Source organism: Teichococcus rhizosphaerae (genome assembly GCF_002631185.1).
Taxonomy (GTDB): Bacteria; Pseudomonadota; Alphaproteobacteria; order Acetobacterales; family Acetobacteraceae; genus Pseudoroseomonas; species Pseudoroseomonas rhizosphaerae.
In genome coordinates this window covers 55555-110334 of record NZ_PDNU01000005.1, presented here as the reverse complement: position 1 = coordinate 110334, position 54780 = coordinate 55555, and the positions used below count along the sequence as shown (strand labels likewise).

The window sequence follows — 54780 nt, the reverse complement described above, 5'->3', positions numbered from 1 at the left end:
AGGGCTTCGTGCTCGGCCGCTGAGGCAGGCGCCCGGTGCCCGCGCTTCACCCCGATGTCCTCGCGCTGCTGCAGAAGGCGCGCGAGGCCGGCAGCCAGCCCTTCGAGACCCAGACGCCCGAGGCGGCGCGCGCGGCCCATGCGGCGCGCGCCCGCGCCCTGCAATCCGAAGGCCCGGCATTGCCCTGGGTGCGGGACATGACGGCGCGGGCGGGGGAGGGGCCTCCCGTGCCGGTGCGCCTCTACCGCGCCGCCGAGACGGAACCCGGCGGCGCGCCGCTGCCCTGCCTGCTCTACCTGCATGGCGGCGGCTGGGTGCTGGGCAGCCTGGAGACGCATGACGGGCTGTGCCGCCGCCTGGCGCGGCGGCTCGGCGCCTGCGTGCTGGCGGTGGAATACCGGCTGGCGGCGGAGGCGCCCGCGCTCGGCATCGACCCCGCGCGCATCGCGGTGGGCGGCGACAGCGCCGGCGCCAACCTCGCCGCCGTGCTGGCGCTGATGGCGCGCGATGGCGACGTGCCGTCGGTCGTGTTCCAGATGCTGCTCTACCCCGCCGTCGATCTCGCTATGACGGGGGAAAGCTATGAGCGCTTCCGCGACGGCCTGCCGCTGACGGCGGCGACCATGCGCTGGTTCATCGACCACTACCTGCCGCCGCCGATGGACCGCGCGGATTGGCGCGTCTCGCCCGCCCGGGCGCCGAGCCTGGCCGGGACCGCGCCCGCTCTGGTGCTGACCTGCGGCCACGACCCGCTGTGCAGCGAGGGCCAGCTCTATGCCGCCCGGCTGGAGCGCGAGGGGGTGCGCGTCACCCACCTGCATCTGAGCGACCAGATGCACGGCATCCTCACCATGGACAAGGCGATCGGGCCCGTCGCGGAGGTGGTGGATCTCGCCGCCGGGGTTCTGCGCCGCGCGTGGTGAGGCGGCGGACGGAGGCGGACACCGTCGCGGGCTGGCCGCGCGGATGCCGGCCCGCGCCCGCGGCACGCCGAAGCCAGTTCGCGAACCTTCCTTTTGTGTGCGGGAAAATCCTTGACGGCCTGACTTTGCGCTGCCCAACATGAACGAAACCCATCGGAAAGATGGAGGGCCGGACAGGCGCAGCGAAGGTGCCGGCGGCACAAGGGGAGAGAAAGATGTCCAACGGTGCGAATGCCATCGGGCGGCGTGGGCTGCTCGGCGGCGCCGCGGCGGGGGCGGCCATCCTGGCCGCGCCGCGCATCGCCGGCGCCCAGGCCAAGGTGATCCGCGTCGGCATGCCGACGGTGCTTTCCGGCCGCGTCGCCATCCTCGGCACGTCGAGCCGCACGGCCGTGCAATACGCCTTCAGCCGCATGAACGAGGCGGGCGGCTTCGGCGGCCGCACCCTGCAGCTTGTCGAGCGCGATTCCAAGGGGCGGCCGGACGAGGCCGCCAAGGTCACGCGCGACCTGATCAACAACGATGGCTGCGAGATCATCATCGACGGCGAGGCCTCCTCCGGCGGCTTCGCGGTGCATGAGGTGGTGCGCGACCTGCCGGTGCTGTGCGTCCACACCAACTCGGAAACCTCCTCGCTCACGGCGGACCCGAAGCTGCATGTGAAGACCGCCTTCCGCTGCGCGCGCCAGGGCATCCACGACGCGGTGGCAGGCGGCGTCTACGCCTCCACCATCTCCAAGCAGCGCGGGCTGAAGCGCTGGATGACCTGCTCGCCCGACTACGCCTATGGCCGCGACAACACCGCCGAATTCCTGGAATTCGCCAGGCTCTACGACCCCGCCATCGAGGTGGTGGACCAGGTCTGGCCGCGCCTCTTCGCGCCCGACTACACCGAGAACATCACCAAGGCGCTGCAGGTGCGGCCGCAGGCCATGTATTCGGCGTTGTGGGGCGGCGACCTCGTGAGCTTCATGGAGCAGAGCAACCTCTACCGCCTGTTCCCGAACGTCGCGCTGTTCTCCTCCTCGCTGGGCGACCCGCCGGTGCTGACCGCGATCAAGCAGCTCCCGCCCGGCCTGCACACCGCCTACCGCTACAACCGCACCTATCCGGACAAGCCGGACAACACCGCCTTCGCCGACGGCTTCGCGGGGCTGGCGAAGCACGAGCCCACCAACTGGGCCTGGCAGAACTATGTCGCCTGCCAGTTCATCGGCGAGGCGCTGAAGCGCACCAATGGCCGCACGGAGGGCGCGGCGCTGGCGGCGGAGCTGAAGGGCATGCAGATCTCCTCCGGCCTCGCCGTCGACGAGAAGCTGACGATGCGCGAGTCCGACCACACGCTGATCGGCTACCCCACCGCCTGGGGCCGCACCGTGCCGAAGGCGCCCTTCGTGGAGGACTTCGCCCCCATCGCCTGGTCGCAGATCCTGGAGATGGAGACGCAGTGGAAGAAGCAGAAGGGCTATGCCTGAGCCGCGCCCCGCCACGGGAAACACGCCATGAACCTCGATGTGCTCGCCGGCTGCGTCACCACGGCCTCCTGCTTCGTCACCCAGGTGTCGACGGGGCTGATCGTCGGCATGCTGCTGTTCCTCGTCGCTTCCGGCCTGTCGCTGATCTTCGGCGTGCTGGGCGTGGTCAACTTCGCCCATGGCGTGTTCTACATGCTGGGCGCCTATTTCGCCTTCGCGGCCTATGAGGTCACGGGCAGCTTCATCCTGGCGCTGCTGGCGGGCGCGGCGGGGGCGGGGCTGCTGGGCATCGTCTTCGAGCGCTTCTTCATGAGCCGCGTCTATGGGCGCGACCTGCTGATGCAGCTGCTCGTCTGCTACGCCGCCATCCTGATCTGCGATGACCTGGTGAAGATCGTCTTCGGCGCCGACTACAAGCTGATGGGCATGCCGGAAAGCTTCGCCGCCGCGCCGGTCGAGGTGATGGGCGGCTTCATCCCCGGCTACTACATCTTCATGCTGGCCATGGCGCTCGGCATCGGCGCGGTGCTGTGGCTCGGCATCAACCGCACGCGGCTGGGCAAGATCATCCGCGCCCTGGCGATCAACCCGCAGATGGTGGGCGCGCTCGGCATCAACACGCGGCTGCTCTACGCGGCGGTGTTCGGCATGGGCTGCGTCCTCGCCGGCACGGCGGGCGCGCTGGCGGCGCCGGTGCGCACGCTGACGCCGGGCATGGGCCTGTCCGTGCTGATCGAGAGCTTCATCGTCACCGTCATCGGCGGCATGGGCTCCATCCCCGGCGCGCTGGTGGCGGCGGTGCTGATCGGGCTGACGCGCGCCTTCGGCGCCATCGGCTTCCCGCTCTTCACCGACGGGCTGATGTTCGCGCTGATGGGGCTGGTGCTGATCCTGCGCCCCTCGGGCCTGCTCGGCACGAGGACGGCCTGATGCGCACGGGGCTGGCGCGCGACCTCGGCATCGGCCTGCTGTGCCTGGTGGCGCTGCTGGCCCTGCCGGTGCTGTTCCCGCACCCCTCGCTGCGGGACTTCCTCATCTACGTCATCGCCTATGGCCTGCTGGCGATGTCGCTGAACCTGCTGGTGGGGCTGACCGGGCTGGTCTCCTTCGGGCACGCCGCCTATTTCGCCTCCGGCGCCTATGTGTTCGGCCTGCTGATGCAAGGCGGCGCCGTGTCCATCCCCGTGGCCATGCTGGCGGCGGTGGGCGGTACGGCGCTGCTGGCGCTGGTCATCGGCGCCATCTGCGTGCGGCTGAAGGAGATCTACTTCTCCTTCATCACGCTCGCCTTCCAGATGTTCATCCACAGCATCATCCTGACCTGGGTGGAGCTGACGGGCGGCGACCAGGGGCTGCGCGGCGGCATCCCGCGCCCGCCCTTCCTCGGCATCGACCTGGGCGAGGCCGGTACGCTCTACGGCTTCTGCGCCGTGGTGTTCGTGCTCTGCCTGCTGGTGATGCGGCAGGTCTGGCAGTCGCCCTTCGGCTACACGCTGCGGATGATCCGCGACAATCCGGCGCGCGCCAACTTCCTGGGCGTGGACGTGGTGCGGATGAAGCTCGGGGTCTTTGTCCTCGCCGGCATCATGGCGAGTGTCGCGGGCATCATCATGGCGCTGTTCGTATCCGGTGCCTTTCCGGAGTTCGGCTTCTGGACCACCTCCGGCGAGGCGATCTTCATGATCATGCTGGGCGGCACGCAGGTCTTCCTCGGCCCCGTCATCGGCGCCTTCCTGCTGCAGCTGCTGAACCACTACGTCACCATCTGGACGCACCATCACGGGCTGGTGCTGGGCATCGTCATCCTGGCCATCGTGCTGGGGCTGCGGCGCGGCGTGGCCGACTACGCGGCCGCCTGGCTGGCGGAGCGGCGCGCCGCCAGCCGGCCCGCCGCCGTGCCAGGTCCGGCCGAGACGCCCGCGCCGGCCGAAACCAAGGCGGTGGGCTGATGCTGTCGGTCGAGAACCTGCACAAATCCTTCGGCGGCGTGCAGGCCACGCGGGATGTCACGCTGGATTTCCCGGCAGGCTCCCTCACCGCCATCATCGGCCCCAACGGCGCCGGCAAGACCACCTTCTTCAACCTCATCTCCGGCCATGTCCGCCCCGATTCCGGGCGCGTGGTGTTCGATGGCGCGGATGTGGTGGGCCTCTCCAGCCTGGAGATCGTCCGCCGCGGCATGGCGCGCGCCTTCCAGGTGGCCTCGCTTTTCCCGAGCCTGACGGTGCGGGAGGCGCTCACCGCCGCCGTCACCGCGCATCAGCGCCGCTCCTGGTCGCTCCTTTCGCGCTTCCCGCTGGGCCAGAGCCGCGCGCGGGTGGAGGAGCTGCTGGAGCTGCTCGGCCTCGCGCCCAAGGCGGATCTGGTGTCGAGCAGCCTCTCGCATGGCGACCAGAAGCTGCTCGACATCGGCCTGGCCCTCGCCATGGACCCCAAGGTGCTGCTGCTCGACGAGCCCACCGCCGGCATGGGGCCCGACGAGCGCTGGCGGATGATCGAGAAGGTGCACCATCTCTGGCAGGCGAGACGCCTGACCATGGTCTTCATCGAGCACGACATGGACATCGTCTTCAAATACGCCCAGGCCGTGCATGTGCTGAAATACGGCGCGGTGCTGGCGCAGGGCACGCCGGCCGAGATCCGCCGCAACCAGGACGTGATCGACGCCTATCTCGGCACCGACCACCACCTGGCGGTGGCCACGGGGGAGGTGCCGGCATGAGCGCGCCGCCCATCCTCGAAGTCCGGGGAACGGACGTCTTCTACGGCGCCAGCCAGATCCTGTTCGGCATCGACCTCGCCGTGGCGCGGGGGCAGACCATGGCGCTGCTCGGCCGCAACGGCGCGGGCAAGAGCACCACCTTCAAGGCCATCGCCGGCATCGCGCCGCCGCGCCGGGGGCAGGTGCTGCTCTCGGGCGCGCCCGTCTCGGGCAGGCCGCCCTATCTCGTGGCGCGCGCCGGCATCGGCTATGTGCCGGAGGACCGGCAGGTCTTTCCCGAGCACACGGTGGAGGACAACCTCGTCGTCGGCGCCAAGGCCGGGCCGCGTGGCGACCGGCACTGGACCACCGCGCGCGTCTATGAGGTGTTCCCGCTGCTGGCCGGCATGCGCCACCGCATGGCCGGGCGCCTTTCGGGCGGCGAGCAGCAGATGCTCACCATCGCCCGCACCCTGATGGGCAACCCGGACATCCTGCTGCTCGACGAGCCGAGCGAGGGCCTGGCGCCCATCATCGTGCGCGCCATCGGCGACCTCATCCGCACCCTGCGGGAGATGGGCGTCACCATCCTCATCGCCGAGCAGAACATGCATTTCTGCCTCGGCGTCGCCACCCACGCGACGGTTATCGACAAGGGGCAGGTGGTCTACAGTGCCGGCATCGACGAGCTGCGCGGCAACGACGCCATCCTGCAACGCTACCTGGCCGTCTAGCGGCCCGGCTGTCTGGTTATCTGGCCGTTTGGGAGAAAGCCTGCATGAATCGGGATGAAGGGCGCGGCCGCGTCGCGCTGGTGACGGGTGCGGCCAGCGGCATCGGCCTGGCCACGGCGGAGGTGCTGGCGGCGCGCGGCTGGCGCGTCGTGCTGGCCGACGTGAAGCTGGATGCGGCGCGCGAGGCCGCCGCCCGCCTCGGCGCCGAGGCCATCGCCCTTGATGTTACGGACGAGGCGGCCACCGAGGCCGCCTTCGAGGATGTCGAGGCGCGTCTCGGCCCGGTGGAGGCGCTGATGGCCAATGCCGGCCTGATCCAGCCCGGCGCCACGCCCGAGACGCTGCCGATGGCGGAGTTCGACCGGATCATCGCGGTCAACCTGCGCGGGGTCTATGTTTCCTGCGTCGCCGCGGGGCGGCGCATGGCGCCGCGCGGGCGGGGCGGCATCGTCGTCACCGGCTCCGTCACCGCCTCGCGCACCGTGCCGCTGCACGCCTATGCGCCGGCCAAGGCGGCGGTGGTGCACATGGCCGCCTGCCTCGCCGCCGAATGGGGCCGCTCAGGCGTGCGGGTGAACGCCGTCTCGCCCGGCTTCGTGGCGACGCCGCCGCTGCGCGCCGCCATGGAGCGGGGCCTGCGCGACCCGCGCCTGATCGCCGAGGCGGCGGCGCTCGGCCGCATGGTGGAGCCCGCCGAGATCGGCGCCGCCGTGGCCTTCCTGCTGTCCGACGACGCCTCGGCCATCACCGGCATCGACCTGCCGGTGGATGCCGGCTGGCTGGCGGGGGCGCACCTGACCACCTATGGCGGCATGCGCGCCCCCCGCTGAAGGCGCCGCTCAGCGGTAGTGCATCGCCCCGTTCACGTCGAGCACGGCGCCGGAAACATAGCCGGCGCCGGGGCCGGCCAGGAACACGGCGGCGGCCGCGATCTCCTCCGCCGTGGCCATGCGGCCGAGCGGGAACTGCTCGGGGCGGTAGCCCTGGCCGGCCGTCATGGGCGTCTCCACCGGGCCGGGGGCGATGGCGTTGACCAGCACCCCCTGCGGCGCTCCCCGCCGCGCCAGCCAGCGCGTGAAGGCGTGCAGCCCTCCCTTGGAGAAGGCGTAGTGCGGCCCCGACGCCACGCCGCCCATCCACCCCGCGACGGAGCCGCAGAGCACGATCCGCCCCCGCCCGCGCGCCGCCATGCCGGGCAGCAGGGCGCGGGTGAGGTTGATCGGGCCGTGGATGTTCACCTCCATCACGCGCCGCAGGCTGTCGTCCCAGCCTTCCGCCATCCAGTCGTCGAAGGGGCAGATGGCGGCCATGTCGATCAGCGCGTCCACCGGGCCGGCCTCCGCCACCAGCGCCTCCACCGCCGGGCGCTGGCTGATGTCGAGCCGGTGGCAGGCGGCATCCCGGGCGGCGGGGCCGATGCGGGCGGCGATCTCCTCCGGCGCCATCAGGTCGGCCAGGACCAGGCGGGCGCCCTGGCCGGCGCAGAGCCGCGCCGTGGCGCTGCCGATGCCGCCCCCCGCGCCGGTGATCAGGACGGTCTGGCCCGCCAGGGAAAAGGGATTGGGTGTGTCGGCCATGCGCTCAGCATCCTCCGCGACCGGGGCTCGCCGCCCCTTGGTTTCCAGGCGGGAGGCGTGGCCCCGGCGGGCCGCCACCTCCCGGCACAGAGCCTCGCGCGGAGCGGGAGAAAGTCCAGGGGGGAGGGGGCGCGGGAAGCGGGTGGCGTCGCCCGCGGGCTGCGCCAGCCGGGCGCGCCGCGAGGGGCGCGTGGCGGAAGGGCTCGTTCTGCGGGGGGAAAGGTGCAAAAAAACTTCCGAAAACCGTCTCCGCCAGGTTGCGCGCCGGCCGCCGGTTGGGTATTCCCCCGCCACTGGCAAGCGCCCGTAGCTCAGCTGGATAGAGCACCAGACTACGAATCTGGGGGTCAGAGGTTCGAATCCTTTCGGGCGCGCCAGTCAGCTTTCAAAGGAGCACGGAGCAATCCGGGGCTCCTTTTTTCATGGCCGGCCCCCGCCGGAATGCCGGCGCTGACGCTGGCGCCGTCAGATAATTTTTACGCTGCGGCCGCCTGTGAGCCGCATGGTGGATAACCTTGGCATCGCCAGATTTTTCCGGCGGTTCGGCTCCCGGCGCTCCTGTGGGCGAAAGGTCACGCCAGCAAATTGTGGGGGTGGAGGCCGCATCCGACCCACCAGATATGGGTTGATGGCGTGAAGGGGGCGGTGCAAATGTGCCCGCTTCCAGACCCAAGCCATCAGGGATTCCCGCCGTGTTCGATGCCGTTCAGCTTGCCGGAGACGTTCAGCTCGCGGGGCATGGTCAGGTGCGCGTGGACCGCTCTCGCGATGCGCTGCTGACCGATTTCGGCAAGGCCACCCTCGACGACCGCTACCTGATGCCGGGCGAGTCCTACCAGGACCTGTTCGCCCGCGTGGCCAGCGCCTATGGCGACGACGCCGCCCATGCCCAGCGCATCTACGACTACATCTCGAAGCTGTGGTTCATGCCGGCGACGCCGGTGCTGTCCAATGGCGGCACGACGCGCGGCCTGCCCATCTCCTGCTTCCTGAACGAAGCCAACGACAGCCTGAACGGCATCGTCGATCTCTGGAACGAGAATGTCTGGCTCGCCTCGAAGGGCGGCGGCATCGGCTCCTACTGGGGCAACCTGCGCTCGATCGGCGAGAAGGTCGGGCAGAACGGCAAGACCTCCGGCATCATCCCCTTCATCCGGGTGATGGACAGCCTGACGCTGGCGATCAGCCAGGGCTCGCTGCGGCGCGGCTCGGCGGCGGTGTACCTCCCTGTCTCGCACCCCGAGATCGAGGAATTCATCGACATGCGCCGCCCGACCGGCGGCGACCCGAACCGCAAGGCGCTGAACCTGCACCACGGCGTGCTGATCCCCGACGCCTTCATGCGCGCGGTCGAGAACGACGAGGAATGGGCGCTGTGCTCGCCCAAGGACGGCGCGGTGATCCGCAAGATCCCGGCGCGCGGCCTCTGGATCCGCATCCTGATGGCGCGCATCGAGCAGGGCGAGCCCTACATCATCTACTCGGACCATGTGAACCGCGCGCAGCCCGAGCACCAGAAGCTCGCGGGCCTGGAGGTCAAGACCTCCAACCTGTGCTCCGAGATCACCCTGCCCACGGGGCGCGACCAGCACGGGCGCGAGCGCACCGCCGTGTGCTGCCTGTCCTCGCTCAACCTCGAGACCTGGATGGAATGGAAGGACGATCCGGACTTCATCCCGGACGTGATGCGCTTCCTCGACAACGTGCTGCAGAACTTCATCGACACCGCGCCGGATTCCATGGCGCGGGCGAAGTACAGCGCCATGCGCGAGCGCAGCGTGGGCCTCGGCGTGATGGGCTTCCATTCCTTCCTGCAGCAGCAGAACGTGCCCTTCGAGAGCGTCATCGCGAAGGTGTGGAACAAGCGGATGTTCAAGCACATCCGCGAGCAGGCCGACCTCGCCTCCCGCCGGCTGGCCGATGAGCGCGGGCCCTGCCCGGATGCCGCCGAGTACGGCTTCAACGAGCGCTTCTCCAACAAGATGGCGATCGCGCCGACGGCGTCCATCTCCATCATCTGCGGCGGCGCGAGCCCCGGCATCGAGCCGATCGCGGCCAATGTCTACAACCACAAGACGCTGTCCGGCTCCTTCATCGTGCGCAACCCGTACCTGAAGAAGCTGCTGCAGAAGCACGGCCGCGACGACGACGAGACCTGGACCAACATCACCGTCACCAAGGGCAGCGTCCAGCACCTCGACTTCCTGGACGAGCAGGAGAAGGCGGTGTTCAAGACCGCCTTCGAGCTGGACCAGCGCTGGGTGGTGGAGCACGCGGCCGACCGCACGCCCTTCATCTGCCAGAGCCAGTCGGTGAACATCTTCCTGCCCGCCGACGTGCACAAGCGCGACCTGCACCAGATCCACTACCAGGCCTGGAAGAAGGGCGTGAAGTCGCTCTACTACTGCCGCAGCCTGTCCATCCAGCGCGCCGACACCATCAGCGAGAAGGTGGCGGTGCAGCCGGCCCTGGGCTTCGCGGCGGCCAACAGCATCGAGGCGGTGCTGCCCGCGGCGCCACCCCGCGGCACCCGCGCGGTGGCCGGCGAGAACGGCACGAACTACGAGGAATGCCTCGCCTGCCAGTGACGCGCCCATGCCGGGGCGAGGCGGGTCCGGAACACTGACACTCCGGAACAACACCATTGGGTGATCGTGGCTTTGGCATGAGCCCGGCGTCCGGTCTTGCCTTACAATGCTTGTTTATCAAGAGCCTCCAAGCTCCCGGTGCAGGCATTGTCAGCGAGGCTCCCGATGGTGGGCGATCCGATCACCTCCGGCACGGGCGGGCGTTTCCGCGGCGGGCTGGAGAGCATCATCCTCGATTCCGAGCGGTTGCGGTTCGGCGCGGCGCCGGGTGTCCAGCAGCTCGACCGCGAAGGTCGCTTCCTGACGGTCAGCACGCCTCTCGCCCAGCTTTGCGGCTGGACGGAGCAGGAGCTGGCGGGCCGGCGGTTCTGGGAACTGGCCGCGGAGGATGACGACCGGCGCCTGCTGGAGGACCGCTTCCGCGCGATGATCCGCGGCGAGGTGCCGGGCTTCGTCGCCAAATGCGGCCATGCGAGGAAGGAGGGCGGCCAGTTCTGGGCCGGCCTGCGCGCCTTCGCCGCGCCAGGCGCGAATGGCGGCATCGTCGGCGCGGTCTACATCATCGAGGACGACACCCATGACAGGGAGGCCGCCGACGCCGCGCGGCAGCTGGCCGAGCTGGTGGAGCAATCGACCGACTTCATCGGCATCGCGCGGCTGGACCTGTCCATCGTCTTCATCAACCCGGCCGGGCTCCGCCTGGTCGGGCTGGAAAGCCTCGACGCCGCCCGTGCCAAGAGGGTGCCCGACTACTTTCCTGAGCAGGAAAGGGATTTCGTCTCCGCCACGCTGGTGCCCGCCGTCCATGAGAACGGCTTCTGGCAGGGCGAGCAGACCTTCCGGAACTTCAGCACGGGCGAGATGATCCCCGTCTGGTGCAACACCTTCCTGCTGCGCGACGCGCAGGGGCGGATCACCGGCTATGGCACCGCCACGCGGGACCTGCGCGAGCTGCACAAGAACGAGGGCTGGCTGATCGCGCTGCTGCAACTCGGCGACCAGCTGCGCGACCTGCACAGCCCCGCGCAGATCGCCGTGGCCGCCGCCGAGATGATCGGCCGCCTGCTGGGCGCCACGCGCGCGGGCTATGCCGTGATCGCCATGAACGACACGGTCCATGTCGAGCGCGACTGGACGGATGGCACCGTCGCCAGCATCGCCGGCACCTGGCACCTGCCCACCTACTGGAACCTCGCGCGGCTGGCGGAGGAGCCGCCCGACATCATCGCCGTCTCCGACGTGGCCGCCGACCCGCGGGCCGCGCCGCACGCCGCCTCCTACGCCGCGATCTCCACCCAGGCCCTTCTGCTGGTGCCGGTGATGGTGAAGAAGGGCAGCATCTCCTTCCTGTTCGTGCACGACTCGCTGCCGCGCGAATGGAGCAGCGACGAGATCTCCTTCGCCCGCGGCGCGGCGGAACGCGCCTGGGGCGCCATGGAGCGCGCCGCCGCCGAGCTGCGCCAGACGCTGATGACGCGCGAGCTGAACCACCGGGTGAAGAACACCCTCGCGGTGGTGCAGGCCATCGCCTTGCAGACCGTCCGGAGCACGACGGACCTGGCCTCCTTCGGCCCGAGCTTCCAGGCGCGGCTCATCGCGCTGGCGCGGGCGCACGACCTGCTGACGCAGGCGGACTGGCAGGGCGTCTGCCTGAGCGAGGTGCTCCAGGCCGGGCTGGCGACGGGCGGCAACATCCAGGTCGACCTCCAGGACTGCCCGGACGACGACATCCTCCCCTCCGCCCAGGCGCTGTCGCTGACCATGGCGCTGCACGAGCTCCTGACCAACGCGGTGAAGCACGGCGCGCTTTCCGCGCCCGGCGGCAGCGTTTCCGTCACCTGCCGGATGGAGGCGGACGGCACGGCCAGGATCGTGGAATGGACGGAGCGGGGTGGCCCCCGCCTCCAGGGCGCGCCGGCAAGGAAGGGCTTCGGGATGCGGCTGCTGGGGCGGGGGCTCGCGGCGCAATCGGGCATGGTGGTGCGGATGGACTTCCGGCCGGAGGGGCTGCACTGCGTGCTGCACCTGCCGCGCCTCGCCCTGCCTCCGGCGGCGGCGTAGGGCACCGGCCCGCCAGAGGGGCGCAGGGCCGAATCCGGCGGCGCTTTCTTGCGCTCCGCCCTTCCGGCCAATATGCTGGCCGGCGATGAGGCGATGCGGCGAGAGGAAGGCTAGGAGGCTGGCATGGGCAAGGTTCGTGCAGCCCGCCATTCCGGCCCCGTGACCGCCGCGGACGCTTCCGCCAGGCCCGCCTTCAAGCCCGCCAGCCGATAGGGACCGAGGGGCGCCACCTTCCCGGTTCCCCGATCCCGCCAATCCGAAGATGCTCCGCGCCGCGCCAGCATGGCGGGCGTGGAACCATGCCTGAACGCCGGAGAGAATCCATGTCCGACCCCGTCGCGCCCGAGAAGATGGACCTTCTCACCGCCAACCCGGTCTACAAGCCGTTCCGCTACCCTTGGGCCTATGACGCCTGGATGACGCAGCAGCGCGTCCACTGGCTCCCCGAGGAGGTGCCGATGGCCGACGACGTGAAGGACTGGCAGAAGAACCTCACCGACGTCGAGCGCAACCTCATCACCCAGATCTTCCGCTTCTTCACCCAGGCGGACGTCGAGGTGAACTCGGCCTACATGAAGCACTACAGCCAGGTGTTCAAACCCACCGAGGTGCTGATGATGCTGTCCGCCTTCTCGAACATCGAGACGGTGCACATCGCGGCCTACTCGCACCTGCTCGACACCATCGGCATGCCGGAGACCGAGTACCAGGCCTTCCTCAAGTATAAGGAGATGAAGGACAAGTACGACTACATGCAGTCCTTCACCACCGAGAACAAGACGGAGATCGCCAAGACCCTGGCGGCCTTCGGCGCGTTCACGGAAGGGCTGCAGCTCTTCGCCTCCTTCGCCATCCTGCTGAACTTCCCGCGCTTCAACAAGATGAAGGGCATGGGGCAGATCGTGACGTGGTCGGTGCGCGACGAGACGCTGCACTGCCTGTCCGTCATCCGCCTGTTCCGCACCTTCATCCAGGAGAACCCGGAGATCTGGACGGAGCAGTTCCGCCGCGACCTGACGGAGATCTGCACCACCATCGTCGAGCACGAGGACGCCTTCATCGACCTCGCCTTCGAGCTGGGCGGCGTGCAGGGCATGACGCCCGAGGACATCAAGCTCTACATCCGCTTCATCGCCGACCGCCGGCTGCAGCAGCTCGGCCTCGACGCGCATTACGGCATCGAGAAGAACCCGCTCCCCTGGCTGGACGAGATCCTGAACGCGGTGGAGCACATGAACTTCTTCGAGGGCCGCGCCACGGAATATTCCAAGGCCAGCACCCAGGGCACCTGGGAGGAGGCCTTCGCCGAGGGCGTGTTCTCCGACAGGCAGCCGGAAGGGCAGATCCTCCCCCGGTAAGGCCCCGCTGCAGGGGCGGAAGGGGCGGGGCCCTTTTCGCCCTCACCAAGGCACGGGCATTGGGTTAAGGAAGGGGCCATGCAACGCCTCCTCCGCATCCTCGTCCTTGTCCTGATCCTCGGCCTCGGCGCGCTCTGGGGCGTGGCCTGGTTCGGCCGGCAGCCCGGGGAGCCGCTGGGCGATGCCTTCATGCGGCAGGTCGCCGCCCTCACGGGCCAGGAAGCGCCGCTGCCCTCGGCCGGCGGCGTGCAGCTGCCGCAGGGCGCCAGCCTGGGCGGCCCCTTCACCCTGGTGAACCAGGAGGGCCGCACCGTCACCCAGGCCGATTTCGGCGGCGGGCTGCTGGTGGCCTATTTCGGCTTCACCTTCTGCCCCGATGTCTGCCCCACCGAGCTCGGCGCCATCAGCGCCGCCATGGACCTCCTATCCCCCGCCCAGGCCGCTCGCGTGACGCCGGTCCTGTTCACCATCGATCCGGAGCGCGACACGCCGGAGGCGCTGAAGGCCTATGTCGCCAACTTCCATCCCCGCATGGTGGGCCTGACCGGCACGCCCGAGCAGGTGGCGGAAACCGCGCGGCGGTTCCGCGTGTACTACGCCAAGGTCACGCGCCCGGAGATGAGCGAGTACCTGATGGACCACTCCTCCTTCATCTACCTGATCGGACCGGACGGGCGCGTGCGCACCCTGCTGCGCCCGCAAACCTCTCCCGAGAACATCGCTGCGGCGATACGCGGCCAGCTTGCAGGAATGTAGCCCCCTGAAACCTTTGAGAACGTCCGCTCCGGCGGCCGTGTCATTGGTAGGCAGATTGTCTAAAGATCTGCTAAGAGAAAGCGCCTGTCGTCTCGTGAATTCGGTTGGTGTGTGGAGCAGGAAGAGAATGGCGGGGCTGTGGACCGGGGAGCGGCATCATCATGGCAGATGACTTGTCAGAAGGCCGGACGGATCGCGAGGCGGGGCGCAGCGGCCAGGCCGCCCCGCGGCACACGCGCCGCCTGTCCGACAAAATCCTCATCGCCTTCCACCAGGCCTGCGACCAGGGCGACTTCCAGGTCGCGGAGGAACTGCTCCGCATCCTGGAGACCATGCTGACCCGCCGCCCCATGGCGCCGGACCATAACCGCCGCAAGAACATGGAAAGCCTGGTCGCGGCGCATGAGAGGCTCTGGCTGCTGCGCCACCCCGAGCCGGGCAACTGAGCGGCCCCGCCGCCCATCCGGCGGGAGGTTGCCCCGCGCCACATCGGTGAAGTGGAAAACCGCGATCTCATGTCGGGGTTCGGCACCGGCCCTCCGTTGACACGCGATCGGCCTGCGTGATTTCCTGGCGCCCTCAGGAGGAGGACGCCGCATGAGCATCCCGTCGGGCCGGAACGCTCCGGACTTCATCGCAGCCCGCTCCTGCTCCCGCTCCGTCGGGCCCCGGCCGGCCTGATGCCCGCCCCCGCTCCCCGCATCGCGGATGGCTTCATCGCGGATGGCTTCTGGGGCGCCGTCGGCAACACGCCGCTGATCCGCCTGCGCCGCGCCTCGGCGGAAACCGGCTGCGAGATCCTCGGCAAGGCCGAGTTCATGAACCCGGGCGGGTCGGTGAAGGACCGGGCGGCGCTGGGCATCCTGCAAGGCGCGGTGGAGCGCGGGCTGCTCACCCCCGGCCGCCCCGGCACGGTGGTGGAAGGCACCGCCGGCAACACCGGCATCGGGCTGGCGCTGGCCGCCCAGGCGCGCGGCTGGAAGAGCGTCATCGTCGTGCCCGAGACGCAAAGCCGCGAGAAGCTGGACTTCCTGCGCATGATCGGCGCCGATCTGCGCCTCGTTCCCGCAAAGCCCTTCAGCGATCCCGGCAACTATGTGCATGTGTCCCGCCGGCTGGCGGAGGAGCTGGGTGCGGTCTGGGCCAACCAGTTCGACAACACCGACAACGCCCTGGCGCATGAGCGCAGCACCGGCCCCGAGATCTGGGAGCAGACGGGCGGGGCGGTGGACGCCTTCACCTGCGCCTGCGGCACGGGCGGCACGCTGGCGGGCACGGCGCGGGCGCTGAAGGCGCGCAACCCGGATGTGCGGATCGTGCTGGCCGACCCGGAAGGCAGCGCCCTGGCGCCCTGGGTGAACACCGGCACGGTGAAGGCCAGCCCCGGCGGTTCCGTCACCGAGGGCATCGGCCAGGCCGCCCGCGTGCCCGGCAACCTCAATGGCGCGCCGGTGGACGCCGCCGAGACCATCCCGGACGCGGAGGCGCTGGCGCAGGTCTTCTCGCTGCTGGCCGAGGAGGGGCTTTGCGTCGGCGGCAGCGCCGGGCTGAACGTGGCCGCCGCCATCCGCGTGGCCCGCGCGCTCGGGCCGGGCCACACGGTGGTGACGATCCTTTGCGACGGTGGCGCGCGCTACCAGTCCAAGCTGTTCAACCCGGCCTTTCTGCGGGAGAGGAACCTGCCGGTCCCGGCCTGGCTGGCCTGACCGGCGGACGCGGAAAGGGGCGGCGCGGCCGGACTTTTTCGCTCCGGTAGCGCCATCCGATACCCGTCCCCTTGGCCCGGCGCCGCTTTGGTTGCACCCTCCGCCCGATGACCGCCGAGGGAGAGACGCCGGTGAATGGAGCCGAGAGCCTTGTCCACACCCTGCTGAAGAGCGGGGTAGACACCTGTTTCGCCAATCCGGGCACCAGCGAGATGCACTTCGTCGCCGCGCTCGACCGGATCCCCGGCATGCGCTGCGTGCTGGGCCTGCAGGAGAACATCGTCACCGGCATGGCGGACGGCTACTGGCGCATGGCCGAGAAGCCGGCGGCCACCCTGCTGCATTGCGGCCCGGGCCTGGCGAACGGCCTGGCCAACCTGCACAACGCCCGCCGCGCCCGCAGCGGCATCGTCAACATCGTGGGCGACCAGGCGACCTATCACCGCCCGCTCGACGCCCAGCTCACCGCCGACACCGAAGGCTGGGCGCGCCCGGTTTCCGGCTGGGTGCGGACCGCGATGGACGCCAAGCGCGTGGGCGCGGATGCCGCCGTGGCCGTGCAGGCCGCGCGCACCGCGCCGGGGCAGATCGCCACGCTGATCCTGCCCGCCGACACCGCCTGGAACGAGGGCGCGGAGCCGGCCGAGGCGCTGCCCGTGCCGCCCAGCCCGGCGCCCGACCCGCATGCGGTGAAGACCGCCGCCCGCATCCTACGCGAGAAGAAGAACGTGCTGATCCTGCTGGGCGGCGTCGCCCTGCGGGCCGAGGGCCAGGCGCTGGCCTGGAGCGCCGCCCAGGCCACCGGCCAGCGCGTGCTGGCCGAGATGTCCAATGCCCGCGTCCAGCGCGGCCGCGGCCGCCTGCAGCTCGAGCGCGTGCCCTATCCGGCGGACATGGCGATCGACGCGCTGAAGTGGGTGGAGCACCTGATCCTGGTGAACAGCAAGGCGCCGGTCGGCTTCTTCGCCTATCCGGGCAAGCCCAGCCTCCACTACCCGGAAACGGCCAGCGTCCACGTCCTGTCCCGCTACGAGGAGGACGGCCTCGCCGCGCTGCAGGCGCTGGTCGACGAGCTGGGCGCGCCGCAGGCCGCCATCCCCGACCCGGGGCCCCGCCCCGAGCCGGCCAGGGGCGCCCCGACCCCGGAGGGCCTGGCGCGCACCCTCGCGGCGCTGATGCCGGAGGGCGGCATCGTCGCCGACGAGAGCGTCTCCTTCGGCCGCGGCTTCTACAAGGAGACCCACGCGGCGGTGCCGCATGACTGGCTGCACATCACCGGCGGCGCCATCGGCTGCGGCATGCCGCTGGCCACGGGGGCTGCGATCGGCGCCGGCGGGCAGCGCCGCGTCATCAACCTGCAGGCCGACGGCTCGGCCATGTACACGCTGCAGGCGCTGTGGACCCAGGCGCGGGAAAGGCTGCCCGTCACCACCATCATCCTGTCGAACCGCAAGTACCAGATCCTGATCGGCGAGTACCAGAACGTGGGCGCCAATCCCGGCCCGACGGCGATGAGCATGCTCGACCTCGGCAACCCGGACCTGGACTGGCTGCGGCTGGCCGGCGGCATGGGGGTGGAGGCGGCGCGCGCCACCACGCTGGAGCAGTGCGCGGACCTGCTGTCCCAGTCCTGCGCCCAGCAGGCGCCGTTCCTGATCGAGCTGGTGATCTGACGGCGGTATCCCGCGGGAGCAGAAGGGGGGCGGCGCCACGCGGATGGTGCCGCCCCATTCTTTTTGCGAACTTCTCGCAAATCCCGCTTGACGCGACCCGGCTGTTGGTATGTATTGCGAATAACTCGCAGTTGCAGCGAGGGCTGGCGGAAAGCGGTCACTACCGTCCCACCGCGTCACCGGATCCCGCACTCTCCCCGGGTTCCGCCAGCCCCCGAGGCAACAGTGGGAACCGGTTTCTGGCCCGCAGGGGGGGCCAGGGGCCGGAAGCGGACCGGGGAGGGCCAGGCGCACTATGCGAACCGTCTGGTCCAGCCGCGCGGCACCTGAAGGGGGACGCCGCCGGCCGATGATTTTGCACGCGGGCAGGGCGTGCAACCCCGGTCCGCGCCCCCTTCCTTCCTTTCTTCCGGTGTGGCCTGCCGCGCAATCCGCGCCCGCGAGGGCTGGCGCGGGGCGAGCCAGCCGCTAGGCTGGCAGCGTCCAAGCCAGACGGAGGAAACACCCTTCATGCCCTACATCATCGAGACCTTCGACAAGCCCGGCAGCCTCGACCTGCGCAAGGCGACGCGCGAGGAGCACATCGACTACCTCGAATCGCAGGTGGAGAAGCTGCTCGCCTGCGGCGCCAAGCTGAACGACGACGGCAGCGACGCCGGCGGCGGCTTCTACATCGTCGATGTGGAAACCCGCGCCGAGGCCGAGGCCTTCATCGCCGCCGACCCCTTCACCAAGGCCGGGCTGTTCGAGCGCACCGCCATCACCCGCTGGCGCCGCGGCTATCTCGACCGCAAGAGCTACCTGCGGCCGCGCTGAGCCGCGCGGCGAGGCCCGGCGGCCGGCCGGCCAAGCGGGAGGCCTTCGGGCGCGGCCCGCGGCTGGCCGGGCTGGCCGGCGGAGAAGACCGGCCGGAGCCGGTCGGCTGGAACGGGCTCGCCAACATCCTGGCGGCGCGGGAGGCGCCGGGCTGAATGGCGCGGAGGCGCGGGGCCGACGGAGCGCAACCCCGCCCCGGCGGGGTGGTTTCCCTCCATGACGGCGCGCCCGGCGCGCATCAGGATGGAGGAGCACATGACCGTCACCGCGCGTCCCCGATTGCTGGCGCTGGCCACCGCCGCCGCCCTGGTGGCCGGCCCTGGCCTGGCGCTGGCCCAGGGCACCGGGACCACCCCCGGCACCACTCCTGGCACCGCCACATCCCCTCCGGCCAGCCGGCAGGAGCAGACCCTGCAGAACAACAGCGCCACCCGCGCGCTGGACCGTGCCGCCGGCACCAACACCTCGGGCGCCTATCCCGGGCAGTCGGACGGCACGCCGGGCAACCCGCCCGGCACCGCCGCCACCCGCGCGCTGGACCGTGCCGCCGGCACCAACACCTCGGGCGCTTATCCTGGGCAGTCGGACGGCACGCCGGGCAATCCGCCCGGCACCGCCGCCGAGCGGGAGCTGGACCGCGCCACGGAGCCCGACAGGGCGGCCCCCCGCCCCGACCGCCGCAGCGAGGCGGCACCGCGCCTGCTGCTGGCGCAGAACCCGCTGGGCCCGCGGCCGGGGCTGGAGAGCGGCGCGACGCTGAGCGGCCCCGAGGCCAAGAGCGGCACGGGCAACAACACGGGCAACGCGCCGGGCGGCTCGACCACGCCGACCCCGGGCAACGCGGCCAGCCAGCCGGAGCGGCAGGGCGGCATGGCTCCCTCGGGCGGGCCTTCGCAGTTCACCACCGGCGCGCCCTCGCTGGAGACGCGGGAGGTGAGGCCGCCGACCGGCAACCCGACGCCGCAGCAGCGCCCCGAAAGCGCCAACTGAGGCGCGGGCCAGGGCCACATCCCGCCGGAAGAGGGGAAGGGGGCCAGCGCCCCCTTTCTCACAGCCCGCGCAGCCGGGCGGCCAGGTGGGCGGCGTAGTTGTCCGTCATGCCGGACACGAAATCGACGGCGCAGCGGATCGTCTCGCTCGGGGTGAAGCCGGGCTTCGGGTGGTAGTCCTGCATCAGCGAGAGCGCCTGCCGGGGGCGGGAGGGGATGTCGTCGAAGCCGTGCCGCGCCACCGCCAGGCAGGCCTCCAGGAACACCGCCAGCGTCTTCTCCAGCACGTCCCAGGCGCCGATCTCGAACTCCGCCTTGCGCGGATGGAAGTAGAGCTTGTCCCGGTTGGTGTCCTGCACGGCGCGGAACAGCTCGCGCAGCTCCGTCTCGCACAAGCCGATCAGCGAATCGCCCGCCGGCACGGCGCCGGCCATGAAGCGCGGATGGTGCGCGCAATAGGCTTCCGCCGCCGCGCCGATCAGCCGTCCGATGGCGCCCGAGCGCAGCAGCGCCACCTTCTGCGCCTCCGTGTCCTCGGCCGCGAGCCGCGCCCCCTCCACCCGCGCCAGCGGCGCCACCAGCGCCTCATAGGTGGCGTAGGGGACGATCTGCAGCTCCACCGCGTCCTCGAGGTCGGCGAGGCCGTAGGTGATGTCGTCCGCCGCCTCCATCAGCCACACGGCGGGGTGGCGCGGATGCGGCCCTTCCAGCCCGCAGGCGGCGGTGACGGCGGCGAAGGCCTCGCGCTCGGTGGCGAAGTGGTTGAACTTCACGCCCGCCCGGCCCTGCCGCGCGGCGCGCGGGTCCAGGGCGTCCCAGGGATATTTCAGGAAGGCGCCGAGGCTGGCGGAGGTCAGCTTCAGCCCGCCGCGCTCGCGGTAGCCATCGGCCCGGGTGAGGATGCGGAAGCCCTGGGCGTTGCCGTCGAAGAAGCGGAGGTCCTCGTCCAGTCCCAGCCCGCTGGCGCGGCCCTCAGCCTCCATCCAGCGCGCCATGAAGGTGGCGATCACCTCCTCCCCGGCATGGCCGAAGGGCGGGTTGCCGATGTCGTGCGCCAGGCAAACGGCCTGCACGAGGTAGCCCAGGTCGTCCGGCGTGTGGCCGGCGGCCACCAACTCGCCGCGCAGCCGGGAACCCACCGCGAAGCCCAGCGAGCGGCCCACCGAGGCCACCTCCAGCGTGTGCAGCAGGCGGTTGCGCACATGGGCGTTGAAGGGCAGGGGGTGGACCTGGGTCTTCTGCTGGAGCCGCCGGAAGGGGCGGCTGAAGACGATGCGGTCCTGGTCGATCTGGAAGGCGTTGCGGTTGGGCGCCGGGCGGGCCGCGTCCGAGAGGAAGCGGCGCCTCTCGAACAGCGTCTCCCAGCGCATGGGGCGGCTCAGCCCCGCATCCGCGCCACGGTGGCGGTGGTGGAGTTGCCCGGCAGCAGCGCCGCCAGCTTCACCACGCCCCCCCATTCCTGCACCAGCTCGCCGCCGACCACCTGCTCCACCGTGTAGTCGGCGCCCTTCACCAGCACGTCCGGCCGCAGCAGCTGGATCAGCTCCACCGGCGTGTCCTCCTCGAAGATCGTCACCAGGTCGACGGTGGCCAGCGAGGCCAGCACGGCGGCGCGCGCCGCCTCGGGCTGGATCGGGCGCGCCGGGCCCTTCAGGCGCTTGACGCTGGAATCGGCGTTCAGCCCCACCACCAGCCGGTCGCACCAGGAGCGGGCCTGCTCCAGCAGGTGGACATGCCCCGGGTGCAGCAGGTCGAAGCAGCCATTGGTGAAGCCCACGCGCCAGCCGCGCTGGCGCCAGCGCTCCACCTGCTCGGCCGCGGCGGCGCGGCGCAGCACCTTGCGCAGCGCGCCGCGCTCGGGCGTCAGCGCCTCCAGCAGGTCGGCCTCGCGCGCCACGGCGGTGCCCACCTTGCCCACCACCAGCCCGCCCGCGATGTTGGCGATGCGCGCCGCCAGCGGCAGCGGCAGCCCGGCCGCGTAGCCGGCGGCCAGCACCGCCACCACCGTGTCCCCGGCGCCGGACACGTCGTGCACCTCCGGCGCCTCGGCCGGCAGGTGGTGGACGGCATCGCCCTCCAGCAGGGTCATGCCGTCCTCGGAGCGGGTCACCAGCACGGCCGGGAAGCCGTGGCGCTGCTGCAGCGCGCGCGCGGCGGCGACGATCTCCTCCTCCGTGTCCACCGGCAGGCCGGTGGCGAGCGCCAGCTCGGCGCGGTTGGGGGTGATCACGTCGGCGCCGGCGTAGCGGGAGAAGTCCTCGCCCTTCGGGTCCACCACGATGCGGCGGCCGGCGGCGCGGGCGGCGGCGATCAGCCGCTCCGGCACGTCGCCCGCCAGCACGCCCTTGCGGTAGTCGGAGAGCACCATCACCGAGGTGGCCGCCACCGTGTCGGTGGCGATGCGCACCAGCCGGTCCGCCAGGCGCTGGTGGATGGGGCGGGCGATCTCGTGGTCGGCCCGCAGCATCTGCTGGCCGTTGGCGATGAAGCGCGTCTTGGTGGTGGTGGCGCGGCCGCCCTGCACCAGCAGCCAGGGCTCGACCCGCGGCTGGCCGCCGATCAGCCCGGTCAGGTCGCTGCCCGCCTGGTCGTCCCCCACCACGGACAGGAAGGCCACTGCGGCGCCCAGCGCGGTGAGGTTGCGCACCACGTTGCCGGCGCCGCCGGGCATGGCCACCTCGCGCTCCACCCCCAGCACCGGCACCGGCGCCTCGGGGCTGATGCGGCTGACGCGGCCGTACACGTAGCGGTCCAGCATGGCGTCGCCCACCACCAGCACGGAGGCGCGCTTGAGCTGGCGCACGGCCTCGGTGAGGTCGGCGGCGTCCGGGGTGGTTCCGGCATCCGGCGGAGTCTCCGCCGGCGACGCGGCGCTGTCGTCCTGCGGGGGAGCCGGAGAAGCGCCGGAAACGGCGCCCGGAGGGGCGGAGGGGGGCACGGGGCCTTGCATTGGCAAGCTGCCTAGCGCAGCCCTGCGGCCACGCGCAAGGCGCCCTCTCATACGGAGAGGAAACGAAGCTGCGCGGCTTCCAGCACCAGGCAGGTCAGCGGCCCGCCGGCGACGGCGCCCGTGTCGATGCCGATGCGGCTCGGGCGCAGTTCCGGGGCGCGGCAGGGCGTGTGCCCGTGCACCACCACCTTGGGCAGCGGCCGGGGCCAGGACAGGAAGGGCTCGCGGATCCAGAGCAGGTCCTGGCTGCGCTGGGCCGCCAGCGGCCGGCGCGGGTCGATGCCGGCATGGACGAACAGGTAGTCCCCCGCCTCCCATTGCAGCGGCATGGTCGCCAGCAGCGCGCGGTGCCGCAGCGGCAGCACGGGCAGGCCCTGGCAGACGCCGTAGCTGGCCAGGGTGGCGTCGCCGCCGTTCCACAGCCAGAGGTCCTCGGCCGCCGTGCCCGGGCCGGCGGCCAGCGCATCCAGCATCATCGCCTCATGGTTGCCGCGCAGGTTGATCCGCTCCGCCCCCGGCACAGGGCTTTCCCCGCACAGGCGGTCGAGCACCGCGGCGCTGTCCGGGCCGCGGTCCACGTAATCGCCCAGATGCACCAGGGCGCAGCGTTCCGCCGGCTGGCGCGCCCAGTCATCGGCCAGCAGGGCGTGCAGCCGGGCCAGCTTCCCGGCGCAGCCATGCACATCGCCGATGGCGTAGATCCTGAGGCCGGGCGGCAGCCGGCCGGGCGCCGGAATGGACATGGACGGGCGATACCGGGCGAGCGGAACCTTCGCGCATCATGCACGAATTCATTCGCCGTCATAACTGATCAGCCGCCGTTTCGTTGTCGCCTTCCGCCATCACGCGCCACGGCGCGGCCTGCAACCGCGCGCGGCGGCGCCACGTTGCCCGGGTCTGGCCGGCAGGTGAGGGCCGGAACCGTCCACTCCTCCGGAGGGTGCCCCGCCCTTGCCCGGAAGATCGCCCCAGAAGGATGCCGATGACGCGCCGGACCGCACCCCGTCTCCTCCTCCCCAGCACCGGCCCGGGCCCCGCCTCCCGCGCCGCTGCCGTCTGACCTGGGCCCACCGGCTTGCAGGGGCGGATGCGGTTCATCGTGCTGGGCGCGGCAGCGGGGGGCGGCTTTCCGCAATGGAACTGCGCCTGCCGCAATTGCCGCCTGGCCTGGGCGGGGGACCCGCGCGTCTCGCCCCGCACGCAATCCTCCCTGGCGGTGGAGCTGGCGGACGGAGGCTGGCTGCTGGTGAACGCCTCGCCCGACATCCTGCGGCAGGTCGCCGCCACGCCCGCCCTGCGGCCCAGGCCAGGGGAGGGCGCCCCGAGGCACAGCCCCATCGCGCAGGTGCTGCTGACCAGCGGGGAGATCGACCACGTCGCCGGGCTCCTTTCGCTGCGGGAGCGGCAGGGCTACGGGCTGCGGGCCACGCCGCGCGTGCTGGGCATCCTGCGCGCGAACCGGATCTTCGACGCCCTGGACCCGGCCCATGTCCGGCGCGAGCCGCTGGCGCCGGAGGAGGGCTGGGCGCTGCCGGGCCTTTCCGTCCGGCTCTTCGCGGTGCCCGGCAAGCCGCCGCTCTACCTGGAGGGCGGCGCGGCGGCGGATGAGGAGGACACAGTGGCGGTGGAGTTCACGGCGCCCGATGGCCGGCGGGCCTATTACATCCCCGGCTGCCACGCGGTGACGCCGGCGCTGCGCGCCCGGCTGGACGGCGCCGCGCTGCTGCTGTTCGACGGCACGGTCTGGACCGATGACGAGATGCGCCGCGCGGGCGTGGGCGAGAAGACCGGCCGGCGCATGGGGCACCAGCCGCTGTCCGGCGAGGATGGCTCGCTGGCGGCGCTGGAGGGGCTGGCGATCGGCCGGCGCGTGCTGGTGCACATCAACAACACCAACCCCCTGCTGCGGAGCGACGCGCCCGAGCGCGCCGCCGCCGCGCGGCTGGGCTGGGAGGTGGCCGAGGACGGGATGGAGCTGACATGGTGACGCGGCTGCTGACGCCGGACGAGCTGGAGGCCGCGCTGCGCCGGGTCGGCGCCGAGCGCTACCACAACCTGCACCCCTTCCACCGCATGCTGCATGGCGGCGCGCTGAACCGCGGGCAGGTGCAGGCCTGGGCGCTGAACCGCTACTACTACCAGAGCCGCATACCCCTGAAGGACGCCGCCTTCCTGTCGCGCGCCGAGGACCCGGCGCTGCGCCGCGAATGGCGCCGCCGCCTGGAGGACCATGACGGCCATGCCGAGGGGGAGGGCGGCATCGCCCGCTGGCTGGCGCTGACCGACGGGCTGGGGCTCCCCCGCGCCGAGGTGGAGGCCGGGCGCGGCATCCTGCCCGCCACGCGCTTCGCCGTGGATGCCTATGTGCGCTACGTGCGTGACAAGTCGCTGCTGGAGGCGGTGGCGTCCTCGCTGACGGAGCTGTTCTCGCCCACCATCATCTCCGAGCGCGTCTCGGGCATGCTGCGGCACTACGATTTCATCAGCGAGGACACGCTGCGCTATTTCGGCCACCGGCTGGAGCAGGCGCCGCGCGACTCCGACTTCGCGCTGGACTTCGTCAAGCGCGAGGCGCGCACGCCGGAGCAGCAGGAGCAGGTGCTGGAGGCGCTGCGCTTCAAGTGCGACGTGCTCTGGGCGCAGCTCGACGCGCTGCACCACGCCTATGTGTCGCCCGGGCTGATCCCGCCCGGCGGGTTCCGCCCCGGCTGACCGGCTCCCTCGCGCGGGCGGGGCGGCCTCAGACCCGTTCCAGCACCATGGCGATGCCCTGGCCCACGCCGATGCACATCGTCACCAGCGCGAAGCGCGCCTCGCGGTGGTGCAGCTCGGCCACCGCCGTCTGCACCAGCCGGGCGCCGGACATGCCGAGCGGATGGCCGAGCGCGATGGCGCCGCCATTGGGGTTCACATGCTCCGCGTCGTCGGCCAGGCCGAGATCGCGCGTCACCGCCAGCGCCTGCGCGGCGAAAGCCTCGTTCAGCTCGATCACGTCGATGTCGGAAAGGTCGAGCCCGGCCCGGTCCAGCACCTTGCGCGTGGCCGGCGCGGGGCCGAAGCCCATGATGCGCGGCGGCACGCCGGCCGTGGCGCTGGCCACCACGCGCGCCCGCGGCACCAGCCCGTGATGCGCCGCCGCCGCCTCGCTGGCCAGCAGGATGGCGCAGGCGCCGTCGTTGACGCCCGAGGAATTGCCCGCCGTCACCGTGCCGCCCTGGCGGAAGGGGGTGGGGAGCCTGGCCAGCATCTCCGGCGTGGTGTCCGGGCGCGGATGCTCGTCCTGGCCGACGATCACCGGCCCGCCCCTGCGGCGGTGGATCTCCACGGGAACGATCTCCTCCGCGAAGCGGCCATCCTCCATGGCGCGCCGCGCCCGGGCCTGGCTGCGGAAGGCGAAGGCGTCCTGGTCGGCGCGGCCGATCTGGAAGTCGGCCGCCACGTTCTCGGCCGTCTCGGGCATGGACTCGGCGCCGTACTGCCCGCGCATCAGCGGATTGACGAAGCGCCAGCCGATGGTGGTGTCGAACATCTCCGCCTGCCGCCCGAAAGGCTCGGCGCTCTTGCCCATCACGAAGGGGGCGCGCGTCATGCTTTCCACGCCGCCGGCCAGCATCAGTTCCGCCTCGCCCGCCCGGATGGCGCGGGCGGCGATGGCGGTGGCATCGAGCCCCGAGCCGCAAAGGCGGTTGACGGTGCCGCCCGGCACGCTGTCCGGCAGGCCGGCGAGCAGCGCGGCCATGCGCGCCACGTTGCGGTTGTCCTCCCCCGCCTGGTTGGCGCAGCCCAGGATGACGTCGTCCAGGGCGCCCCAGCCGAGGCCGGGGTGGCGGGCCATCAGCGCCTTGATCGGCACGGCGGCGAGGTCATCGGCGCGCACCGCCGCCAGCGCCCCGGCATAGCGGCCGATGGGCGTGCGGACGGCGTCGCAGATGAAGGCATCAGGCATGGCGGTGTCTCGATGGAGGTCCGCGCGGATCGTGGCCGATCCGCGCCCCGGCCGCCAGTCGTCCAACCATGTGGCCGCCAGGCCAGCCGCCGCCCGCCGCGCCTCGCGCGCCGGGCGGCCGGCGGGCGTCAGGCCTTGCGCAGCGGCGCGTCGGTGCGGGCCTGGAGGTCGTCGAAGCTCAGGCCCGGCGCCATGTCCACCACCGCGAAGCCCTGTTCCGTCACGTCCAGCACGGCGAGGTTGGTGTAGACGCGGCGCACGGCGCGCATCGCCGTCAGCGGGTAGCCGCAGCGGCGCACCAGCTTGGGGTGGCCCTCCTTGGTGGTGTGCTCCATCACCACCCACAGCCGCTTGGCGCCGGCGGCGAGGTCCATGGCGCCGCCGACGGCGGGGGCGGTGTCGTTGGCCGAGGTCGCCCAGTTGGCGATGTCACCATTCTCCGCCACCTCGAAGGCGCCGAGCACGCACAGGTCCAGGTGCCCGCCGCGGATCATGGCGAAGCTGTCGGCATGGTGCACATAGGCGCCGCCGCGCAGCAGCGTCACCTGCTGCTTGCCGGCGTTGATCAGCCAGGGGTCGGCGTCGTCGGGGGCGGGGGCGGGGCCCATGCCCAGCACGCCGTTCTCGGAGTGGAATACCACCTCGCGCTCGGCGGGGACGAAATCGGCCACCAGCGTCGGGATTCCGATGCCGAGGTTGACGTACCAGCCCTCGGGGATGTCCTGCGCCACGCGCCGGGCCATGTCCTTGCGGGACAGCGGGGTGAAGCTGGTCTCGCTCATGGGGGAAGCTCCTCTCAGGCCACGGGGTGCAGCAGGACGCGGTCGACGAAGATGCCGGGGGTGACCACCTCCTCCGGGTCCAGCGTGCCGAGCGGCTCGACCATGTCCACCTGCGCGATGGTGATCGCGGCGGCCATGGCCATCACCGGGTTGAAGTTCCGGCCCGAGCGGCGATAGGTCAGGTTGCCCCAGCGGTCGGCCTTGTGCGCCTGGACCAGCGCCACGTCGCCCGGCAGGGCGTGCTCCAGCACGCAGGGCTTGCCGTTGAACTCGGCGGTGGGCTTGCCCTCGGCCAGCAGCGTGCCGTAGCCGGTGGGGGTGTAGAAGGCGGGGACGCCGGCGCCGGCGGCGCGCATGCGCTCGGCCAGCGTGCCCTGCGGCACGATCTCCAACTCGATCTTGCCGGCCTTGTAGAGCTCCTCGAACACCACCGAGCCGGCGGAGCGCGGAAAGGAGCAGATGATCCTGCGCACCCGCCCCAGCTCCATCAGCCGCGCCAGCCCGACGCGCCCGTTGCCGGCGTTGTTGGCGACCACGGTGAGGTCCTTGGCGCCCTGCTCGATCAGCCCGTCGATCAGCGCGTCGGGCTGGCCGACCGAGCCGAAGCCGCCCACCAGCACGGTGGCGCCATCGGCGATGCCCTGCATGGCCTCGGCCATGTCGCGGACGGTCTTGTTGATCATGGACGGATCCCCTGGCGGGTCATGGCATTCCCTGTTCTTCTGATGGCGGGCGAGACTAGGTCCGGCGCGCGCGGCGCCGCAACGCCGTGCGCTATGCGCACGGCTTGTTATGTGAGCCCGGGGCGCCTCAGCCCGGGGCGCCTCAGCCCGGGGCGCCTCAGCCTGGGGCGCCTCAGCCCGGAATGGTCCGCCGCAGCTCGGCGGCGGCGCGGAGCAGGGCGGGCAGCAGCCGCTCCCGCAGCACCGCGTCCGTCGCGCGCGCGGTGCGCGCGCCGATGTTGATGGCCGCCACGCAGCGCCCGCGCTGGTCGCGCACCGGCACGGCGACGGAGCGCAGCCCGATCTCCAGCTCCTCGTCCACCAGCGCGTAGCCGCGCTCCCGCGCGGCGCGGATGGCGTCGCGGATCCCGGCGGGGGTGGTGCGGGTGTGGGCGGTCAGCGCGGCGGGGGCGAGCTGCGCCACGAAGCGGTCCACCAGCGGCTCGGGCTGGGCCGAGAGGAGCGCGCGGCCGAGCGCCGTGCAGTGCGCCGGCAGCCGGCTGCCGACGCCCAGCGCCACCGAGGCGACGCGCCGCGCCGCCGCGCGGGCGATGTAGACCACGTCCCCGCCATCGAGGATGGCGGCGGAGCAGCTCTCGCCCGTCGCCTCGCGCACCGCGTCGAGCTGCGGCTGGAGTTGCGCGGGCAGGGTGGCGCTGGCGAGCCAGGCCCCGCCCAGGCGCAGCACGCGCGGCGTGAGGGCGAAGCCGCGCCCATCCGCCTCCGCATAGCCGAGCGAGACCAGGGTGAGCAGGCAGCGCCGGGCCGCGGCGCGCGTCATGCCGGTGGCGCGGGCGATCTCGGCGATGCTGGCGCGGCCTGGCCGGGCGTGGAACGCCTCGATCACGGCGAGCCCGCGGGACAGCCCGCCCAGCAGGTCGCGCGGCTCGGGCGGCACGCTCATGCCCCGCGCCCCTCCCGCCGCGCCTGCCCGGGGGTGAGCCCGGTCATGCGGCGGAAGAAGCGGGAAAAGTAGGCGGGGTCGCGGAAGCCGAGCCCGTAGCCGATCTCGGCCACGGAAAGGGTCGAGTAGCGCAGGCCGCGCCGTGCCTCGGCGGCGCGCCGGGCGTTCAGGATCTGCAGCGGCGTGCGCCCCGCGGCGGCGTGGCAGAGGGCGGCGAGCCGCTTGCCGGAAAGGCCCAGGGCGCGCTCGTAGTCGGCCATCGGCCGCGCCTCGCGGTACCATTGCTCCACCAGGGCGCGGAAGCGGGCGAAGGCCTGCGCGTCCGGATGGACGGCGAGGCCGCCTTCCGGCCGCTCCGCGCGCAGCCGGGCGAGGGCGACCAGCAGCAGCCGCAGCTGCGCCGCCAGCGCCAGGCTGCGCCCGGGGCGGTGCGCGGCGAACTCCTCGGCCAGCTCGGCGAAGCGCTGCGGCACGCGGTGCGCGGCCAGCGCCCGCGGCTCCAGTGCCAGCAGCAGCGCCGCCTCCGGCAGGCTGCCCTCGGCCAGCAGCTCGGCCGCCCAGGGCAGGGCGATGCTGAGCACCCAGCCATCCGTGCCGGGGTGGAAGCTGTAGCCATGGATCGCGCCCGCCGGCAGCAGGAAGAGGGCGGGGGCGGCGAAGTCCCGCTCCTGCCCGTCGAGCTGCGCGGCGCCGCCGCCCCGCTCGGCCAGCAGCAATTGCAGCAGGCCGGGATGGCGGTGCGGCGCGATGTGCCAGCCATGCGGCCGGCTGCGGTGCGGGATGGTCTCGATGTGCAGGAAATGGGCATCCGTCGCATCGCCGGCCTCACCATAGAGGAAGAAGCGCGGAACGATCTCCATGGCGGAAAAGTGCCAGCATTCCGCCTTTCCGTCCATTCAGCGCGGGCGGGCAGACGCGGTAGCCTGCCGCCAAAGCACCAGAAGCGGGACGGCACGTCCCGGAAGGGGAGGGTCCATGCGCACCCAGGTCGGCATCGTCGGCTGCGGCCCGGCCGGATTGTTCCTGGCGCACCGTCTGCACCGCGCCGGCATCGAGGCCGTCATCCTGGAAAGCCGCAGCCGCGCCGAGGTGGAGGGCACCATCCGCGCCGGGGTGCTGGAGCACTGGCTGGTGGAGATGATGACGGAGATGGGGCTCGGCGCGCGGATGCTGCGCGAGGGCCATTTCCACACCGGCATCACCCTGCAGTGGAACCGCCAGCGCCTGCATCTCGACATGGAGGAGCTGACCGGCGGCAGGAAGGTGACGGTGTATCCCCAGCATGAGGTGCTGAGGGACCTGATCGCCGCCCGGCTGGCCGATGGCGGCACCATTCATTTCGGCGTCTCCGGCACGGCGATCCACGATGTGGAGACCGACCGCCCCTTCCTTACCTGGCATGACGGGGAGGGGCTGGAGCGGCGGCTGGACTGCGACTACGTCGTCGGCGCCGACGGCTTCCACGGGCCGGGGCGGCAGGCCATTCCCGCCGCGCGTCGCACGGAATACCAGAAGGTCTATCCCTTCGGCTGGCTCGGCATCCTGGCCCACGCGCCGCTGTCCTGGCCGGAGCTGATCTACGCCAACCAGGGCGAGGGCTTCGCGCTGCTGTCCACCCGCTCGCCCGAGGTCCAGCGCATGTACATCCAGTGCGACCCGGCGGACGGCATCGCCCGCTGGCCGGATGCGCGCATCTGGGCCGAGCTCCGCGCCCGCCTCGAAACCGATGATGGCTGGGTGCTGCGGGAAGGGGAGATCTTCCAGAAGGGCATCATCCCGCTGCGCAGCTTCGTCTGCGAGCCGATGCAGCATGGCCGGCTGTTCCTGGCCGGGGACGCGGCGCATATCGTGCCGCCCACCGGCGCCAAGGGGCTGAACCTGGCGGTGGCCGATGCGGTGGTGCTGTCCCGTGCCCTGGCGGAGCGCTACCGCGACAACAGCGCGGCGCGGCTCGACGCCTATAGCGACACCTGCCTGCGCCGCGTCTGGAAGGGCGAGCGCTTCTCCTGGGCCATGACCACCATGCTGCACCGCAACGCGCAGGACAGCCCCTTCGAGCGGCGCATCCACCTGGCCGGGCTCGACCTGCTGCGCAGCTCCCGCGCCGCCGCCACGGCGCTGGCGGAAAGCTATGTGGGGTTGCCGCCCGAGGACTGAGCGGGCCGCATGGACAGGGAGGCGCGTGGAATGGGACAACACTCCTCCCATCCTCCCGCGCAGGAGCCGCCGCCTTGCCCAGCCTCGATTTCCAGCAGGTCGACGTGTTCTCCGCCACGCCGCTGAAGGGCAACCCGCTGGCCGTGGTGCTGGGGGCGGATGGCATGTCGGACGCGCAGATGGCCGCCTTCGCCAACTGGACCAATCTCAGCGAGACCACCTTCCTGCTGCGCCCCACCCTGCCGGAGGCGGATTACCGGGTGCGCATCTTCACGCCGGAGCGGGAGCTGCCCTTCGCCGGCCACCCGACGCTGGGGAGCTGCCATGCCTGGCTGGCCGCGGGCGGCAGGCCGCGGGGCGCCGAGGTGGTGCAGGAATGCGGCGTGGGCCCTGTCCGCATCCGGCGGGAGGAGGGCGGGCGGCTCGCCTTCGCGGCACCGCCCCTGCTCCGCCACGGCCCGGTGGGGCCCGAGGTCCTGGCCCGGCTGGGGCGCGGCCTGAGGCTGGCGCCCGAGGCCATCCTGGCGGCGGAGTGGATCGTCAACGGCCCGGAATGGGTGGGCGTGCTGCTGCGCTCCCGCGCCGAGCTGCTGGCCGTCTCGCCCGACTACGCGGCGCTGGAGGGGCTGTGGCCCGGCCTCGTCGCGCCCTGGGACCCGGCGGTGGATGGCGATGACGCCCAGTTCGAGGTGCGCGCCTTCATCCCCGGCTCGGCCGTGCCGGAGGACCCGGTGACGGGCAGCCTCAATGCCGGCCTCGGGCAGTGGCTCATCGGCAGCGGCCGCGCGCCGGAGGCCTATGTGGCCAGCCAGGGCACGGCGCTGGGCCGCGCCGGCCGCGTCTTCCTCCGGCGCGAGGGGGGCATGGTGTGGGTGGGCGGCGCCGTGGTGACGGTGCTTTCGGGTCAGGCGAAGTTGTAACGGAAGCGGCCCTGGGCAAGCGGCGGGGGCGCCCTTTAATCGGGGCATGCAATCCGCCGCCATCCGGGCCGAGGGCCTGACCAAGCGCTACGGCGAGACCACTGCCGTGGATTCCCTGAGCTTCACCCTGCCGCGCGGCGCCACCTGGGGGCTGCTGGGCGGCAACGGGGCGGGCAAGACCACCACCATCGCCATGCTGCTGGGCCTGCTGGTGCCGAGCGCCGGCCGCGTCTCGGTGCTGGGCCACGACATGGCGCGGGACCGCTTCGCGGCGCTCGCCCGCATGAACTTCTCCTCCCCCTATGTGGCGCTGCCGCACCGGCTGACGGTGGCGGAGAACCTCCGCGTCTATGCCCATCTCTATGGCGTGCGCGGCAGCGAGGCCCGCATCGCCGAACTGGCCCGCGCGCTGCAGCTGGAGGAGATCCTGGACCGGCCGGCGGGCCAGCTCTCGGCCGGGCAGAAGACGCGCGTGGCGCTGGCCAAGGCACTGGTGAACCGCCCCGAGCTGCTGCTGCTGGACGAGCCCACCGCCAGCCTCGACCCCGACACGGGGGACTGGGTGCGGAGCTGGCTGGAAAATTACCGTGCCGAGAGCGGCTGCGCCATACTCCTGGCCAGCCACAACATGGCCGAGGTGGAGCGGCTCTGCGGCCATGTGCTGATGATGAAGCGCGGCCGGCTGGTCGATCAGGGCAGCCCGGACGAGCTCGTCTCCCGCTTCGGGCGGGACAATCTGGAGGATGTGTTCCTCGACATCGCGCGCGACCGGAGGGTGGAGGCATGAGCGGGGCGCTGCGCCGCGTCTGGGGCCTGGTCTACCGGCACCTGGCGCTCTACCGCCGCTCCTGGCCGCGCCTGCTGGAGCTGATGTACTGGCCGGTGTTGCAGATGCTGGTCTGGGGCTTCGTCACCGCCTACCTCGCCGGGGTGCAGCAGAACACCGCCACGGTGGCCGCCGGCGTGCTGCTGGGGGGCGTGCTGCTGTGGGAGGTGGCGCTGCGCAGCCAGATGGGCTTCGCGCTCTCCTTCCTGGAGGAGATCTGGAGCCGCAACCTCGGCCACATCTTCGTCAGCCCCCTCCGGCCAGGGGAGCTGGTGGCGGGGCTCGTCACCATGGCCACGCTGCGCATGCTGGTGGGCGTGCTGCCGGCGGTGGGGCTGGCCTGGCTGCTCTACGGCTTCGGGCTGTTCGCCCTGGGGCCCGTGGTGGTGCTGTTCTTCGCCGCGCTCATGCTGATGGGCTGGGCGGTGGCGCTGGGCGTCACGGCCATGATCCTGCGGCACGGGGCAGGAGCGGAGCCGCTGGCCTGGTCCGTGCTGTTCGGCCTGACGCCCTTTGCCTGCGTGTTCTACCCCCTCGCCACCCTGCCGGAGCCGCTGCAATGGGTGGCGCAGGCGATTCCCGCCGCGCATGTCTTCGAGGGCATGCGCGCCGCGCTGCTGGAGGGGCGGGTGGACGGGTGGCACCTCGCCGCCGCCTTTCTGCTCGACGCGCTGTGGCTGGCGCTGCTTGGCCGCGTCTTTCTCGCGCAGTTCGAGGCGGCGCGCCGCAGCGGCGCGCTGCTCAACATCGGCGAGTGAGGCGCGGGGGGCCGCGCCTTTCCCTGCCGCCTCAGCCGAACCAGGAGCGGTCCGGCAGGGCGCGCGGGGCGGCGGCCCGCCGCGCCTCCGCCCCGGCAGGCAAGGGAGCCGGCGAGGTGGCGGGCGATGGCGCGGGTTCCGGGGGCGGCAGCCGCGCGGGCTCGAGGCCCAGGCTCAGATCGGGTCGCAGGCTCAGCCGCAGGGCCAGCGCCTGGGACAGCGCCACCATGGCCGCCTTGCCCTGCGGCGGCTCCTGCCAGCCGGGCAGCCGCATGCTGAAGGCCAGCCCGGCGGCATGGGTGGCCAGCATGGGGTGCGGCGCGCCCCAGGCCGGGGCGCAGGCCACCGGCTCCGCTTCCGGCACGGCGGCGGGGCGGCTGGCATTGGGCAGGCTCGGCGCCGCGGCGTGCGGCGTGGCGGAAGGTGGGGGCGGCATTCTGCGCGGTCCTGATCCGGGTGGAAGCGCGGGAGGGCCGCGCCGGCGCCACTTTCCCGCGGCTGCCTTGAACAAACGGTGAATGCCGGAAGTTCTTCCGCCGCGGCTCCGGGCCGGGCCGGGCAATTCCGCCGGCGCCTGAAAGGGTCTAGAGCATCCGGCGTGACCCCGACCCGCTTCTTCCTGATCCGCCACGCCATCGTCGAGCCCTCGGCGCGTGTCGTGATGTATGGCGACATGGATGTCGCCATCTGTTCCCTGGCGATGGCGCAGGAAAGCGCCGCCTATGCCTGGCTGGCCGCCCGCCTGCCGCCGGGGGCGCGCTGGTTTCACTCGCCGCTCTCCCGCACCCGGGCCACGGCGGAGGCGATCTTCGCCGCCGGCTACGGGCCGGCGGAGCCGGAGGTGGAGCCGCGCTTCGCCGAGCAGCATCTGGGCCAGTGGCAGGGCGTCACCCATGAGGAGATGACCCGGCTGCTGACCGAGCCGGCGCATCCCTTCTGGCCGCACAGCGCCTTCGAGCGCCCCCCCGGCGGCGAGAGCCTGCAGGACGTGATCGGCCGCGTCGGCCCGGCGCTGGAGGAGATGGCGGAGAGGCTGGAGGGGATGGACGTGGTGGTCGTGGCGCATGGCGGGTCGATCCGCGCCGCGGTGGCGCACGCCATGGGGCTCGACCCGCACCAGGCCTTCCAGCTTTCGGTGAAGAACCTGTCCCTGACCCGGCTGGAGAGGCATGGCGCGCATTGGCGGGTCGGCTCGGTGAATGAGGAGCCGCCTCCCGGCGCCGCGGCCTGAGGGGCTGCATCAAACCCGCGCCACCCCGCAAGTTGGGCTTGCCACGCCGCAGCCGGAAGGCCATTCCTGGGCAATGGGTTGCCGGAGGACCTTCATGCGGCGTTCGATCTTCGCACCAATCGCCCTGGCGGGCGCCCTGCTGCTGGCATCGGCCCTGGCGCGGCCGGCCGCGGCGCAGATGGAGCAGCAGGCGCTGGTGGACCGCTCCACCCTGGCGGTGCAGGAAATGCTGGGCGCCGCCGGCGGCGCCGATGCCGCCCACTACAACGACGCGGTGACCATGCTGCGCCGGGCGCGCGCCGTGATGGTCTGCCCGCGCGTGTTCCGCGCCGGCTTCATCCTGGGCGGGCAGGGCGGCTCCTGCGTGCTGCTGGCGCGCGACGGTGCCGGCTCCTGGTCCTCGCCCGCCTTCTACAGCCTGGGCGCCGGCAGCCTCGGCCTGCAGATCGGCGTGCAGGACGCCATGGTCATGATGATGGTGCTGACCGACAAGGGCCTCTCCGCCCTGATGGACAGCCAGTTCAAGGTGGGCGCCGACGCCTCCATCGCGGTGGCGACGGTGGGCGCCGGCATCTCCGGCGCCACCACCGCCGCGGTGGGGGCGGACATCGTCACCTTCGCCAAGACGCGCGGCCTTTACGCCGGCATCGCGCTGGATGGCTCGCTGATCTCCGCCCGCAGCGACTGGAACCGCGTCTATTACGGGCAGAGCGTGGGCGCGCGGCAGATCGTGGTGGACATGGCCGCCCACAATCCGGGCGCCGACCCGCTGCGCGGCGCGCTGATGCGCTTCGGCGGCGCCCCGGCCGCCACCGCCGCCCCTTCCTACCAGCAGCAGCAGCCGCAGGGCTTCCAGCAGCCGAACTACCAGCCGCCGCCCTCCTACCAGCAGGGCGGGGGCGTGCAGGCCGAGCCGCTGCGCTGAACGGAGCGGCCGCCCGCGCCGGCCCTCTGCCCCGGGCGGGCGGGCGGCGTGGCGGGCCGCCCCTCAGGCGCCGGATTGCAGCCCGTTGCGGAGCGAGCGGCCCTCGGCGCTGCCAGGGTCGATCAGCCCCTCGCGCAGCAGCAGGTCGATCAGCACCAGGTTGACGTTGAACTTCACCGTGTCCGTGTCGCGCACCACCTCCAGCACGCGCCGGATCGGCCACAGCTCGAAATGCTCCACCTCGTCGTCATGCGGGACGGGGATGAAGTCCTCGGGCAGCTCCAGGTCATAGACGTGCAGGATGTCGCGCCGCAGCCCGCCATCCGCCTGCCGCATGATGTAGGAGATGCGGCCGGCGGGGCGGGCCCGCGCCACCAGCTCGGGCGGCAGGCCGGCCTCCTCCGCGCCTTCCTTGACCAGCGTCTCCCAGGCATCCAGCCCGGCGGGAGTGCCACCGGCCACCAGGTTGTCCCATTGCCCGGGCGCCACCGCCTTGTCCCGCGCGCGCTTGCCGATCCAGACATGCAGCCCGTCGGCGCGGCGCACCAGCCCGTTCAGGTGGACCCCCTGCGCCAGCACGCCGAAGGCCGGCACGGCGCCGCGGTCCAGCGTGGCCAGCACCGGCCCCTCGGGCGTCGCGCGCACGTCGAAGGGCTCGCCGCGCACGCGGAGGAAGCCGGCCTTTTCCAGCCCCTTCACCGCGTCGGCCAGGGCGGAGCCGCGCGCGGCGGCGCCGCGCAGCCGGCCGGCCAGCGAGACGCCCCCGCCATCGAAGTGGAAGTCGCGCGGGCGGAAGGCGAGCCAGCGGGCCAGCTCGGCGCCGAGCCACCCCACCTGCTCGCCGCCGATGCGGAAGGGGATCAGCCCGGCCGGCGAGGCCAGGTTGTTGCAGGCGGCGATGTGGCGGGCGAAGCCGGTGGCGGAGATCGACATGTCCCTTCTCATGCCGCCCGCGCGCGCGGGCGGCAATGGTTCTCGGACGATCCTCGCGGCCTGTGGTCTCCTGCCATGCCCCCCGGGCGCATTGCCCATGCCGGCGCCGGGCGCCATGTAACGCCCGACCGACTGGAGATTGCCCGTGCCCGTTCCTCCCGCCGCGCCGGCGCGCCCGCGCGGCCACATGCAGACATTGCTGACCCTCGCCCCCTATCTCTGGCCCCGCAACGAGCCGGGGCTGCGGGCCCGCGTCGTCATCGCCCTGGTGCTGATGGTGCTGGCCAAGGGCGCCAACGTGCTGGTGCCCATCGTCTATGCGCGCGCCGTCGATGCGCTGGGCCCGGCGGGCGGCACCGCCGCCGCGGTGGCCACCGTGCCCATCGCGCTGGTGCTGGGCTATGGCCTGCTGCGCATCACCTCCTCCTGGATGGCCGAGCTGCGCGACGCCGTGTTCACCCGCGTGCAGGCGCGCGCGGGCCGCGTCATCGCGCTCAACGTGTTCCGCCACCTGCACGCGCTTTCCCTGCGCTTCCACCTGGACCGGCAGACGGGCGGCATGTCCCGCGTCATCGAGCGCGGCACGCGGGGCATCAACTTCGTCCTCGACTTCATGCTGTTCAACATCATCCCCACGCTGATCGAGATCCTGCTCGTCGCCGGCATCTTGTGGGGGCTGTTCGACATCAGCTTCGCCCTCGTCACGCTGCTGACGATCGGGCTCTACATCGCCTTCACCCTCGTCTTCACCGACTGGCGCCTGCGCTTCCGGCGCGCCATGAACGAGATGGACCAGGAGGCCAACACCAAGGCGATCGACAGCCTGCTGAACTACGAGACGGTCAAGTATTTCGGCAACGAGCGCCACGAGGAGCGGCGCTACGACGCCTCGCTCGCGCGCTACGAGCAGGCCTATACCCGCTCCGAGGTGACGCTGAACTACCTCAACATGGGGCAGGCGGCGATCATCGCGCTCGGCCTCACGGCGGTGATGCTGATGGCCGCGCGCGGCGTCGCCGAGGGCCGCATGACGGTGGGCGACTTCGTGCTGGTCAACACCTACCTGATCCAGCTCTACCTGCCACTCAACTTCCTGGGCTTCGTCTATCGCGAGCTGAAGCAGGGGCTGGTGGACATGGAGGCCATGTTCACCCTGATGCGCGAGAAGCAGGAAGTGGCCGACGCCCCCGGCGCCACGCCGCTCGCCGCCGGCCCGGGCGATCTGGTGTTCGAGGATGTGCGCTTCGGCTACCGCGCGGACCGCACCATCCTCAGGGGCGTGTCCTTCCACGTGCCGGCGGGGCGGACGCTCGCCATCGTCGGGCCGACGGGGGCGGGCAAGTCCACCATCTCCCGCCTGCTGTTCCGCTTCTACGACGCACAGTCGGGACGCATCCTGCTCGACGGGCAGGATCTGCGCGCGGTGACGCAGGAATCGCTGCGCGCCGCCATCGGCGTGGTGCCGCAGGACACGGTGCTGTTCAACGACACCATCCGCTACAACATCGCCTATGGCCGCCCCGGCGCCTCGGATGCCGAGATCGAGCAGGCGGCGAGGCTCGCCCAGGTGCATGACTTCGTCCTGCGGCTGCCGGAGGGCTACGACACGCGGGTGGGCGAGCGCGGCCTGAAGCTCTCGGGCGGCGAGAAGCAGCGCGTGGCGATCGCCCGCACCATCCTGAAGGACCCGCGCGTGCTGATCCTGGACGAGGCCACCAGCGCGCTCGACACCCGCACCGAGCAGGAGATCCAGGCGGCGCTGCGCGGCGTCTCGGCCGGGCGCACCACGCTGGTCATCGCCCACCGCCTGTCCACCGTGGTGGAGGCGGACGAGATCATCGTGCTGCAGGAGGGGCAGATCGCCGAGCGCGGCAACCATGCGGCGCTGATGGCGGCGGATGGCCTCTACGCGCAGATGTGGCGGCGCCAGTCCGAGGCGGTGGCGGCGGCCGAGGCGGCGGCGGCGGCCCAGGAGGCGGCGCGCGCCGCGGGGGTGGAGGCGGTGCAAGGCCAGCGCCAGCCAGCGCACGACCCGCGCGGCTGATCCGGCGAGGCTGCCGGCGAAGGCGGGGCGGGCTTTTCCGGAACGGTTCTGCCCAGGGGCGCGGCGCCGGTGCGTCAGTCAGGCGAGGCGCCGTGTGCAGCCCGTGCGATGCGACCTGCCCGATACCGCCTCACTGGCCGCGAAAGGTGGTGATGCCGTTCGGGCCATAGGCGGTGCCGCCGCCAAAGCCATCGCCCCGGAAGGTGGTGATGCCGTTCGGCCCGTAGGCGGTGCCGCCGCCAAAGCCGTCGCCCCGGAAGGTGGTGATGCCGCTCGGCCCGTAGCTTGTGAAGCCTTGGGCATGAGCCGGCAGGATGCTGCTGGAATAAAGAGCAAACATCAAAAAGATATTTCTCTTCAGCACAATTCAACTCTTGGTTTTGTTCCGTCAGGCTAATCCGTGCTGCGGTTCTTTCACCAGGAAAAACTGCCAGACCCTGCTCGCCGGGCAGGCAGGCCGGTTCGCCTGCGGATCTTTCGCGGGGAATGGGGTTTTCGCGCCCTGCCTCGTCACTTAAGTAACCTCCCTGTTTCCAGGAGGGCACCAGATGCAACTCGATCCGCAGGGGGTGGCCCCGGAAGATCTCAGCCATGCCGGTTCCGTGGTGGACAAGGCGATCGAATACATGATCGAGCAGAAGATCGCGCCGATCTCGGTCGCCTCCGCCCTGCTCGGCGGCGCGCTGGGGCTGATGGCGCGCAGCATGCGCGACGAGGCCATCGCCAACGTGCTGCGCAGCGCCCTGGCCTCGGTCGAGGCGGGGGAGCTGGCGGAGATGCGTCAGGGTCCGCCCACCGGCAGCGAGTTCTGAGATCCCGCGCAGCGGGCGGGGAAGAGGATTTCCGCCGCCGCCGCGCGGTCGGATCCTTGACTCTCGCGGGGGGGCGGGCCATACGCCCCCTCTGTTTTTCATGTTGGGTGTGCGGCGCGTGCCGCTACCCTCGCTCCGATTGAAGGGTTAGCGCCATGGCTCGCCGTTGCGGCATCACCGGCAAGGGCGTGCTGACGGGCAACAACGTCAGCCACGCCAACAACAAGACGCGTCGCCGGTTCCTGCCGAACCTGCAGGAGAACTCGTTCTTCTCCGACGTTCTTGGCACCTCCATCCAGCTGCGCCTCTCCACCAACGGCATCCGCACGGTGGAGCACAATGGCGGCCTGGATTCCTTCCTGCTCGGCACCCCCGACCGGAAGCTGCCGGCCGAGGCCCTGACCCTCAAGCGCCGCATCCTGAAGGCGCAGGAGAAGAAGGCCGCCGCCGCGGCCTGAGGCGCCTTCCGCCCCCTTTGCCGGGGGCGCACGGACCAGATGCGAACGCGCCCCGCCACAAGCGGGGCGCGTTTACTTTTTCTTCGTCGTCGTCGCGCAGCATGAGCGCATGGCGACCTTTTCCCTGATTGTCCTGATGGCCGCGCTTTCCGGATTGGGGCTGCTGCTCTGCATGGTGGAGCGCGAGCGCCGCCGCGCCGAGGGCCGGGCCGCCGGAATGGAGCAGGAGCTGGCGCAGCGCGACCGCCATCTCGGCCTTTTCGCGCGGGAGCTGCAAGGGCTGGGCCTGGCCCTGCTGGGGCAGGCGGCGCGGCAGCCGCCGGGCGGCGCGCTGGAGGGCCATGCCCGCACGCTGCTCTGCCTGGCGGCCGATGTGCATGACCTGGCCGCCGCCGCCGCCGCGCCCCGCCGCCTGCGCGAGGAGGCCGTGCCGCTGGCGCCGCTGCTGCGGGAGGTGGTGGAGCAGGTGTCGCTCGCCCTGGCGCCCGGCACGCGGCACTGGCGCATCGCCCCCGATCTCGCGGCGCTCGTCCTGTTCGCCGACCGCCGCGCGCTCAAGGGCGCGCTGGTCGAGCTGCTGGCCCGCGCCGCGCGCCACACGCGGGAGGGCGATCCCATCGACCTGCGGCTGGTGCAGGCGGAGGAGACGCTGTCCATCCTGGTGGAGGATGAGGGAGCGGGGCTGGCCGCCAGCGACCTGGGCCGCGGCGCCGCCGGGGACGGCACGCGGGGCCTGGGGCTGGGGCTGGTGCTGGCGCGCCAGCTTCTGCGCGCCCATGAGGGGGAGCTGACCGTGGAGGCGGTGCCGGGCCTCGGCGCGCGGAGCTGGATGACCCTGCCGCGCCGCCGCCTGCTCCGCGCCTCCCCCGCGCCCGCCATGCCGGCGGAGGCGCGGGGAAGGGCCGGGCAGACAACGGCGCCCCTCGTCAGGACCGGGGGTGGCTGAGCGCTTCCGGCGCCATCCCCGCGCGGAAGGTGAACAGCAGCAGCAGCCCTTCCTGGAAGAAAAGCTCGTTGTCGTCGGCCAGCAGCGCGACCCAGTGCCGCCCGGCATGGCGGAAGCTGGCGACACCCTCCCAGTTCTCGCGCGGCAGCGCCGTTTCGGGCAGCAGCGTCTCGGCCTGCAGCACCGCCCCTTCGCCAGGGTTGGCCAGCCGGGCGGCCGGAAGGTGCAGCAGCCGGCCCTGGAAGCCGTGCGGCAGGCCGAAGCCGCGCTCCACCACCAGCGCGCCGCCATCGGGCAGGCCGCAGGCATCGGTGGGCACGAAGCCCGGGGTGGGGCGGTAGGCCAGGGGCAGCCACGCGCCGGGGCTTCCCAGCCAGGCCCGGCGCGTGCCTTCCGCCTCCGCCGGCATGGCTTCCGTGATGGCCAGCCAGCGCCCGCCAGGCAGCGCCGCCAGGCTTTCCAGCCCGCCATTGACGGGCGCCAGGCGCAGCGCGGAGGGCATGGCGACGGGCCGGCACGGGCCGCGCAGCGTGTCATGGGCGCAGACGCGGTGGCGCCGCTCGAACCCCACCAGCCAGCCCCCGCCCGGTCCTGGCGCCAGCGATTCGGCATCGCCATCGACGCTGCGGGGCAGGGAGATCGGGAACTCGCTGGCCAGCCGTCCCGTTTCGATCGCCTCCAGCGCCCGCGGCTCCCCTTCCGGCCCCAGCCGCAGCCCGGCCTGGAGCCAGCGCCCCTGGTCGCTGATCGCGGTCAGCCGCAGCGCGTCATCGACATGCAGGGCGGAAAGCCCGCCGAAGCCGATGGCATGCCGGTTCAGCCGGAGCCCGCCGCGCGATTCCAGGGGAGTGCCGGGCGGCAGGGCGAGGGGGGGGAGGGGCGTGGCCGGCTCCCCGGCCAGCCGCAGCGTCGCGCAGGCCCCGAGCCCTCCCAGCGCGGCCATGGCCAGCAGGCCACGGCGCCCCGGCGGGTTCAGCATGCGGGCCGCGTCAGGCGAGCAGCGGCGCCCGCTCGGTCGCCGCGCGCTGGAAGGCGGCGGCCGCGTCCTCGTCGAACAGCTCGGCCAGCTTCTTCATCATCGTGCCGCCCAGCTCCTCCGCATCGACGATGGTGACGGCGCGGCGGTAGTAGCGCGTCACGTCGTGCCCGATGCCGATGGCGATCAGCTCCACGATGTCGCGGTGCTCGATGTCGTGGATCACCTTGCGCAGGTGCCGCTCCAGGTAGTTGCCCGGATTGACGGAAAGCGTGCTGTCGTCGACCGGCGCGCCGTCGCTGATCACCATCAGGATGCGGCGCCGCTCGGGGCGCATCATCAGGCGCTTATAGGCCCAGTCCAGCGCCTCGCCGTCGATGTTCTCCTTGAGCAGCCCCTCGCGCAGCATCAGGCCGAGGTTCTTGCGGGCGCGGCGCCAGGGCGCGTCGGCGCTCTTGTAGATGACGTGGCGCAAATCGTTCAGGCGGCCGGGGTTACGCGGCTTGCCTTCCTGCACCCAGCGCTCGCGGCTCTGGCCGCCCTTCCAGGCGCGGGTGGTGAAGCCCAGGATCTCCACCTTCACCGAGCAGCGCTCCAGCGTGCGCGCCAGGATGTCGCAGCACATGGCGGCCACCGAGATGGGGCGGCCGCGCATGGAGCCGGAATTGTCGATCAGCAGGGTGACCACGGTGTCGCGGAAATCCGCTTCCCGCTCCCGCTTGTAGGACAGCGACAGCATCGGGTTGGCGACGATGCGGGCGAGACGCGCCGCGTCGAGCTGGCCTTCCTCCAGGTCGAACTCCCAGGCGCGCTGCTGCTGCGCCAGCAGGCGGCGCTGCAGCCGGTTGGCCAGCTTGGACACCACGCCCTGGAGATGGGAAAGCTGCTGGTCGAGCTGCTGGCGGAGCCGCGCCAGCTCCTCGGCGTCGCACAGATCCTCCGCCTCGATCTCCTCGTCGAACTTCTTGGTGAAGGCGCGGTAGGCGGAGGCGTCGTCGGAGGGGGCCACCTCCTTGCGCTGCTGCGGGCCGCCGGGGCGGTCCTCGCCCTCGGCCGCGACGCCCTCCTCCTCCTCCGTCTCGCCTTCCTCCTCGGCGCCCTCGCCCTGCATGGATTCGGGCTGGGCGCCCAGCGTCGGGTCGCTTTCCTGGCTCTGCGCCTCGCCCTCGGAGGAATTGTCCTGCTGGCTGGAGGTCTCGCTGCCCTCGTCGCCCTGCTCGTCCTCCTCGGCCTCCGCCTCCACCTCGGCCTCGGCGAGGTCGAGGGCGGAAAGCAGCTTGCGGGCGGCGCTGGCGAACTTCTCCTGGTCGTCGCTGGCGGTGGCCATCTCGTCCAGCGCGGCATCCGCCTTGTCGCCCAGCGTGTCGCGCCAGAGGTCGAGGATGCGCTGCGCCGCGGCGGGGGCGGGATGGCCGGACAGGCGCTCGCGCGCCAGCAGCGAGAGCGCGGCGGGCAGCGGAAGCTGGTCCTTCCGCGTCATCCGGTCATAGCCCTCGGACTCGCAGGTCTCGGCCAGCCGGGCATCGAGATTGGCGGCGACGCCCGGCATCAGCCGGGAGCCCACCACCTCCACCCGGGCCTGCTCCAGCGCGTCGAACACCTCGCGCGCCTCGCGGCGGGCGGGGGTGCGGGCGGCATGGGCGGCCTCGTCATGGTGGCGGAGCCGCAGCGCGATGGCATCCGCCGCGCCGCGCAGCCGGGCCATCTCGGCCGGCGGCAGGGCGCGCGTCGGCAGCGGCAGGCGCGCCCGCTTGCCGGCGAGCCCCGAGGGCCCCGGCTGGTAGGCCACCTGCACCTCGGCGTTGCGCGCGATGGCGCGCAGCGTGCCGGCGGTGGCCCGCTTGAACTCTTCCTGACGCGTCAGGTCCTTGCCGCTACCGCTCATGGCTTAACCCCTGCTGGGAGGTCCAGGAATTTCAGGTTCCTGGCGGGGAGGTCCAGGAGGGGCGGCGCCCCTCCTGGCCATGGCTTCAGTTCTTGCGAACCAGCAGCCCGGTCGGCACTTCCTCGTTGAAGCAGCGCTGGTAGTACTCGGCCACGGTCGAGCGCTCCGCCTCGTCGCACTTGTTGAGGAAGGAGAGGCGGAAGGCGAAGCCCACATCGCCGAAGATGCGCGCGTTCTCGGCCCAGGTGATGACGGTGCGCGGCGACATGACGGTGGAGATGTCGCCGGCGATGAAGCCCGCGCGCGTCAGGTCGGCCAGCGCCACCATGGCGTCGATGCGCTTCCTGCCGGCCGCGTCGCCCGGCTCGACGCCGAGCTTGGCGGCGACGATGGCGCTTTCCTGCGCGTGCGGCAGGTAGTTCAGGGTGGCCACGATGTTCCAGCGGTCCATCTGGCCCTGATTGATCTGCTGGGTGCCGTGGTAGAGGCCGGTGGTGTCGCCCAGGCCCACCGTGTTGGCGGTGGCGAAGAGGCGGAAGGCGGGGTGCGGGCGGATCACGCGGTTCTGGTCGAGCAGCGTCAGCTTGCCCTCGACCTCCAGCACGCGCTGGATCACGAACATCACGTCCGGGCGGCCGGCGTCATACTCGTCGAACACCATGGCGCAGGGGTGCTGCAGCGCCCAGGGGAGGATGCCCTCGCGGAACTCCGTCACCTGCTTGCCGTCCTTGAGGACGATGGCGTCCTTGCCGATCAGGTCGATGCGGCTGATGTGGCTGTCGAGGTTGACGCGGATGCAGGGCCAGTTCAGCCGCGCCGCCACCTGCTCGATATGGGTGGACTTGCCGGTGCCGTGATAGCCCTGGACCATGACGCGCCGGTTGAAGGCGAAGCCGGCCAGGATGGCCAGCGTCGTGTCGCGGTCGAACTTGTAGGTGGGGTCGGGCTCCGGCACGTGCTCGGTGCGGACCGAGAAGGCGGGAACCTCCAGGTCGCTGTCGATGCCGAAGACCTCGCGCGCCTTCACGGTGATGTCGGGCAGGTTGATCGCGGAGGTGGGGCGGGCGTCGGACAATGTGGCGACCTTCGTCATTGGGCTCTCTTCGCTCTCGGCTGTGCGTTCGCGGTTGGCGGCGGTGTCTGGGCGGTGCGGTGTCGGTGCTCTCGCTGCTCAGGCCGCCCGGCTGGCGGATGCCGCGGGCGGTTTGGTCGGCGCCTGCTGTTCCGCCGCCATCATGGCCAGCCGCTTGCGCAGCAGGCTATAGGCGCGGTTGATGTCCTTCAGGCGGTCTTCGGCGGACTTGTCGCCGCCATTGGTGTCGGGGTGGTAGCGCTTGGCCAGCTCCTTGTAGCGGGCGCGCAGCGCATCCTCCTCGAGCGGCCAGCCCAGGCCCAGCATGTCGAGCGCGGCGCGCAGCTCGGGCGGCGCTTCCTTGGCGCTCTTGCGCGGCGTCGGCGGCGCCTGGCCGAACAGGCCGAGCGGGTCGCGGAACAGCTCGGGGTTCAGCTTGGCATTGCCGCCGAGCCGGCCGAGCGGCCAGGTGGGGCGCTGCCAGGAACTGTCCTCGCGCAGGTTCTGCTCGATCTCGTCGGCGTTCATGCCCTTGTAGTAGTCCCATGCCTGGTTGTAGGCGCGGACATGCTCCAGGCAGAAATGGTAGTAGTCGCGCAGGCGCGAGCGGTCGCGGGGTGCGCGGAACTCACCCGGGGCCTCACAGCCGGGCGCGTCGCACGGTGTGGTCGGGGTTGAGCTGTCGGGTCTGAGACGTTCGCCTCGGCGGGCCATTTGGTGGTTTATGGGCGCCTCGCGGGCATCCCGCAAGGCGGCAGATGCCAAACCTTTCGCTTGGCAGGCGGGTTTCGGCGTGGAAAACCTCCCCGCCATGTCAACACGCCCCGCCATGCCGACACGCGAAGAGCGCATGCGGACGATCCTGCTCTCGGCCTTCGCCGGGGCGGACGTCTCGATCCTGGATGAAAGCCACCGCCATGCCGGCCATGCCGGCGCGGCGCCCGGCGGGCAGACCCACTACACGGTGCGGGTGGTCAGCCCCGCCTTCGCGGGGATGAGCCGCGTGGCCCGCTCCCGCGCCGTCCACGCCGCGCTGGAACAGGAGTTCGGCAGCGGCCTGCACGCCCTGTCGCTGCGCCTGCAAACCCCGGAGGAGGCGGGCGGGGCGGCCTGACGCCAGCCCCTCCGCAGCGCGCCCATGGACGAGACCCAGCCCGCCACCACCGCCCCGCAGGCCACGATCCTGTACGAGGACGAGCACCTGCTGGTGGTGCACCGCCCCGCCGCCGGCGAGCCCACCCTGATCACCTTCGCCGACCTGACCTTCCGCCCCAGGGGCGACGGCATCTGGGGCCAGGAGGTGGCGGGCAAGCTCGGGGTGAACGCCATCGGCTTCGTGGCCAAGCGGGAGAACTGGTTCCCGCCCGCCTCGGTGGCGGCGGCGGCGCCCATGGTGCGGGCCGCCCTGCGCGGCCCGGCCATCACCTATGGCTACAGCATGGGCGGCTATGCCGCGCTGAAATACGCGGCGGCGCTGGGGGCGGGGCACGCCTTCGGCGTCTGCCCGCAGGGCTCGATCGACCCGCGCCAGGTGCCGTGGGACCAGCGCTTCCACCAGTACCACGACCCCGGCCTGCTGCCCGACATGACGGTGCGGCCGGGCGAGCCGGGCCGCTTCGCCGTGCTGCTGGCCGACCCCTACATGCCCGAGGATGCCCGCCACGCCGCGGCGCTGGCGAAGGGGGCAGGCGTGCACTGGCTGCGCACCCCCTTCATGGACCACGCGCCGATCTGGCTGCTGGTGGAGAGCGCCTTTCTGCGCCAGGTGCTCGGCCTGATCCTGGCCGAGGACCTGGCGGCGCTGACGGCGCTGATGCGCGCCCGCCGCCACCAGAGCCCGCACTGGTTCCGCCACGCCGGCAACGCCGCCTTCCGGCGCGGCCACCTGGAGATGGCCAACCGGCTGTGGAAGCGGGCGCTGGAGCTGGGGCTTTCCCCCGGCATCACCGAGCAGGACATCATCCGTGGCCTGCGGCTGCGCATGCGCGCGCTCCGCGACGCGGGCGACCGCCAGGCCGCCATCGCCGTGGCGCTGCGCCAGGCCGAATTGCGGCCGGAGGACTTCTACAGCCAGGCCCGCGCCGGCCATGCCCTGCTCGGCATGGGCGCGTTCAACGAGGCCGAAGGCCCGTTCCGCGCCGCGCTGGCGCTGCGCCAGAATGTCGGCCATGTCTATCAGGGCCTGTCCCTGGTGCTGGGCAGCCAGAAGCGGATGACGGAGGCGCTGGAGCTGTGCAGGCGCGGCGTGCGCGACGCGCCGGGCGACGGCAAGCTGCACGTGCATTACGGCCACCTGCTGCTGAACAACGGCAAGCTGGACGAGGCCGAGGCGCAGTTCCGCATCGTGCTGAAGCAGAACCCGGCCCATGCCAAGGCGCTGCTCGGCCTCAGCCACACCCTGGCCGCGCGGGGCGACCGTGCCGAGGCCATCGCCATCGCCCGCCGCCAGACCGAGGGGGCGGAGAAGGACCCGCAGGCCTTTCTCTGGCTCGGGCAGCTGCTGCTCTTCGTGGGCGAGCCGGGGGAGGCGGAGCCGGTGTTCCGCGAGGCGATGCTGCTCGCGCCCGATCTGGGGGCCGCGCATATCGGCCTGGCCCGCGCCCTGGAGCGGACGGGGCGGCTGGAGCTGGCGCGGCGCGTGGCGGCCGAGGCGGCGCGGCGGCTGCCCGGGGATGCCAGGGTGCGGGCCATCGCGGAGCGGCTCGGCCCGCCCGACCTCACCGAGCAGGAGGCGGCGGAGCTCGGGCCGCAGCCCTCGCGCCTGCGCCGCTTCCTGCGCGCCTTCTTCAGCCGCGACGAGGACTGAGCCCGGCCCGCGCCGGGCCCGGGCTCACTCGGCCGCGTCCTGGCCCGCCTGGCGGCTGGCGGCGTAGTCCGGCCAGTGGCGTGCCACCACGTCGCTGCCCTCGGCATAGGCGAGGCAGCTATCGACCAGGGCGGGGCGGCGCACCCGCCCGGTCGCGGCCGCCTCGGCCTTGCGGCGCGCCTGCCGCGCGTCATAGGTGGTCTGGAAGGCGACGGTGGCGAGCTGCGCCATCATCTCGCGCAGATGGGTGCAGCCCAGCGTGCCGCCCACCCGCTCCTGCACCGCGCGGTTGAAGCCGAGGCCGATGCGCAGCCCCGCCAGACGGGCGAAGTTGGGCGCCGCCCCGGGGCAGATGGCATAGGGGCTGAAATCGGTGGAGGCCTCGCAGGCATGGATCAGCAGGTCGTCATCCACCGTCAGCCGGATCCACATGCCGTGCAGCGGCTCGTCCGGTCCCACGGTGCGGTCCAGCGTCACGAAGCCGTGCGGCTTGGTGTCGACCAAGTGGCCCTCGATGTCGAACAGGCCGTCCTCGCGCGCATAGCCGTGCATGTCGATCAGACGCCGATGCAGTGGGCGGCGCGCGGCGGGCGGGGAGAGGGGCATGGGCAGGCCTCCCGGCATGATGCGTCGCAACAGGGCTTCCGCTATGGCATGGCCGCCCCGGCCGTGGAAGCCCAAGGACGGGGAGGGCCGCGCATGGCAGCCGCGCGCTCAGTCCGCCGCGCCGGCCTCGCGCAGCAGGGCCTCGACCAGGGCGGGCTCCACGTCGCCGCGGGTCAGCGCCTCGCCGGGGCCGCGCAGCAGCACGAAGCGCAGCGCGCCGTCGCGCACCTTCTTGTCCTTGCGCATGCGGCCCATCAGCGCCGCCACGCCGAAGCGGCGCGGCAGGTCGGCGAGGCGGGCGGGGAGGCCGACGGCCGCGAGATGCGCCTCGACCCGCCCCGGCAGCGCCGCGTCGCACAGGCCGAGCCGCGCCGAGAGCCGGGCGGCGAGGCCGAGGCCCACCGCCACGCCCTCGCCATGCAGCAGGCTGCCGTCATAGCCGCACTCGGCCTCGATGGCGTGGCCGAAGGTGTGGCCGAGATTGAGCAGGGCGCGGCCGCCCTCGGGGCTTTCCTCGCGCTCGTCGGCCGCCACCACGGCGGCCTTCAGGCGGCAGCTTTCCAGCACGGCGTGGCGCAGCGCCTCCGGATCGCCCGCCACGGCGCGGGCGCCGTTCGCCTCGCACCACTCCCAGAGCGGGCCCTGCAGCAGCCCGTGCTTGGCCACCTCGGCATAGCCGGCGCGCAGCTCGCGCGGGGGGAGGGTGGCCAGCACGCCCGTGTCGGCCAGCACGATGCGCGGCTGGTGGAAGGCGCCGGCCAGGTTCTTGCCGGCCTTGAGGTTGATGCCCGTCTTGCCGCCCACCGAGCTGTCCACCTGCGCCAGCAGGGTGGTGGGCACCTGCACGAAGGGCAGGCCGCGCAGCGCGGCGGCGGCGGCGAAGCCCGCGAGGTCGCCCACCACCCCGCCGCCCAGCGCCACGATGGCGGTGCTCCGGTCCACGCCCGCGGCCAGCAGCTCCTCCATCAGCGCGGCGAACCGGGCGAAGCTCTTGCTGCCCTCGCCCGGCGGCACGGACAGGCTGGCGCGGATCTCGAAGCCGGCCCGCTCCAGCCCGGCGCGCAGGGTGGGCAGGTGCAGCGCGGCCACGCTGGCGTCGCTGACGATGGCCACCCGCCGCGCCGGCAGCACGGGCGCGATCAGCCCGCCGGCGCGCGCCAGCAGCCCCTCGCCCACCACCACCTCATAGGGATTGGCGGAAAGCGCCACCGGCAGGCGCGCCGGCATGGCATGGCCCTCCAGCGCGGCCTGCACGCGGTCCGTCGTGGTCTCGGGGGATTCGTCCAGGCAGTTCACCACGATATCGGCCTCGGCATAGAAGGGGTGGCGGGCGGTCATCAGGCGGTTGAGCACCGCCTCCGGGTCCTGGTTGAGGAACATCGGGCGGGTGCTGCGGCCCGAGACGCGCGGCAGCAGCACCGGCACGGTGCAGCGCAGCCACAGCGCCACGGCGCCCGAGTCGCGGATGGCGCGGCGCGTCTCGGCATCGGCATAGGCGCCGCCGCCGGTGGCCAGCACGACGGGCGGGCCGGACAGCAGCCGCGCGATGACCCGGCGCTCCCCCTCGCGAAAATGCGGCTCGCCGTAGCGGGCGAAGATCTCGGTGATCGGCTGGCCCGCGGCGGCCTCGATCTCGGCGTCCGCGTCAAGGAAGGGCAGGCCCAGGCGCTGCGCCAGGCGGCGGCCGATGGAGGACTTGCCGGAGCCGGGCATGCCCACCAGCACCACCGAGCGCGGCCTGCCCGGGGCCAGGGCCGAGGGGGCGGCCTCCCCGGCCTGGCGCCGCGCGCCCGGCGGGGCGGAGGCGGACTCGGGAGCCGGGGGCGCGGCGGGTGGAATGATGGCGAAGCCGAGGTTGCGTGACACGGGGCCGGACGGTAGCACATCACACCCCGCCGTGCAGGATACCCCCGGCCGCCATGTTTCGCCGTCCCTTGCTTCTCCTGATCCTTGTCCTCGTCATCGCCGCCCTGGGCGGGCTGCTGGTGCTGGGCGCCTTTCCGCCGCCCGTGACGCAGCAGCCGGTCGAGCGCACCCTGCCCAACGAGCGCTTCGGCACGCGCTGAGGCCGGCCGGGCGGGCGGGAACAGCAGCCAGGACACCGGGATGGACCGCCACCTCGAAGCCTTCCTGGAGATGCTCTCGGCCGAGCGCGGCGCCGCGCGCAACACGCTGGCCGCCTACGAGGCCGACCTCGCCGATTTCGAAACCTATGCCCGCCGGCGTGGCGAATCGCTCGCCGGCGCCTCGACCGAGATGCTGCGCGCCTATCTGGCGCGGCTGACCGATGCCGGCCTTTCGCCGCGCACGGCGGCGCGGCGGCTCTCGGCCATGCGGCAGTTCTTCCGCTTCCTGGCGCGGGAGAACCTGCGCGCCGACGACCCGACCGAGCTGCTGGACAGCCCCCGCCAGCCGCGCTCCCTGCCCAAGGCGCTGCGGGTGGCGGAGGTGGAGGCGCTGCTGGCCGCCGCCGCCACCATCCCCGGCAAGCGCGGCCCGCTGACGGTGGCGCTGCTGGAGCTGCTCTACTGCTCGGGCCTGCGCGCCAGCGAGCTGGTCTCGCTGCCGGCGCACGCCCTGGCGCAGGGCAGCGCGCTGATCCGCGTGCGCGGCAAGGGCGGCAAGGACCGGCTGGTGCCGGTCTCGGAGCGGGCGCGCGCCGCCGTGGCCGCCCTGCGGGACCCGAAGAAGCCCTCCAAGTGGCTGTTCCCCTCGCATGGGGCGGCCGGCCACCTGACGCGCCAGGGGCTGCTGCTGCTGGTGAAGCAGGCGGCGCTGGCGGCGGGGCTCGACCCCGCCAAGGTCAGCCCGCATGTCCTGCGCCATTCCTTCGCCAGCCACCTGCTGGAAGGCGGCGCCGATCTGCGCGCCCTGCAGATGCTGCTCGGCCATGCCGACATCGCCACCACCCAGATCTACACGCGGGTGATGGAGGAGCGGCTGCGGCAGCTGGTCGAGACCCACCATCCGCTGGCCTCGCCCCCATTGGCCTGAACGGGACGGGCATGGCACGCTGCCGCCCCGCCGGTTGATGAGCCGGACGAGGGGGAGCAAGGCCATGGACGTGCTGACGGGGCGCTGCCACTGCGGCGCCATCCACTACCGGATGCCCAAGGCCGAGGTGCTGCACCACGCGCTGTGCCACTGCGCCGATTGCCGCCGCCACGCGGGCGCGCCGGTGGTCGGCTGGGCGATGGTGCCGGCGGAACACCTCGACGTGGGGGGCACGCCCCGGGTCTATGCCTCCTCCGAGCATGGCCGCCGCAGCTTCTGCGCGGAATGCGGCACCAGCCTGTTCTACGTGAACGAGGCGATGCTGCCGGGCATGGTGGACGTCCAGACCGGCACGCTGGACGACCCCGCCGCCCTGCCGCCCGGCGCCCAGATCCAGGTGGCCGAGCGCCTGCCCTGGATGACCACGCTGCACAGCCTGCCGGAATTCCCGCGCTATCCCGGCTGAAGGGGGCGGGGCGCGCGGGCGGGCGGGCCTTCCGGGCCAACGCCCCTGGCCTTGGCGCCGCGTCTGCGCTAGGCCACCCGCTCTCCACGCCCAGGCCGTGACCGGGCGCCGCCAGAGACGGGATCGCGATGCGTCACTTCCTCGACTTCGAAAAGCCCCTCGCCGAGCTGGAAGGCAAGATCGAGGAGCTGCGCCGCACCACCGATGCCGGCGGCATCGACGTGGCGGAGGAGGTCGGCCGGCTGTCGGACAAGGCGGAGAAGCTGCTGTCCGCCACCTACGCCAAGCTGACGCCCTGGCAGAAGACCCAGGTGGCCCGCCATCCCGACCGGCCGAAATGCCTCGACTACGTCCATGCGCTGATCGAGGGCTTCACCCCGCTGGCGGGCGACCGCGCCTTCGCGGATGACGCGGCGGTGGTGGGCGGCATGGGCCGCTTCCGCGGCCGCGCCGTGATGGTGCTGGGCACCGAGAAGGGCGCCGACACCGAGAGCCGGGTGCGGCACAATTTCGGCATGGCCCGCCCCGAGGGCTACCGCAAGGCGCGGCGCCTGATGGAGCTGGCCGGGCGCTTCGGCCTGCCGGTCCTGTCCTTCGTGGACACGGCCGGCGCCTTTCCCGGCATCGAGGCCGAGGCGCGCGGCCAGGCCGAGGCCATCGCCCGCTCGATCGAGGCCTGCCTCGACGCGCCCGTGCCGGTGGTTTCCACCATCATCGGCGAGGGCGGCTCGGGCGGCGCCATCGCGCTGGCGGCAGCCGACCGCGTGCTGATGCTGGAGCACTCCATCTATTCGGTGATCAGCCCCGAGGGCTGCGCCTCCATCCTGTGGCGCGACGCGGCGCAGGCCAGCACGGCCGCCGACGCGCTGAAGCTGACCGCGCAGGACCTTTCCCGCCTGGCGCTGATCGACGCCGTGGTGGCCGAGCCGCTGGGCGGCGCGCACCGCAACGCGGCGGCGGCGATCGGCGCCGTGGGCGACAAGGTGGCGGAATGCCTGGAGCCGCTGCTGGCGCTCGACAGCGGCACGCTGAAGGCCCGCCGCCGCGAGAAGTTCCTGGAGATGGGCCGGCACGGGGTGGCCTGAGGGCCGCCGCGCCCCGTCCGGCGGACAGGGCGCGGGGAAAGGCGGTCAGCTCCGGTAGGAGCCGTTGATGTCGATGTAGCCATGCGTGAGGTCGCAGGTCCAGGCGGTGCCCTTGCCACGGCCGAGGCCGATATCGACGGCGATCTCGATCTCGCGGCCCTTCATGTGGGCCACCACCGGCGCCTCGTCATAGCCTGGCACCACGCCGCCCTCCCGGGCCATCCAGGTGCCGCCCACCGCCACCGAGAGCCTGTCGCGGTCCGCCGGCTCGCCCGCCTTGCCCACCGCCATGACGATGCGGCCCCAATTGGCGTCCTCGCCGGCGATGGCGGTCTTGACCAGCGGCGAGTTGGCGATGGCCATGGCGATCTTCTGCGCCGAGCGGGCGGTGGTGGCGCCGGTCACGTCGATCCGCACCAGCTTCTGCGCCCCCTCGCCGTCGCGCACCACCTGCAGGGCGAGGTCGAGCAGCAGCTCGCCCAAGGCGCGGGCGAAGTCCTTCAGCACCGGCCCGCCCTCGGCCGGCACGCGCGGGTGCTTCGCCTGGCCGGTGGCGAAGACCAGCACCGTGTCGCTGGTCGAGGTGTCGGAATCCACCGTGGTGCGGTTGAAGCTGGCATCCACCCCCTTCTTCAGGATGGCCTGGAGGGCGGCGGCGGGGACCTTGGCGTCGGTGGCGATGAAGCAGAGCATCGTCGCCATGTCCGGCGCCACCATGCCGCTGCCCTTGGCGATGCCGGCGATGGTCACCTCCGCGCCGCCGATCACCGCCTTGCGCACGCAGGCCTTGGGGAAGGTGTCGGTGGTCATGATGCCGCGCGCCGCCTCGGCCCAGCCATCCTCCGAAAGCTGGCCGTGCAGCGCCGGCAGGGCGGCGGTCAGCTTCTCGTGCGGCAGCGTCTCGCCGATCACGCCGGTGGAAGCGAGGAACACCTCGCGCGGCTTGCAGCCCACCAGGCCAGCGGCGGCATCGGCCGTGGCCTGCACCGCGTCGCGCCCCGGCTTGCCGGTGAAGACGTTGGCGTTGCCGGCGTTCACCACCAGGGCGCGCGCCTTGCCGCCCTTGAGCGCCGCGCGGCACCAGTCCACGGGCGCGCCCGGGCACTTGTTGCGGGTGAACACGCCGGCCACCGTGGTGCCGGGCGCGAACTGCATCAGGGTGAGGTCGTTGCGGCCCTTGTAGCGGATGCCCGCCGCCGCCACGCCGAGCGTCACGCCGGCGATGGGCGGCACCACAGGCAGCGGAACCGCGAGGGGAGAGACGGGCAGAGCCTTAGCGGCCATCAGGGCGCATCCTTGACGTGATCAGGGCGCCGCAGCGTTACCGCAAAGGAAGGGGGCTTGAAAGCAGCCGCGCGGGCCGGAGAGGGCGGATTTCCGCCGCCTCCGGCCCGCGGGCAAGGTGAGGCTCAGCGGCGGGGCTGGGCGGCCGGCGGCGCGGCGCCGTCCAGCAGCGAAGGAGCGGGGGCCTCGGTGCGGGGCGAGCCATCCATGTTGAAGCGCTCGATCCGGGCCTTGGCCTGGACCCGCTCCACCGCGTCGTTCACCGCCTCCTCGAAGGCGGCCTGGCGCAGCGATTCGGCGCTGTCCTCGAAGCTCGGGGCGGGCGCCATCCGGCGCGCCTCGACCTTGATGACGTGCCAGCCGAAGGGGCTCTTGACCGGCTCGCGGCTGACCTCGCCCGCCTTCAGGCCAAAGGCGGCATCGGCGAATTCCGGCACCATGTCGGACTTCTTGAAGAAGCCCAGGTCGCCGCCCTGCTGGGTGCCGGGGCCGGTGGAGCGCTGCTTCGCCACGGCGGCGAAGTCGGCGCCCGGCTTGCGCAGCTCGGCCAGGGCGGCGCGCGCCTCGGCCTCGGTGGCGGTGAGGATGTGGCGTGCATGCACCTCCTCCTCGCCCGGCTTGCCGGCGATCTCCTTCTGGTAGCGCGCGCGCAGCGCCTCCTCGGTGAGGGCGGGCGCGATCTCGCGGCGCAGCAGCGCCTGCTGCAGCTGCTCCTCCTCGGCGCGGCGGATGGCGGAGCGCACCGCCTCGTCCCGGTCGAGCCCCTGGCTGCGGGCGGCGGCGACCAGCGCCTTCTGGGCGATCAGCTGGTCCAGCACGAGCGGGAAGAGCATCGGCCCCGGCGCGCCGCGCAGCTCGGGCGGCAGCTCGGCGATGGCGGCCTGCACGTCGGACAGGCGCAGCTCCTCCTGGTCGATGCGCGCGACGACCGGGTT

At 72.3% G+C, this 54780-nt stretch carries 55 protein-coding genes and 1 tRNA gene (2 of these 56 cut by a window edge); 36 read left to right on the top strand and 20 right to left on the bottom strand.

From position 1 onward, the window contains the following. The 8 genes from CR162_RS05535 to CR162_RS05500 form a co-directional block, all read left to right on the top strand. Nucleotides 1–23, top strand: partial view of a flavin-containing monooxygenase gene (locus CR162_RS05535; protein WP_099094543.1) — the final stretch only. The gene continues 1585 nt to the left of window position 1, outside the view; the window shows 23 of its 1608 coding nt (coding positions 1586–1608); the start codon falls outside the window, past its left edge; the stop codon is at nt 21–23. A gap of 12 nt (nt 24–35) precedes the next feature. Then, on the top strand, nt 36–923 hold the full coding sequence (locus CR162_RS05530; RefSeq protein ID WP_099094542.1) for an alpha/beta hydrolase: 888 nt from the start codon (nt 36–38) through the stop codon (nt 921–923). A gap of 215 nt (nt 924–1138) precedes the next feature. Next, nucleotides 1139–2398, top strand: a complete 1260-nt coding sequence (locus CR162_RS05525) for an ABC transporter substrate-binding protein (RefSeq protein WP_099094541.1) — start codon at nt 1139–1141, stop codon at nt 2396–2398. A gap of 27 nt (nt 2399–2425) precedes the next feature. Beyond that, entirely contained in the window at nt 2426–3328 is a 903-nt protein-coding gene (locus CR162_RS05520; protein WP_099094540.1) for a branched-chain amino acid ABC transporter permease, read from the top strand. Continuing rightward, on the top strand, nt 3328–4347 hold the full coding sequence (locus CR162_RS05515) for a branched-chain amino acid ABC transporter permease (RefSeq protein WP_099094539.1): 1020 nt from the start codon (nt 3328–3330) through the stop codon (nt 4345–4347). Before CR162_RS05520 ends, CR162_RS05515 begins: the two co-directional genes overlap by 1 nt. Further along, complete coding sequence (locus CR162_RS05510; RefSeq protein ID WP_099094538.1) at nt 4347–5120, top strand: ABC transporter ATP-binding protein; 774 nt, start codon at nt 4347–4349, stop codon at nt 5118–5120. Before CR162_RS05515 ends, CR162_RS05510 begins: the two co-directional genes overlap by 1 nt. Continuing rightward, nucleotides 5117–5833, top strand: a complete 717-nt coding sequence (locus CR162_RS05505) for an ABC transporter ATP-binding protein (protein ID WP_099094537.1) — start codon at nt 5117–5119, stop codon at nt 5831–5833. Before CR162_RS05510 ends, CR162_RS05505 begins: the two co-directional genes overlap by 4 nt. A 44-nt stretch (nt 5834–5877) precedes the next feature. Beyond that, nucleotides 5878–6663, top strand: a complete 786-nt coding sequence (locus tag CR162_RS05500) for an SDR family NAD(P)-dependent oxidoreductase (protein ID WP_099094536.1) — start codon at nt 5878–5880, stop codon at nt 6661–6663. A 9-nt stretch (nt 6664–6672) separates the two neighbouring features. On the opposite strand, the gene CR162_RS05495 is transcribed toward CR162_RS05500, so the two are convergent. Beyond that, nucleotides 6673–7410 carry an SDR family NAD(P)-dependent oxidoreductase gene (locus CR162_RS05495; protein ID WP_099094535.1) on the bottom strand — a complete coding sequence of 246 codons (738 nt, stop codon included), beginning with the start codon at nt 7408–7410 and terminating at the stop codon, nt 6673–6675. A gap of 300 nt (nt 7411–7710) precedes the next feature. Between CR162_RS05495 and CR162_RS05490 the strand changes: the two genes are divergently transcribed. From CR162_RS05490 to CR162_RS22310, 10 genes are all read left to right on the top strand, one after another. Next, nucleotides 7711–7787: transfer RNA gene (locus CR162_RS05490), tRNA-Arg, on the top strand. A gap of 315 nt (nt 7788–8102) precedes the next feature. Further along, nucleotides 8103–9998, top strand: coding sequence for a ribonucleoside-diphosphate reductase subunit alpha (locus CR162_RS05485; protein ID WP_099094534.1), 1896 nt, complete (start codon nt 8103–8105; stop codon nt 9996–9998). A 165-nt stretch (nt 9999–10163) separates the two neighbouring features. Then, nucleotides 10164–12059 carry an HWE histidine kinase domain-containing protein gene (locus tag CR162_RS05480; RefSeq protein WP_099094533.1) on the top strand — a complete coding sequence of 632 codons (1896 nt, stop codon included), beginning with the start codon at nt 10164–10166 and terminating at the stop codon, nt 12057–12059. A 323-nt stretch (nt 12060–12382) separates the two neighbouring features. Continuing rightward, a complete protein-coding gene (locus CR162_RS05475) occupies nt 12383–13417 on the top strand; it encodes a ribonucleotide-diphosphate reductase subunit beta (protein WP_099094532.1) in 1035 nt (344 codons plus the stop codon). 78 nt (nt 13418–13495) lie between these two features. Then, complete coding sequence (locus CR162_RS05470; RefSeq protein ID WP_099094531.1) at nt 13496–14173, top strand: SCO family protein; 678 nt, start codon at nt 13496–13498, stop codon at nt 14171–14173. A 161-nt stretch (nt 14174–14334) separates the two neighbouring features. After that, complete coding sequence (locus tag CR162_RS05465) at nt 14335–14619, top strand: hypothetical protein (RefSeq protein ID WP_099094530.1); 285 nt, start codon at nt 14335–14337, stop codon at nt 14617–14619. A gap of 234 nt (nt 14620–14853) precedes the next feature. Next, nucleotides 14854–15879, top strand: a complete 1026-nt coding sequence (locus tag CR162_RS05460) for a cysteine synthase A (protein WP_099094529.1) — start codon at nt 14854–14856, stop codon at nt 15877–15879. A gap of 131 nt (nt 15880–16010) precedes the next feature. Continuing rightward, nucleotides 16011–17552, top strand: a complete 1542-nt coding sequence (locus tag CR162_RS05455; RefSeq protein WP_099094558.1) for an acetolactate synthase large subunit — start codon at nt 16011–16013, stop codon at nt 17550–17552. A 510-nt stretch (nt 17553–18062) separates the two neighbouring features. Next, nucleotides 18063–18368, top strand: a complete 306-nt coding sequence (locus tag CR162_RS05450; RefSeq protein ID WP_099094528.1) for a YciI family protein — start codon at nt 18063–18065, stop codon at nt 18366–18368. Between the two features lie 255 nt (nt 18369–18623). Next, nucleotides 18624–19358, top strand: a complete 735-nt coding sequence (locus tag CR162_RS22310; protein ID WP_176559734.1) for a hypothetical protein — start codon at nt 18624–18626, stop codon at nt 19356–19358. 58 nt (nt 19359–19416) lie between these two features. Here the strand turns inward: CR162_RS22310 and dgt are convergent, their stop codons facing one another. Genes dgt through CR162_RS05430 form a run of 3 tightly spaced genes read right to left on the bottom strand, consistent with a single transcriptional unit; the run spans nt 19417 to nt 23050 of the window. Then, nucleotides 19417–20727, bottom strand: a complete 1311-nt coding sequence (dgt, locus tag CR162_RS05440; protein ID WP_099094527.1) for a dGTP triphosphohydrolase — start codon at nt 20725–20727, stop codon at nt 19417–19419. 8 nt (nt 20728–20735) lie between these two features. After that, nucleotides 20736–22307, bottom strand: a complete 1572-nt coding sequence (gene rfaE1, locus CR162_RS05435; RefSeq protein ID WP_245870139.1) for a D-glycero-beta-D-manno-heptose-7-phosphate kinase — start codon at nt 22305–22307, stop codon at nt 20736–20738. 47 nt (nt 22308–22354) lie between these two features. After that, on the bottom strand, nt 22355–23050 hold the full coding sequence (locus CR162_RS05430; protein WP_099094525.1) for a metallophosphoesterase family protein: 696 nt from the start codon (nt 23048–23050) through the stop codon (nt 22355–22357). 344 nt (nt 23051–23394) lie between these two features. On the opposite strand from CR162_RS05430, the gene pqqB reads away from it, so the two are divergent. Continuing rightward, nucleotides 23395–24294, top strand: a complete 900-nt coding sequence (gene pqqB / locus CR162_RS05425) for a pyrroloquinoline quinone biosynthesis protein PqqB (RefSeq protein WP_099094524.1) — start codon at nt 23395–23397, stop codon at nt 24292–24294. Beyond that, on the top strand, nt 24291–25019 hold the full coding sequence (pqqC, locus tag CR162_RS05420; protein ID WP_176559736.1) for a pyrroloquinoline-quinone synthase PqqC: 729 nt from the start codon (nt 24291–24293) through the stop codon (nt 25017–25019). Before pqqB ends, pqqC begins: the two co-directional genes overlap by 4 nt. 28 nt (nt 25020–25047) lie before the next feature. Here the strand turns inward: pqqC and pcaF are convergent, their stop codons facing one another. From pcaF to CR162_RS05395, 5 genes are all read right to left on the bottom strand, one after another. Continuing rightward, nucleotides 25048–26253: a 3-oxoadipyl-CoA thiolase gene (gene pcaF / locus CR162_RS05415; RefSeq protein ID WP_099094522.1), complete on the bottom strand. Its 1206-nt coding sequence runs from the start codon at nt 26251–26253 to the stop codon at nt 25048–25050. A 128-nt stretch (nt 26254–26381) separates the two neighbouring features. Next, nucleotides 26382–27035 carry a 3-oxoacid CoA-transferase subunit B gene (locus tag CR162_RS05410; RefSeq protein ID WP_099094521.1) on the bottom strand — a complete coding sequence of 218 codons (654 nt, stop codon included), beginning with the start codon at nt 27033–27035 and terminating at the stop codon, nt 26382–26384. A gap of 14 nt (nt 27036–27049) precedes the next feature. Continuing rightward, on the bottom strand, nt 27050–27718 hold the full coding sequence (locus CR162_RS05405) for a 3-oxoacid CoA-transferase subunit A (RefSeq protein ID WP_099094520.1): 669 nt from the start codon (nt 27716–27718) through the stop codon (nt 27050–27052). 172 nt (nt 27719–27890) lie between these two features. Further along, nucleotides 27891–28661 carry an IclR family transcriptional regulator domain-containing protein gene (locus CR162_RS05400; protein ID WP_099094519.1) on the bottom strand — a complete coding sequence of 257 codons (771 nt, stop codon included), beginning with the start codon at nt 28659–28661 and terminating at the stop codon, nt 27891–27893. Next, complete coding sequence (locus CR162_RS05395; RefSeq protein WP_176559733.1) at nt 28658–29521, bottom strand: helix-turn-helix domain-containing protein; 864 nt, start codon at nt 29519–29521, stop codon at nt 28658–28660. Before CR162_RS05395 ends, CR162_RS05400 begins: the two co-directional genes overlap by 4 nt. 115 nt (nt 29522–29636) lie before the next feature. Between CR162_RS05395 and CR162_RS05390 the strand changes: the two genes are divergently transcribed. From CR162_RS05390 to CR162_RS05375, 4 genes are all read left to right on the top strand, one after another. After that, nucleotides 29637–30818, top strand: a complete 1182-nt coding sequence (locus CR162_RS05390) for a 4-hydroxybenzoate 3-monooxygenase (protein ID WP_099094517.1) — start codon at nt 29637–29639, stop codon at nt 30816–30818. Between the two features lie 74 nt (nt 30819–30892). Then, nucleotides 30893–31738 (top strand): PhzF family phenazine biosynthesis protein, encoded by an 846-nt coding sequence (locus CR162_RS05385; RefSeq protein WP_099094516.1) that lies wholly within the window; start codon nt 30893–30895, stop codon nt 31736–31738. A gap of 46 nt (nt 31739–31784) precedes the next feature. Continuing rightward, complete coding sequence (locus CR162_RS05380) at nt 31785–32525, top strand: ABC transporter ATP-binding protein (RefSeq protein WP_099094515.1); 741 nt, start codon at nt 31785–31787, stop codon at nt 32523–32525. Continuing rightward, entirely contained in the window at nt 32522–33322 is an 801-nt protein-coding gene (locus CR162_RS05375; RefSeq protein WP_099094514.1) for an ABC transporter permease, read from the top strand. Before CR162_RS05380 ends, CR162_RS05375 begins: the two co-directional genes overlap by 4 nt. 31 nt (nt 33323–33353) lie before the next feature. Here CR162_RS05375 and CR162_RS05370 read toward each other — a convergent pair whose 3' ends face one another. Then, nucleotides 33354–33758, bottom strand: a complete 405-nt coding sequence (locus CR162_RS05370) for a hypothetical protein (protein WP_099094513.1) — start codon at nt 33756–33758, stop codon at nt 33354–33356. A gap of 162 nt (nt 33759–33920) precedes the next feature. Here CR162_RS05370 and CR162_RS05365 point away from each other — a divergent pair, with 162 nt between their 5' ends. Continuing rightward, nucleotides 33921–34553, top strand: a complete 633-nt coding sequence (locus CR162_RS05365; RefSeq protein WP_099094512.1) for a histidine phosphatase family protein — start codon at nt 33921–33923, stop codon at nt 34551–34553. Nucleotides 34554–34647: 94 nt separating this feature from the next. Beyond that, nucleotides 34648–35478: a lipid-binding SYLF domain-containing protein gene (locus tag CR162_RS05360; RefSeq protein ID WP_099094511.1), complete on the top strand. Its 831-nt coding sequence runs from the start codon at nt 34648–34650 to the stop codon at nt 35476–35478. A 63-nt stretch (nt 35479–35541) separates the two neighbouring features. Here CR162_RS05360 and CR162_RS05355 read toward each other — a convergent pair whose 3' ends face one another. Beyond that, on the bottom strand, nt 35542–36411 hold the full coding sequence (locus CR162_RS05355) for an NUDIX hydrolase (protein WP_099094510.1): 870 nt from the start codon (nt 36409–36411) through the stop codon (nt 35542–35544). 187 nt (nt 36412–36598) lie between these two features. Here CR162_RS05355 and CR162_RS05350 point away from each other — a divergent pair, with 187 nt between their 5' ends. Beyond that, nucleotides 36599–38455, top strand: a complete 1857-nt coding sequence (locus CR162_RS05350; RefSeq protein WP_099094557.1) for an ABCB family ABC transporter ATP-binding protein/permease — start codon at nt 36599–36601, stop codon at nt 38453–38455. Between the two features lie 130 nt (nt 38456–38585). Here CR162_RS05350 and CR162_RS05345 read toward each other — a convergent pair whose 3' ends face one another. After that, nucleotides 38586–38819, bottom strand: a complete 234-nt coding sequence (locus tag CR162_RS05345) for a hypothetical protein (RefSeq protein ID WP_141563078.1) — start codon at nt 38817–38819, stop codon at nt 38586–38588. Between the two features lie 184 nt (nt 38820–39003). Here CR162_RS05345 and CR162_RS05340 point away from each other — a divergent pair, with 184 nt between their 5' ends. The 3 genes from CR162_RS05340 (at nt 39004) to CR162_RS05330 (ending at nt 40671) form a co-directional block, all read left to right on the top strand. Beyond that, nucleotides 39004–39267, top strand: coding sequence for a hypothetical protein (locus CR162_RS05340; RefSeq protein WP_099094508.1), 264 nt, complete (start codon nt 39004–39006; stop codon nt 39265–39267). A 155-nt stretch (nt 39268–39422) separates the two neighbouring features. Further along, nucleotides 39423–39725 carry a 50S ribosomal protein L28 gene (gene rpmB / locus CR162_RS05335; RefSeq protein ID WP_099094507.1) on the top strand — a complete coding sequence of 101 codons (303 nt, stop codon included), beginning with the start codon at nt 39423–39425 and terminating at the stop codon, nt 39723–39725. A gap of 109 nt (nt 39726–39834) precedes the next feature. After that, entirely contained in the window at nt 39835–40671 is an 837-nt protein-coding gene (locus CR162_RS05330; RefSeq protein ID WP_099094506.1) for a sensor histidine kinase, read from the top strand. Here the strand turns inward: CR162_RS05330 and CR162_RS05325 are convergent. The 4 genes from CR162_RS05325 to CR162_RS05310 form a co-directional block, all read right to left on the bottom strand. Further along, on the bottom strand, nt 40652–41650 hold the full coding sequence (locus CR162_RS05325) for an esterase-like activity of phytase family protein (protein ID WP_099094505.1): 999 nt from the start codon (nt 41648–41650) through the stop codon (nt 40652–40654). The two genes, CR162_RS05330 and CR162_RS05325, sit on opposite strands and share 20 nt — an antisense overlap. Nucleotides 41651–41660: 10 nt before the next feature. Next, nucleotides 41661–43532 (bottom strand): cobaltochelatase subunit CobT, encoded by a 1872-nt coding sequence (cobT, locus tag CR162_RS05320; protein ID WP_099094504.1) that lies wholly within the window; start codon nt 43530–43532, stop codon nt 41661–41663. An 85-nt stretch (nt 43533–43617) separates the two neighbouring features. After that, the gene (cobS, locus tag CR162_RS05315) at nt 43618–44625 is read right to left on the bottom strand and encodes a cobaltochelatase subunit CobS (RefSeq protein ID WP_099094503.1); all 1008 of its coding nucleotides are present in this window, start codon (nt 44623–44625) and stop codon (nt 43618–43620) included. A gap of 78 nt (nt 44626–44703) precedes the next feature. Continuing rightward, nucleotides 44704–45318: a J domain-containing protein gene (locus tag CR162_RS05310; RefSeq protein ID WP_099094502.1), complete on the bottom strand. Its 615-nt coding sequence runs from the start codon at nt 45316–45318 to the stop codon at nt 44704–44706. A gap of 97 nt (nt 45319–45415) precedes the next feature. On the opposite strand from CR162_RS05310, the gene CR162_RS05305 reads away from it, so the two are divergent. Continuing rightward, nucleotides 45416–45718 carry a BolA family protein gene (locus CR162_RS05305; protein WP_245870138.1) on the top strand — a complete coding sequence of 101 codons (303 nt, stop codon included), beginning with the start codon at nt 45416–45418 and terminating at the stop codon, nt 45716–45718. A 24-nt stretch (nt 45719–45742) separates the two neighbouring features. Then, nucleotides 45743–47410: a tetratricopeptide repeat protein gene (locus tag CR162_RS05300; protein ID WP_099094500.1), complete on the top strand. Its 1668-nt coding sequence runs from the start codon at nt 45743–45745 to the stop codon at nt 47408–47410. 24 nt (nt 47411–47434) lie between these two features. On the opposite strand, the gene CR162_RS05295 is transcribed toward CR162_RS05300, so the two are convergent. Both CR162_RS05295 and aroB read right to left on the bottom strand, forming a co-directional pair. Beyond that, nucleotides 47435–48016, bottom strand: coding sequence for a DUF2889 domain-containing protein (locus CR162_RS05295; protein WP_099094556.1), 582 nt, complete (start codon nt 48014–48016; stop codon nt 47435–47437). Between the two features lie 108 nt (nt 48017–48124). Next, on the bottom strand, nt 48125–49882 hold the full coding sequence (aroB, locus tag CR162_RS05290) for a 3-dehydroquinate synthase (protein WP_099094499.1): 1758 nt from the start codon (nt 49880–49882) through the stop codon (nt 48125–48127). Between the two features lie 53 nt (nt 49883–49935). On the opposite strand from aroB, the gene CR162_RS22305 reads away from it, so the two are divergent. The 4 genes from CR162_RS22305 (at nt 49936) to CR162_RS05275 (ending at nt 52561) form a co-directional block, all read left to right on the top strand. After that, a complete protein-coding gene (locus tag CR162_RS22305; RefSeq protein ID WP_176559732.1) occupies nt 49936–50082 on the top strand; it encodes a hypothetical protein in 147 nt (48 codons plus the stop codon). 40 nt (nt 50083–50122) lie between these two features. After that, nucleotides 50123–51010, top strand: a complete 888-nt coding sequence (locus CR162_RS05285; protein WP_099094498.1) for a site-specific tyrosine recombinase XerD — start codon at nt 50123–50125, stop codon at nt 51008–51010. Nucleotides 51011–51074: 64 nt separating this feature from the next. Next, complete coding sequence (locus tag CR162_RS05280; RefSeq protein WP_218014837.1) at nt 51075–51476, top strand: GFA family protein; 402 nt, start codon at nt 51075–51077, stop codon at nt 51474–51476. A 128-nt stretch (nt 51477–51604) separates the two neighbouring features. Next, entirely contained in the window at nt 51605–52561 is a 957-nt protein-coding gene (locus CR162_RS05275) for an acetyl-CoA carboxylase carboxyltransferase subunit alpha (protein WP_099094497.1), read from the top strand. Between the two features lie 45 nt (nt 52562–52606). Here CR162_RS05275 and argJ read toward each other — a convergent pair whose 3' ends face one another. Both argJ and CR162_RS05265 read right to left on the bottom strand, forming a co-directional pair. Then, nucleotides 52607–53845, bottom strand: a complete 1239-nt coding sequence (gene argJ, locus CR162_RS05270) for a bifunctional glutamate N-acetyltransferase/amino-acid acetyltransferase ArgJ (protein WP_099094496.1) — start codon at nt 53843–53845, stop codon at nt 52607–52609. A gap of 125 nt (nt 53846–53970) precedes the next feature. Then, nucleotides 53971–54780: the 3' portion of a peptidylprolyl isomerase gene (locus tag CR162_RS05265; RefSeq protein WP_099094554.1), read on the bottom strand. It continues 147 nt past the right edge of the window; the window shows 810 of its 957 coding nt (coding positions 148–957); its start codon lies off the right edge, out of view — the gene reads right to left on this strand; the stop codon is at nt 53971–53973.

Excerpts from the sequence above, each read along its gene's own strand:
- CR162_RS05525 (WP_099094541.1), top strand. The coding sequence starts at position 1,139 with ATGTCCAACGGTGCGAATGCCATCGGGCGGCGTGGGCTGCTCGGCGGC.
- CR162_RS05520 (WP_099094540.1), top strand. The coding sequence starts at position 2,426 with ATGAACCTCGATGTGCTCGCCGGCTGCGTCACCACGGCCTCCTGCTTC.
- CR162_RS05515 (WP_099094539.1), top strand. The coding sequence starts at position 3,328 with ATGCGCACGGGGCTGGCGCGCGACCTCGGCATCGGCCTGCTGTGCCTG.
- CR162_RS05510 (WP_099094538.1), top strand. The coding sequence starts at position 4,347 with ATGCTGTCGGTCGAGAACCTGCACAAATCCTTCGGCGGCGTGCAGGCC.
- CR162_RS05505 (WP_099094537.1), top strand. The coding sequence starts at position 5,117 with ATGAGCGCGCCGCCCATCCTCGAAGTCCGGGGAACGGACGTCTTCTAC.
- CR162_RS05500 (WP_099094536.1), top strand. The coding sequence starts at position 5,878 with ATGAATCGGGATGAAGGGCGCGGCCGCGTCGCGCTGGTGACGGGTGCG.
- CR162_RS05495 (WP_099094535.1), bottom strand. The coding sequence starts at position 7,410 with ATGGCCGACACACCCAATCCCTTTTCCCTGGCGGGCCAGACCGTCCTG.
- CR162_RS05480 (WP_099094533.1), top strand. The coding sequence starts at position 10,164 with ATGGTGGGCGATCCGATCACCTCCGGCACGGGCGGGCGTTTCCGCGGC.
- CR162_RS05475 (WP_099094532.1), top strand. The coding sequence starts at position 12,383 with ATGTCCGACCCCGTCGCGCCCGAGAAGATGGACCTTCTCACCGCCAAC.
- CR162_RS05470 (WP_099094531.1), top strand. The coding sequence starts at position 13,496 with ATGCAACGCCTCCTCCGCATCCTCGTCCTTGTCCTGATCCTCGGCCTC.
- CR162_RS05465 (WP_099094530.1), top strand. The coding sequence starts at position 14,335 with ATGGCAGATGACTTGTCAGAAGGCCGGACGGATCGCGAGGCGGGGCGC.
- CR162_RS05460 (WP_099094529.1), top strand. The coding sequence starts at position 14,854 with ATGCCCGCCCCCGCTCCCCGCATCGCGGATGGCTTCATCGCGGATGGC.
- CR162_RS05450 (WP_099094528.1), top strand. The coding sequence starts at position 18,063 with ATGCCCTACATCATCGAGACCTTCGACAAGCCCGGCAGCCTCGACCTG.
- CR162_RS22310 (WP_176559734.1), top strand. The coding sequence starts at position 18,624 with ATGACCGTCACCGCGCGTCCCCGATTGCTGGCGCTGGCCACCGCCGCC.
- dgt (WP_099094527.1), bottom strand. The coding sequence starts at position 20,727 with ATGCGCTGGGAGACGCTGTTCGAGAGGCGCCGCTTCCTCTCGGACGCG.
- rfaE1 (WP_245870139.1), bottom strand. The coding sequence starts at position 22,307 with ATGCAAGGCCCCGTGCCCCCCTCCGCCCCTCCGGGCGCCGTTTCCGGC.
- CR162_RS05430 (WP_099094525.1), bottom strand. The coding sequence starts at position 23,050 with ATGTCCATTCCGGCGCCCGGCCGGCTGCCGCCCGGCCTCAGGATCTAC.
- pqqB (WP_099094524.1), top strand. The coding sequence starts at position 23,395 with ATGCGGTTCATCGTGCTGGGCGCGGCAGCGGGGGGCGGCTTTCCGCAA.
- pcaF (WP_099094522.1), bottom strand. The coding sequence starts at position 26,253 with ATGCCTGATGCCTTCATCTGCGACGCCGTCCGCACGCCCATCGGCCGC.
- CR162_RS05410 (WP_099094521.1), bottom strand. The coding sequence starts at position 27,035 with ATGAGCGAGACCAGCTTCACCCCGCTGTCCCGCAAGGACATGGCCCGG.
- CR162_RS05405 (WP_099094520.1), bottom strand. The coding sequence starts at position 27,718 with ATGATCAACAAGACCGTCCGCGACATGGCCGAGGCCATGCAGGGCATC.
- CR162_RS05400 (WP_099094519.1), bottom strand. The coding sequence starts at position 28,661 with ATGAGCGTGCCGCCCGAGCCGCGCGACCTGCTGGGCGGGCTGTCCCGC.
- CR162_RS05395 (WP_176559733.1), bottom strand. The coding sequence starts at position 29,521 with ATGGAGATCGTTCCGCGCTTCTTCCTCTATGGTGAGGCCGGCGATGCG.
- CR162_RS05390 (WP_099094517.1), top strand. The coding sequence starts at position 29,637 with ATGCGCACCCAGGTCGGCATCGTCGGCTGCGGCCCGGCCGGATTGTTC.
- CR162_RS05380 (WP_099094515.1), top strand. The coding sequence starts at position 31,785 with ATGCAATCCGCCGCCATCCGGGCCGAGGGCCTGACCAAGCGCTACGGC.
- CR162_RS05375 (WP_099094514.1), top strand. The coding sequence starts at position 32,522 with ATGAGCGGGGCGCTGCGCCGCGTCTGGGGCCTGGTCTACCGGCACCTG.
- CR162_RS05370 (WP_099094513.1), bottom strand. The coding sequence starts at position 33,758 with ATGCCGCCCCCACCTTCCGCCACGCCGCACGCCGCGGCGCCGAGCCTG.
- CR162_RS05360 (WP_099094511.1), top strand. The coding sequence starts at position 34,648 with ATGCGGCGTTCGATCTTCGCACCAATCGCCCTGGCGGGCGCCCTGCTG.
- CR162_RS05355 (WP_099094510.1), bottom strand. The coding sequence starts at position 36,411 with ATGTCGATCTCCGCCACCGGCTTCGCCCGCCACATCGCCGCCTGCAAC.
- CR162_RS05350 (WP_099094557.1), top strand. The coding sequence starts at position 36,599 with ATGCAGACATTGCTGACCCTCGCCCCCTATCTCTGGCCCCGCAACGAG.
- CR162_RS05340 (WP_099094508.1), top strand. The coding sequence starts at position 39,004 with ATGCAACTCGATCCGCAGGGGGTGGCCCCGGAAGATCTCAGCCATGCC.
- rpmB (WP_099094507.1), top strand. The coding sequence starts at position 39,423 with ATGGCTCGCCGTTGCGGCATCACCGGCAAGGGCGTGCTGACGGGCAAC.
- CR162_RS05330 (WP_099094506.1), top strand. The coding sequence starts at position 39,835 with ATGGCGACCTTTTCCCTGATTGTCCTGATGGCCGCGCTTTCCGGATTG.
- CR162_RS05325 (WP_099094505.1), bottom strand. The coding sequence starts at position 41,650 with ATGCTGAACCCGCCGGGGCGCCGTGGCCTGCTGGCCATGGCCGCGCTG.
- cobT (WP_099094504.1), bottom strand. The coding sequence starts at position 43,532 with ATGAGCGGTAGCGGCAAGGACCTGACGCGTCAGGAAGAGTTCAAGCGG.
- cobS (WP_099094503.1), bottom strand. The coding sequence starts at position 44,625 with ATGACGAAGGTCGCCACATTGTCCGACGCCCGCCCCACCTCCGCGATC.
- CR162_RS05310 (WP_099094502.1), bottom strand. The coding sequence starts at position 45,318 with ATGGCCCGCCGAGGCGAACGTCTCAGACCCGACAGCTCAACCCCGACC.
- CR162_RS05305 (WP_245870138.1), top strand. The coding sequence starts at position 45,416 with ATGTCAACACGCCCCGCCATGCCGACACGCGAAGAGCGCATGCGGACG.
- CR162_RS05300 (WP_099094500.1), top strand. The coding sequence starts at position 45,743 with ATGGACGAGACCCAGCCCGCCACCACCGCCCCGCAGGCCACGATCCTG.
- CR162_RS05295 (WP_099094556.1), bottom strand. The coding sequence starts at position 48,016 with ATGCCCCTCTCCCCGCCCGCCGCGCGCCGCCCACTGCATCGGCGTCTG.
- CR162_RS22305 (WP_176559732.1), top strand. The coding sequence starts at position 49,936 with ATGTTTCGCCGTCCCTTGCTTCTCCTGATCCTTGTCCTCGTCATCGCC.
- CR162_RS05285 (WP_099094498.1), top strand. The coding sequence starts at position 50,123 with ATGGACCGCCACCTCGAAGCCTTCCTGGAGATGCTCTCGGCCGAGCGC.
- CR162_RS05280 (WP_218014837.1), top strand. The coding sequence starts at position 51,075 with ATGGACGTGCTGACGGGGCGCTGCCACTGCGGCGCCATCCACTACCGG.
- CR162_RS05275 (WP_099094497.1), top strand. The coding sequence starts at position 51,605 with ATGCGTCACTTCCTCGACTTCGAAAAGCCCCTCGCCGAGCTGGAAGGC.
- argJ (WP_099094496.1), bottom strand. The coding sequence starts at position 53,845 with ATGGCCGCTAAGGCTCTGCCCGTCTCTCCCCTCGCGGTTCCGCTGCCT.